This is a genomic window from Sagittula sp. NFXS13 (genome assembly GCF_040148795.1).
In the GTDB taxonomy this organism is placed as follows: domain Bacteria; phylum Pseudomonadota; class Alphaproteobacteria; order Rhodobacterales; family Rhodobacteraceae; genus Sagittula; species Sagittula marina.
This window is the reverse complement of record NZ_JAGEMH010000001.1, coordinates 452384-509219: the sequence shown is the minus strand read 5'-3', so window position 1 is coordinate 509219 and position 56836 is coordinate 452384. Positions and strand designations below refer to the sequence as shown.

Genomic DNA, 56836 nt, shown 5'->3' with positions numbered 1-56836 from the left:
GGCGAATTCGGTCTTCAGGTTGCTCATGGCGCCATCCATGCGGCGCTGGAGATCGTCGGTGTCGAGTTCGAATTGTTCGGACATGAGCCTGTGCCTCGTTGGGATAACCTTCGTCAGTGCGGAGGCTTAGCCCGTCCGGACGCGCAGATCAAGAACCGCCCGACCCGCATGTGATGTGGGCAGGCCGAAGGATCTACACGGAGCTGCGTTAATCATAAGGGTCCATTAACGCCTCCTGTGCGAAACAAGGGCATCGGGTGCGGCTGATGCTCGAAAGCCCGAAAACCATGCACAAACGACCAGACCGGATAGTCCATGCACGTCTGCCTAATCCTCTTTCCCGGTTTTCCCATGCTGGGATACGTCCTGATCCGCGAGGCTTTGCGGATTGCCAACCTGTGCGCGGGACAAGCGCTGTTCAGCTGTCGCATCCGCACGGTGACGGGAGATCCCGTGACCGCGTCGGACGGGACGGTGATCGCGGCGGACGCGCAGGATTGGGAGGGGGCGCAGGGCTTTGATCTGCTGGTGCTGTGTGCCGGGCCCGATCCGCTGGGCCATCTGCCCATGGGGTTGCGCGGCTTCCTGCACCGGGCGGAGGCCGCGGGCGCGACGCTTGCGGGCCTCGACCAGGGGGCGCTGATCCTTGCGCGGTTGGGGATGCTCGACGGACGCGAAGCAGTGCTGCCGCCCGACCCGGAGCGCAGCTATCCTGCGGTGGCCTTGTCACGCCGCACCCATGTCTTTGACCGGGATCGGCTGACCTCGACCGGAGGGCTGGCCGCCGCAGAGGCGCTGCTGGACTGGATCGCGCGCGCCCGCTCCCCGGCGCTGGCGGCGCAAACCGGGGAGGCGATGGCGATCGGTCGGGTGGCAGACAACAGCCGCCGCCAGCGGCTGCCGGACAGCAGCGATCCCGTCATGCAAAAGATGCAGTCGATCATGGCCGCCCATCTGCACGACCCGATGCCCCTGCCCCGCATCGCCGCTGAACTGGAAATGAGTCTGAAACAGCTCCGCCTGCGCTGTGACAAGGCGCTGCGCAAGACGCCGATGCAGATCTATCTGGACCTGAGGCTAAAGCGGGCCGCACAACTTGTGGAGGACACGGCCCTGTCGGTGTGCGAGATCGCAGCGGCGACGGGGTTTGCGTCGCCCTCCGCCTTCACGCGCAGCTATCGCAGCCACTTTGGCAAGCCGCCGCGCGCGGAGCGTGCCGACCGCAAACGCCAGGCCAAGCCAAAAACGGCCAAGCTGCGCCGCCTGAAAGCGCAGGCAGCCCCCACCACGTGGGCCGAAGATTCGCAGGCCACCCGCCCGACAGTGGCGGCGCCGTCGGCCTCAAGCACAGGCTGAAACGCAAACGCGCCCCGAAAGAGCAATCTCCGAGGCGCGTTGAAATTCTAGAACCGTGATATCAGGGAATCACGCGGGTGAAGGTGCCCTGCCCGCTCAGGATGCCTTTGAACCCGCCGGGTTCGTTGAGCGAGAAGACCACCAGCGGCATCCGGTTGTCACGCGCCAGCGCAATGGCGGAGGCATCCATGACCTTCAGGTTGTCGCGCAGCACCTCGTCGTAGGTGATCTCGTCGAACCGCTTGGCGTCGGGATTAAGCTTGGGATCGCTGTCGTAGATCCCATCCACGTTCTTGCCCATCAGGATCGCTTCGCAGGCCATTTCCGAGGCGCGCAGCGCTGCCGCCGTATCGGTCGTGAAATACGGATTGCCGGTGCCTGCGGCGAAAATGCAGATCCGCTTCTTTTCAAGGTGGCGGACGGCGCGGCGGCGAATGTAGGGCTCTGCCACCTCATCCATCCGAATGGCCGAAATCACGCGGCAATAGGCCCCCAGACCTTCGAGCGCGGATTGCATGGCCAGCGCGTTCATCACCGTGGCCATCATGCCCATGTAATCGGCGGTGGTGCGTTCCATCCCCTGCGCCGACCCGGCCAGACCGCGGAAGATATTGCCACCGCCGATCACCATGCAGATCTCGGTGCCCAGATCGTGCACGGCCTTGATCTCGCGCGCGACACGTTCGACGGTCGGCGGGTGCAAGCCGAAGCCCTGGTCGCCCATCAGCGCCTCACCCGAAATTTTCAGCATCACGCGATTGTATGTGGTCGCGGGCGTATCGGTTTCGCTCATGTTGCGCTCCTTGTCGGCCGGGGGATAATGTTGCTGGCATATCTGGCGGAAAAGCCCGCCCGGTGCAATGGTGCTGCACTGCGGAATATGCGCAAGCTTTGCGTTTCACCACATGAGGACACGACCTGACCATGCCCCTAGGCCCTGCACTGCGCGCCCGGATCGACACGTTGGACCCGGCGCGCCCCGTCCTGATTGCAGGCCCGACGGCGAGCGGCAAATCCGCGCTGGCGCTGGAGATTGCAGAACGTCAAGGCGGGGTGGTGGTCAACGCCGATGCCTTGCAGGTGTTCGACGACTGGCGTGTGCTGACCGCGCGCCCCTCGGTCGCGGAGGAAGCCTGCGCGCCCCACAGGCTGTATGGCCACATCGCGGGCAGCACCGCCTATTCGGTGGGGGACTGGCTGCGTGAGGTGGCGTCTGTATTGCACGGCGCGCGGCCCATCATCACCGGCGGCACGGGCCTGTATTTCACGGCGTTGACGGAAGGTCTCGCCGAAATCCCGCCGACCCCGCCGGAGATACGATCCGAGGCCGATGCGCGCCTCGCACAGTATGGCCTCGACGCGATGGTGGCAGAGCTTGACGCCGCCACCGCGCAGCGCATCGACCTGCGCAATCCGATGCGGGTGCAGCGCGCCTGGGAGGTGTTGCATGCCACCGGGCGTGGACTGCGCGCCTGGCAGGAGGACACACCGCCGCCGCTGCTGCCGGTCACGGAGACGCAGCGGTTCTTGTTCGATGTACCAAAGGACTGGCTGACGCCACGCATCGAACGCCGTTTTGATCTGATGCTGGCGCAGGGCGCGCTGGAGGAGGCACGCTCCAATCTTGACACATGGACGCCCGCCCTGCCCTCTGCCAAGGCCATCGGTGCGGCGGAGCTGATCGCGCACCTGCGCGGCGAGATGACCCTGGCCGAGGCGACCGACCGCGCCACGATCCTCACCCGACAGTTTGCCAAGCGGCAGCGGACATGGTTCAAATCGCGTATGTCGGACTGGCCGAAGGTCACGCCGGAGGATCTTTCATGAGCGATGTGACACACCAGCGGCGCCGAACATGAGCCGCCCAGGGTTCCTCAAGAACCCCATGCCGCCCGCGCCCGCCAAGACGCGCGGGGCAATCAGGGCTGGCTCCTTCATGCCGGAATTGCAGGCCGCGCCCTGGCGCTACCATCTGGCCCATGACCGCGAGGACGTCACGCTGCTCTGGATCACCAAAGGGCAAGGACGGGCGGTCGTGAATGGCGTGCGACGGGGGCTGAGCACGCATATCGCGCTGTGGCTGCCCGCCCGAACGCTGTTTTCCATCGAGCTTCAGCCCGGCACGCAGGCGCTGTTCGTCCAGGCGCCAGCGGGCCTGGCGCCGCAGGAACCGCAGGCACCGGTCTTGCTGCGCATCCGGGACGGCTATGGTCAGGCAGAGCTGACCGGCGAAATCGACACCATGCACCGGGAATTGCACGCCAAACGCCCCTTGATGCAGGACGCGCTGGAAGCGCGGGCCGCCTTGATCGGGATCTGGCTGCACCGGCAGATCGAGGCCGGGGCCGCCGACGCGCCGCAGCCAACCGCCGCACAACGGCTTGTGCAGCGCTACGCGGCAGATCTGACGCGCCATTTCCGGACGCCGCGCAGCATGGGCAGCTATGCCGAAGCGCTGGATGTCACCGCGACGCATCTGACCCGCTGTTGCCGCGCCTGCTGTGGCAAGACCGCCGCCGACCTTCTGGCGGAACGGCGACTGCACGCCGCGCGCATCGCGCTCGAAAGTCCGAAGCCGCCGGTGCAGGATGTGGCGAAGTCGCTGGGCTTTTCCTCCCCGGCCTATTTCGCGCGTTTCATCCAAAACCACACCGGGGTTTCGCCGACCGAGTTGCGCCGCGCCGGACGCAAGCCCGCCACACTGCGGTCTACATTTTAAGCAAGGCTGCCGCACCCGCCGGGCCGGCGGCACGACGCCAATGCCCCGCGCGCGCCCATTCCAGACGTTGACGCGATGCGTTAGATCATGCGCAATGGCGCGACGGTCGGCAGGTGGCCACAAACGCGTTCATCTGGCGCATGGCGCGATCCTGCTGACCGAATGAGAAAGGACTATCACCATGGCTTCGCAAGGCACCAAGCAGCGGCATCACCCGGCGGCCCGGATGTACGCAAAAGAGCTGCAAGGCGGTGCCCTGGACCGACGTGAGTTCCTGACCCGTACGACCGCCCTGGGGTTGTCCGCCTCTGCCGCCTACGTGCTGGGCGGTCTGGCGCAACCTGCCGAGGCCGAAAGCCATGTGCCGCCCGGTGAGACGGGTGGAACGTTGCGCATTCAGCAAGAAGTGCGCCCGATAAAAGATCCGCGCACCTACGACTGGCCGCAGATCGCGAACTTCACCCGTGGGTGGCTGGAATATCTGGTAGAGTACAACCGCGACGGATCGCTGCGCGGCATGCTTCTGGACAGTTGGGAGGTCAACGACGACGCCACCGAATACCTTCTGCATGTTCGTCCCGGCGTGCTGTGGACCAATGGCGATGCCTTTACCGCCGATGATGTGGTGCGGATGTTTGCCTATTGGTGTGATCGAACCGTTGAAGGCAATTCCATGGCCGGACGCATGGCGACACTGGTGGACGAGAGCACCTCGCAGCTGATCGAAGGCGCCGTGACCAAGGTCGATGACCGGACCGTGCGCGTCAGCCTGCCAAAACCCGACATCACCCTGATCGTCGGCATGGCGGATTACCCCGCCGCCGTGGTTCATGCCAGCCACTCGCCGGACACCATGCTTGAAAACCCCATTGGAACAGGGCCTTACCTGCCGGAGGTCTATGAGCCCCGCAGCAATGGGGTGTTGGTCCGGAATACGCAGCATGCCTGGTGGGGGGCTGAGGCAGAAGGGTTCGGTGGCGCGTCGCTGGACCGGATTGAATTCATCGACCTTGGCACGGACCCTGCGTCCTGGATCAGCGCAGCGCAGGCCGATGAGGTGGATATGCTGTACCAGAATGTCGGTGAATTCATCGACATTGCCGACGCCATGGGGTGGGAGAAGTCAGAGGTCGTGACGGGCGCCACCGTTGTCGTGCGCTTCAACCAGAACACTCCGGTGGATGGGACGGCCGTGTATGCGGAGCCCAAGCTGCGGGAGGCTTTGGTGAAGGCGGTGGACAACGAGATCTGTCTTGAGCTGGGATATTCCGGACGCGGTGTGGTGGCGGCGAACCACCACGTCGCGCCTGTGCATCCCGAATATGCTGACATCGGCCCGGCGGTCTACGATCCGGAAAGCTCTGCGGCGCTGCTCGACGAGATCGGCATGCGCGATTACGAGCACAACCTGATTTCGCTCGACGATGGGTACACCAAGAACACCGCCGATGCGGCCGCAGCCCAATTGCGCGATGCGGGCATCAAGGTGAAACGCACCGTGCTGCCCGGTTCGTCATTCTGGAGCGAATGGTCCAGCTACCCGTTTTCCGCCACCGAGTGGGTGCATCGACCGCTGGGCGTTCAGACCCTGGCGCTGGCCTACCGGTCCGGTGCGGCGTGGAACGAGACCGGATATGCCAACCCGGAATTCGACGCCAAGCTGGCGGCGGCCATGTCGATCGCCGATGCAGAGGCCCGCAGCATCGTCATGGCCGATATTGAAACAATATTGCGCTCAGATCATGTGATGATCCAACCCTTTTGGCGCTCACTCTATCGGCATTTCCGACCGGGTGTCCTTGGTGCAGAGATGCACCCGTCTTTCGAGATCCATTTGTATAAACTGGGACTGGCGGCCTGACGCCTGTCAGCGTGCTGCCGACGGCGCGCGTACCGAGATAAAGACAGCCTGAGCGTCGCTCCCTTCACTGTCGCTCTCTTTACCAGTGTCGTCGTCCGTCACCAGCTGGGCAAGCTGTGCCTCCCCGCCCCCGCGTCGCTTGCGGATGAAACGGGGTGGGATCGTGGAAAGAGCCAAGATCTCGTTCTGCTCCTCAACGGACATAGGTTCCGCAAGTTTGAAATCCCCCATGGTCTGGTGAAAGCGTGCAAGCTTTGCCCCGGGCAGCGCCGTTCCGGACACGTTCAGGACGGCGTCACAGCCGACGACCAACGGGATTTCCGACGCGTCGCGCGGTTGAAAACGGAAACCGCCCCGACCCAGCGTGAGCATCAGTCCGGGCACACCCTTGCCGTCGATTTCCAGAACGGCGGGCACACAGCACGCCCGGCGATTGTAGAGCAGCGTCCAGATCCAGCGCGCAGCGATGTCGAACGCGAACAACAGCCCGATCACGAGGATCAGTGCGACAACAACCGCCCCGCCGGTCGCCAAAATGCTGTCTTTCAGGACGCGGTCCAGCGCCTGCCAATCAATGCGGCCGTCGGTGATGATGGCCCAACGTGCCTCTGGCAGGACACCTATGTCGTGGTCTTTGGCCCTGGCGCATGCCAGCTCGCTTTGCCGGTCGAATTCCCGCAGCATGGACTGCATGTGGCGTGGATCGTAGCGCGCTCCGGCACTGCTGAGCCGCGCGCCTTCGGCCATCAGGTCGAGCGCGATGCCTTCCAGCGCCTCGAAGTGCGTATCATTCAACGTATTGAGCAGGCGCTGTTCACTCAGCCCTGACATCTGGTCGCTGATCCGCTCTGCAATGCGCGGGCTGACCTCTGTGCCGTCCGCGGGGAGGATCGAGAGGGTCAGCACCAACCCGGTGAGCGCCTGTGGCCGATCACACTCCTGGGCAACGGTAGCATTGGCCCAGATCACCATCACAAGCACAGACGCCGCTGCGCGTCCCGCCCTAACAACTGGTTCGAATAGGGTCGCCAAACCAAACATGTGATGCACCCCAAAGGCCCGTGTTCACGAACGTCCGAGGACGTCCCGGGCCGAGAGTGTCATCCAATGGTCAACTGCGGCTTAAGCTATAAAATCCGCTGGAAATAGGTCGCAAAGGCAAGCGCCGTCAGCTGCCCCAGATTTTCTTCACATAGTTGCGGGTTTCGCGGTAAGGCGGCACGCCATCGTGTTTCTCAACCGCGCCGGGACCCGCGTTGTAGGCGGCCAGCGCCAGACGCCAGGAGCCGAACTTCCTGTATTGAATCATCAGGTACTTCGCGCCGCCCAGCAGGTTTTCCTGCGGATCATGCGGATCCACGCCAAGCGATTTGGCCGTGGCCGGCATCAATTGTGCGAGACCGATGGCCCCCTTGTGGGACAGCGCCTTGGGATTGAACCGGCTTTCCTGCATGACGAGGCGCAGAAACAGATCCTCCGGCACGCCATGTTTTTGCGCCGCGATTCGCGCCATTGTCGCGTAGGGACCGTTGTAGCGCCCACGATATTTCGGCACCTGCGCCGCACCAGCCGCGCCCGTGCCCCACTTGGTCGGGGTCACAACCTGAGGCGGCTGGAGGCGCACGGAGCTTTTGTATTGAGCGGAGGCGCGGCTGTCCAAGACACCGATTTGAGAGGAAAACAGGCCGGCGCGGCTTTTGGTGGAAATCGTTTCTGCCTTTACGACACCTGACGACAGACAGAGCATGCCAACAGCTGCCAGAGCCGTCCATGCCACACTTCCAAAGCGCACCCCCGCCATTGCAAACCTCTTCACCGTTGTTCAAATTTCGGCGGAGACTAGCCGCAAAACGCATCTTCGGGAACCCCCGGACCGACCCGGCGTTTACCCCGGTTGGAGGGTTCGTTAGAAACGGCAGACATTCGCCTATGCGATTCTAGGTTTCGAGAGGAAAAACATGGCCGGTTCCGTGAACAAAGTCATCATCGTGGGCAATCTGGGCCGTGACCCGGAAGTCCGCAGCTTTCAGAACGGCGGAAAGGTGTGCAACCTGCGCGTCGCAACGTCCGAGACATGGAAAGACCGCAACACCGGCGAGCGCCGGGAAAAAACCGAATGGCATTCGGTTGCGATCTTTCAGGAAGGCCTGGTCCGGGTGGCTGAACAGTACCTGCGCAAAGGCTCCAAGGTCTATATCGAAGGCCAGCTGCAAACCCGCAAGTGGCAGGACCAGAGCGGTCAGGACCGCTATTCGACCGAGATCGTGCTCCAGGGCTTTGGCGGTAATCTGACAATGCTGGATGGCCCGAGCGGCGGCGGTGGCGGCGGTGGCAACTACGGCGGCGGCGGTGGCCAGGACAGCTACGGCGGTGGCGGCTACGAAGAGGGCGGCGGCTACGGCGGAGGATCTTCGTCCGGTGGCGGCTCCGGCCCGGCGCGCGCTCCGGCCCGCGATATCGACGACGAAATCCCGTTCTGAGGGATCCCCGTTGAAAGATCCGAAACCCGGTGCCTGCGCACCGGGTTTTTTTGTTTGCGGCGTAGAAAACGGCGCGCGCGCCCCGGGCCGGTTCGACGGACTGAGACCGCCGCACAACCGAAAAAGACGCGCCTGCGATAAAGGTTTTCGCAATCACGACATGCTTTTTTCATCGCCCCGGTCGCTCAGCAGCCTATGTGGCACTTCAAACCGAAATCACAAACACTCCAAACCCCCAAGCAAAAAGCTGACAGCCAGGGAGGGCTCGCATGGCGACCTTTGATCTCAATGGAAAAGAAGTGACGGTAGATGTCCCCGACGACACACCGCTGCTCTGGGTCCTTCGGGACGAAATGCAAATGACCGGCACCAAGTTCGGCTGTGGCGTTGCGCAATGCGGTGCGTGCACCGTAATGCTCAACGGCATGACGCGGCGCTCCTGCGTGACGCCGATTTCGATGGTGGACGGCAGCAGCGTCACCACGATCGAGGGCATGGACGGCCCGGAAACCAAGGCCGTGCAAGCCGCGTGGGAAAGCCTCGACGTGCCGCAATGCGGCTGGTGCCAGTCCGGTCAGGTGATGAGCGCCTCGGCGCTGCTGCGGGAAATCCCCAAGCCGACGGATGAAGACATCGACAACGCCATGGCAGGCAACATCTGCCGCTGCGCGACCTATGTCCGCATCCGCAAGGCGATCCATGACGCCGCCGACAGCCTGGAAGGATAAACCATGACCAAGATGAACCGCAGGGGTTTCCTGACCTCCTCCGCCGGTCTGGTGATCGGCCTGTCGCTGCCCATCGCGGCACGCGCGCAATCCGGGGCCGCCCTGGCCTTTGAAAGCGACGGCACCGAGGGCACATTCGCGCCCAACGCCTTTGTCCGCGTGGCGCCAGATGACACCGTCACCGTGATGATCAAGCACATCGAATTCGGCCAGGGGCCCTATACCGGCCTGTCGACCCTCGTGGCCGAAGAGCTGGACGCCGACTGGTCGCAGATGCGCGCCGAAGCCGCGCCCGCCGATGCCGTCTACAAGAACCTCGCCTTCGGGATGCAAGGAACCGGTGGGTCCACCGCGATGGCCAACAGCTACATGCAGATGCGCAAGGCCGGGGCCGCTGCGCGCGCCATGCTGGTCGCTGCCGCTGCCGAAGAATGGGGTGTTGATGGCTCAGAGATCACCGTCTCCAAAGGTGTGATCAGCCACGGCGACAAAACCTCCGGCTTTGGCGCCTTGGCTGAAAAAGCCGCGCAGCAGACCGTTCCCGAGGATCCGACCGTCAAGACCGCCGACCAGTTCGTGCTGATCGGGCAGGACTTGCCAAAGCTCGACACCGTGGCGAAATCCAACGGGACGGCGACGTTCTCGATGGATCTGTACCGCGACGGAATGAAGACCGTCGTTGTGGCCCATGCGCCAAAGTTCGGCGGCGCGGTTGCGTCGTTCGACGACAGCGCCGCGCTGAAGGTGCCCGGCGTCGAAGCGGTCCACCAGATCCCGCAGGGCATCGCGGTCTACGCGACCTCGACCTTTGCCGCGATCAAGGGGCGCAACGCGCTCGACATCCAGTGGGATGACAGCAACGCCGAAACCCGGTCGACCGATGCGATCTTCGAGGCCTTCTCCGAGGCCGCCGCGCAGGGTGGTCAGGATGCCGAGATGATCGGCAACGGCGCAGCGGACATCGACGGCGCGGCGCAGGTGATCGAAACCGAGTTCCGCTTTCCCTATCTGGCGCACGCGCCGATGGAGCCGCTGGACGGTCTCATCGAATACAGCGAGGGCAAGGCCGAGGTCTGGATGGGCTCTCAGTTCCCCGGGCTGGACCATCCGGCGGTGGCCAATGTTCTGTCGCTTGAGCCGGGAAACGTCCGGGTCAACGTCATGCTGGCCGGTGGCAGCTTTGGCCGTCGCGCGCAGGACACGGCGCATTTCGCCAATGAGCTGGCAGAGGTCGCCAAGGCCGCAGGCCCCGGCACCTACAAACTGGTCTGGACCCGCGAGGATGACCTGCACGGCGGCTATTACCGCCCGCTGACGGTGCACAAGATGCGCGCCGGTCTTGCAGAGGACGGCACGCTGACCGGCTGGGAAGACGTGGTGGTCAACCAGTCCATCATGGCCGGTGGCCCCATGGCACAGATGATGCAGGACGGCATGGACCCGACCTCTTACGAGGGCTCGACGAAAATGCCGTACGATCTGACCCATGCGCGCACCGGTTGGGCGCAGATGGAAAGCCCGGTTTCCGTTCTTTGGTGGCGCTCTGTCGGTCATTCGCACACCGGCTACGCCACCGAGGTTTTCTTGGACATGGTGCTGGAGGCGCAGGGCAAAGATCCTGTGCAAGGGCGTCTTGATCTGCTGAAATCCGACATGACCCGCGACCGCGGCGTGCTGGAAAAAGTGGCGAAGATGGCCGGCTGGGATGGCGAAAAGGTCAAGGGCGACAAGGGTTACGGCGTCGCGCTTCACGAGAGCTTCAGCACGTATGTCGCTCAGATCGCTGAAGTTTCCGACGTTGACGAGATGCCGAAAGTGCATCGTGTCTGGTGCGCCGTGGATTGTGGCGTGGCCGTGAACCCCAACGTGATCCGGGCGCAGATGGAAGGCGGCGTGGGCTTTGGCCTTGGCACCGTTCTGTTTGACGAGATCACCCTGGCCGATGGCGGCGAGGTTCAGCAGTCGAACTTTGACACCTACCGCATGTTGCGCATCCACGAGATGCCGGAGGTCACGGTCGAGATCATCCAGTCCGACGCGGATCCGACCGGCGTGGGCGAACCGGGCTTGCCGCCCATCGGTCCCGCCGTTGCCAACGCCTGGCGTGCGCTGACCGGCGAGACCGTCACCACCCTGCCCTTTGCCAAGAAAACCGGAGCCTGAGCCATGAAGAACCTGATGATCGCGGCGCTGCTGTGCGCCACCCCGGCCATGGCAGAAAACGTCAACGGCCTGCGCACTGTCGATGAATTCGACAGCATCGAGGCCGAGGGGGAGCGCTCCGTTGCGCTGTTCGAGGAGATGATGGTGGTGATCGAGCACCCTCGGTGCAGCAACTGCCACCCGGTGGACAACTCCCCGCGTCAAGGCGACGACATGCGGATGCACCAACCGCCCGTGGTGCGCGGGGCCGCCGACTTTGGCGCGCCGGGGATGCGCTGCACCACCTGCCACTCGGAGGAAAACGTCGCCTTTGAAACCGGCGAAGGGTCGATCCCGGGTCACGATCCGTGGAACTTGGCCCCGATCTCCATGGGCTGGATCGGCAAGAGCGCGTCAGAGATCTGTGCGCAGCTCAAGGACCCGGAGCGCAACGGCGGCAAATCACTGGCTGAGCTGCACGAGCACAATGCCGAGGACGGTCTGGTCGGTTGGGGCTGGGAGCCCGGCAAAGGCCGCACGCCCGCGCCCGGCAGCCAGAAGGTGTTTGGCGAGCTGACGCAGGCCTGGATCGACACCGGCGCCGCCTGCCCCAGTTCCTGATCTCGACGCAAAAACACGAAGGGCCGGTCTGTAGTGACCGGCCCTTTCAGATAGAATTTCCAAACTTGTTCAGCGTGCCGCCAACTGCTCCGTCAGCAGGTCACGGACGGTTTGGCCCGGCACATCAGAGGTGACAAAGGCCTGACCGATGCGATGCGCCAGAATAAAGCGCAACTGCCCGTCGATGACCTTCTTGTCCTGCCCCATAAGGTCGAGCAACGCATCGGCATCGGGCAGATCGCCGGGTATGTCGCTGAGATCGCAGCGCATTCCGGCATCTTTGAGCAAGGCGCGCACGCGGCTGGGGTCCTCCTGGGGGCACAGGCCAAGGCGCGACGACAGCTCGAACGCCAAGGCGCAGCCTATGGCGACACCCTCTCCATGCAGCAGTCGGTCGCCGTACCCCGTGGCTTTTTCCAACGCATGACAGAAGGTGTGCCCAAGGTTCAGCAGGGCGCGGTCGCCTTGCTCTGTCTCGTCACGCAGAACGATTTCCGCCTTCATTTGCACCGAGCGTGTCACCGCGTATTGCCGGGCCTCCACGTCGCCGCCGATCACCCGTTGCGCGTTTTGCTCCAGCCAGTCAAAGAAACCCGCGTCGCCCAACATGCCGTATTTGACGACCTCTCCCATGCCGGCGCGAAAGTCACGTGGCGTCAAAGTGCCCAGCACACCGATGTCCGCCAGCACCATCGACGGCTGATGAAAACTGCCGACGAGGTTTTTGCCCTGCGCGGTGTTGATCCCGGTCTTGCCGCCGACGGAGCTGTCGACCTGCGCCAGAAGCGAGGTCGGGATCTGAACAAAACGCACGCCCCGTCGCAGCACGGCGGCGGCAAACCCCACAAGATCGCCGATCACGCCGCCGCCCAAGGCGATGACCACATCGCGCCGCTCGACCTTTTGATCCAGCAACCATTCGACAGTCTGGCTGAAGAACGGCCAGCTCTTGGTGCCCTCGCCCGCGGGCAGGGTCATGGCAACGCTTTCGATACCTTCCGCCGTCAGAGCGCCTTGCAAGGTGCTCAGATGCGCGGCGGCAACAGTGTCATCAGAGACGATGGCAACGCGCGGGCGTTTCAGCAACGGCGCGATCTCAGACCCGGCGCGGGCCAGCAGCCCCTCGCCAATGCGAACCTCGTATTCCCGCCCCGGAAGCGGCACACCAACGGTGTCGATCATGCGTTTTTCTCCAATACGTCGGGCCGCTCCGCCAGCAGGGCCAGCGTCACCCGATGCGCCATGCTGTCGAGTGATATCTTTGGCTCGGATTTGACCGACAGGTCAGCCAGCCGATAGATCGGCGTGCGGCGTTCATAGATTTCGCGCAACGTCGCCTTGGGATCGGGGGTTTTCAGCAAGGGGCGCGTGTCCTTGTGGCGGACGCGCTCCCACAACAGTTCCAGATCGGCGTTCAGCCAGATGGAGACGCCCTTTTGCGACATGTTGCGACGGTTTTCTTCGGACATGAAGGCACCGCCCCCAGTGGACAGAACGCCCGGCACGCCATCCAGCAAGCGGTCGATGATCTGGGTTTCCTTGCGGCGAAAGAAGGCCTCGCCGTCGCGGGCGAAAATCTCGGCAATGGTCATCTGCGCGGCTTCTTCGATCTCGTGATCCGAATCGCGAAACACCACGCCCAGATGTGCGGCCAGAGTTCGGCCCACGGCCGTCTTTCCCGCGCCCATCATGCCCACGAAGACGATGGTCTTGTGCAATTTCAGCACCGCAGACGCCGATCCGCGCGACATGTCGTCCAGTCCCCTGGTCAAACCCTTGTGATCTGTCCCTTCGGCCATTCCTTGCCCATCTCTTGCCTGTTGCGTGAATGACGTGAACCGGACAAAAAGGCTAGGTATAAAGCAAAAAATACCTGAGGCAGGGGGTGCCCATATGGGCCGACTATTCAAATGGCTTTTCTACCTTGTGGTGCTGGCTGCGCTGGCACTGGTGGCATATGCCTACATCGGACCTTTCTTCGGGGCGGATTTCAGCCCGCCACAGACAGAGATCCGCGTCCCGTTGCAGCTGGAAGAGGACTGATATGCCGCGCAGCCTGCGCCGAATGATCACCGTGTCCGCACTGGCCGTGATGCCGGGGCTGGCGCTTGCGCAGGCTGATCCCGTCAGTCAAAGCGCGCTGCCGCCTGCCGTCGACAGCCAGCCCCTGTCCGCCCCCAACGTCGGCGCGGCGGGTCTGCTGAGCAGTGCCACCACCGGCCTGCCGAACGATCTGTGGTCCGGATCGGACCCGCGCAGCATTGCGACGCTGATCGCCGCGGTGGACCTGCCGGTGCCCGCGATGACGCGCATGATGCAAACGTTGATTCTGGCCGAGGCGCAGCCGCCCCGTGGCGACATGCGACACGATTTCCTCGATTCGCGTCTGACGTGGCTGACCTCCCAGGGGGCGGTGGAACAGGCGGTGGCGCTGTTGGACATCACCGGCGTCGACGACCCGCGCCTGTTTGCGCATTGGGTGAATCTGTCGCTGCTGCTGGGCCAGACGGAACCGGTCTGCGCCAAGCTGGACGCTGAGCCGCGCCTGTCCTCCGATCTGTCGTTACGGATCTTCTGTGCGGCCCGGTCCGGCGATTGGCAACGCGCCGCCTTGATCCTGCAAAGCGCGGAAACTCTTGGGGAAATCACCGGGCGACATGCGGAACTGATGGTGCGTTTCCTCGATCCCGAGGCCGGCAATGGCCGCGATCTGCTGCCTCCGGTGCGCCCCTCGGCGCTGGAATTCCGCCTGTTCGAAGCCCTGGGAGAGCCCTTGCCCACAGCGCCGCTGCCGCGGTCCTTTGCCGTGCTGGACTTGTCCGGCGACAATGGCTGGCGTGCGCAAATCGAGGCGGCGGAACGGCTGGCACGCGCGGGCAGCCTGCCGCCGAACCGGTTGCTTGGCCTCTACTCCTTACGGGATGCGGCGGCGTCCGGCGGGGTCTGGGACCGGGTTGATGCGCTTCAGAATTTCGAGGCCGCATTGCAACGCGACAACGATGACCTTATCGGCCGCGCGCTGGTGCAGGTCTGGCCCCAGATGGCGCACGCGCGCCTGTTGTCGCCTTTCGCAGAAATGTTCGCCGTCGAACTCGAAGGCCGCACGTTCGAAGGACGGGCCGCCCGGATGGCGCGGCGCCTGATGTTCCTGTCGTCGGGCTACGAAGAGCTGACCGCCGACATGAAAGACACCTCCGCCGAGGCACAATTCCTGACCGAAGTCGCGCGTGGTCTGCCCCCGCAAAACGTGCCCGCCCTGCCCCACGCCGAGGCCGTGGCGCTTGGCTTTCGTGGCGTCGAAGTGCCCAGCGTGCTGCGCGACCAATTGGCCGAGGGACGTCTGGGCGAGGTCGTCTTGCGGGCCATGGCGCTGTTTGCGTCCGGCGCGGATGGCAACGGTCAGGATCTGTCCGACGCCATTTCCACCTTCCGGGCCGTGGGGCTGGAGGATGTGGCGCGCAGGGCAAGCCTTGAGCTGATGATCCTCGACGCGGAACGGGCGCTGCAATGACCATCGCCGCGGGCCGTTGGCTGCCGCTGTTCCTTGACGCGATGGCGGCGGAACGCGGTGCGGCGGCCAACACGCTGGCCGCCTATCGCCGCGATCTGGAACATGTGGATGAGTGGCTTGGCGATCAGGGGCGCGGCTTCGATACGGCTGCGCGCGGCGACTACGAGGAGTACCTCGTGCATTGCGACACGCTTGGCCTGTCACGCGCGACACGGGCGCGGCGTCTGTCTGCGATCAAGCAGCTATATCGTTTCGCCTTTGAGGAAGGGCTGCGCGACGACAACCCTGCCGTGCAGATCAGCGGGCCGGGTCGAGATAAACGCCTGCCCAAAACGCTGTCCATCGAAGAGGTCGACCGGCTGCTTGTCGCGGCGCAGGCCCATGGCCGGACAGAGGCCGACCGCGCCCGCAATGCCTGCCTGATGCAGGTGCTCTATGCGACGGGAATGCGCGTGACGGAGCTGGTGTCGCTGCCGGTGTCATCGGCACGGGGCGACCCCCGCATGCTGTTGGTGCGCGGAAAAGGCGGCAAGGAACGCATGGTGCCGCTCTCGCCACCCGCGCGCGATGCGCTGACCGGATGGTTGCAGTTCCGCGACGACGCCGAGGACAAGGCGCGCGCCAGCAAGGGCACGCAAGCCTCGGCATTCCTGTTCCCATCACATGGCAAGGCCGGACACCTGACACGGCACGCTTTTTATACGCTTATCAAGGAGTTCGCGGTCGAAGCTGGCGTTTCTCCCGCAAAGGTCACGCCGCACACATTGCGCCATGCCTTTGCCACGCATTTGCTGGCCAATGGCGCGGATCTGAGGGCGATTCAGACCTTGCTGGGGCACGCCGATGTGGCCACCACGGAGATCTATACACATGTGCTGGAGGAACGTCTGAGGGAGCTGGTCATGGATCATCACCCGATGGCCAAGGACTAGCCGGACGGACGCAACGCCGCTGGCAGGATGTCGAGCGACGGCCACTGCCCGGTTTCCAGACACCGGTCATAGCCTTGTGTCAGATTGGCGGCCTGCATTGCGCTTTGCGCCCCGGGCCAGTCGTAGTCCAACCGGTGCTGCGTGACCCGGTGGCCGTCAATGATCGCATAGCAGGTCCGGGGGCTGCCGTCGTTCGGGGGCATTCCGACGCTGCCCGCGTTCACCCATAGCGTGTTTTCTATCTGTCGGCAGAATGGCAATCCGCAATGCCCCGCCAAGACAATCTGCGGCCGGGGGGCCTGCGTCAGCTCCGCGCGCTTTGCCAGTTCTTCGGTGAAATCCGTTTCTGCCGAGGTGGGCCAGAGAAACCGCGATATATCGGTCCAGCCACCGTGGATCGCCGCGATGTTGCCAAGGCTGACCTCATCGGGCAAGCCCGCCATCCAGGCGCGCGTCTCGGCATCCATGGCGCCGCGCGCATGGGCATACCACGCCGCCGACAACCGGTCACAGGTCGACCCCTCGTCAAAGCCGCAGCCGCACCCCTCGGCATCCTCCGCCAGTTGTCGCTCGCAGTTGCCGGCCACGACGTGACAGCCCCAATCGCGAATCTCTGCCACGGTGGCGACCGGATCGCCGCAATAGGCCACGACATCGCCGGTGCAGATCACGCGCGCCGCCGGGATGCCCAAACGGACGGCCTCTGCCCGCAGGGCCCGCGTTGCCTGAAGGTTCGACACCGGGCCACCGAATGCAAGTATCGGACCCGTCTCATACGGTTGGACAACATGTCTGCGAAAGCGCATTTTCCTTGCCCTTGAACCAAGCGCCCGCGCGCCCCATAACCCCATCAACCCTTAAGGAAAGACAGCGTAGATGGAACCCGAAACAGTCTTTGATGCCGCCTTCTGGATCACCTCCGGCGCGATTGTCCTGCTGATCACGATGTCGGGCTTTTTCTCCGGGTCGGAGACAGCCCTGACCGCCGCGTCGCGTGGCAAGCTGCGGGCCGCTGCTGACCGTGGCGCCACCGGGGCGGAAAAGGCATTGGCGATCACCGAAGACAACGAAAGGCTGATCGGGTCGGTCCTGCTGGGCAACAACCTGGTGAACATCCTTGCGACCTCGCTGGCGACGGCCTTGTTCACCCGGATCTTCGGCGACAGCGGCGTGGCATTGGCGACGCTGGTGATGACCGTGATCGTGCTGGTCTTTGCCGAGGTGTTGCCCAAGACCTACGCCATCACAAACCCCGAATCTGCCGCCGCGCGCGTCGCCACGCCCATCGCGGTGATCGTGAAGCTGTTCTCGCCGGTGGTGTCCGCCGTGCGGCTTCTGGTGCGCGGCGTGCTGCGGGTCTTTGGCGTGCGGACCGACCCCGACAGCCAGATCCTTGCCGTGCGCGAAGAGATCGCAGGCGCGCTGCATCTTGGCCACTCCGAAGGTGTCGTTCAGAAAGAAGACCGTGACCGTATCCTTGGCGCGCTGGACCTTGGCGACCGCACCGTCGAAGAAATCATGCTGCATCGCTCCAACATCGAAATGGTCGATGCGGACATCGCACCGCAGGACATCGTGCAACAATGTCTGGAATCCAATCACACCCGCCTGCCCGTCTATCGCAATGATCCTGAAAACATCATCGGCGTGGTGCACGCCAAGGACCTGTTGCGCGCCATTTATCGACTGACCACCACCGAAGGCAGCCTTGCCGACGCGCTGAGCGGCTTCAAGGTGACGTCGATCATGATGAAGCCGTATTTTGTCCCGGACACCACACCGCTGGATGAGCAGATGCGCCAGTTCCTGCGCCGCCGCACGCATTTCGCGCTGGTGGTGGACGAATACGGATCCCTCGAAGGGCTGATCACGCTGGAGGATATCCTCGAAGAGATCGTCGGCGAGATCACCGACGAATTCGACCCGCAGGCGGACCATCAGATCATGCGCAGCGAAGACGGACAAATGCTGGTCGATGGCGCGATGACAATCCGGGACTTCAACCGCGCCACGGATCTGGCCTTGCCCGACGATGAGGCCAACACGCTGGCAGGTCTGGTTATTTTTGAAAGCCAGATGATCCCGACCGTGGGTCAGGTGTTTTCCTACCATAACTTCCGGTTCGAAGTGATGGAGCGTGAAAACAACCGCATCACCAAATTGAAGATAATGCAAATCTGAATGCGCTTGCACGTCAGGGCGGCGTTAAGGGCTTGGGGCTACACTGTGCAAAAGTTGATTTGTGCGGAGGTTAGCAATGTCCCCAGACGACATCGTTCATATGCTGCGACTTCGTGCGTTGTCTCTGGACCGCAAGCAGGCTTTTGGCCGGTGGACGATCACATCCGAGGCACCGCCAAAGCTGCGATGTGAATGGCACCGGCCTCATGATCCGAGGCAGGCGCCGCCTGCCCCGGGCAAGTAAGCCACGATCACGCCTCGTCACGCGCCTCGGCGGCCGCTTTCAGACGACGCCGGTCCGTACCCCAATTCAAAGATTCGAGCGCGCGCTCAAGGTATTCCTGCCCCCGCTCATCGGCGGCCGCGCAAAGCTCCGGGTCAGGATGGCGTTTCAACCCTCCGAGCACCTTCTGCAGCCGTTCCTGAACTTCACGAATGCTCGCCCCGTCGCGCGCGATCGCGTCAAACGCATCGCCAACAAGCGCAGCAGCATCCAGAGGGCGGGCATGCAAACGCGGGTGGCGCGGCTTACCATCGCCCTCCGTCTCATCCCGATATCCTGACAGGATGCTGCCGCAACGGTTGATGATGTCGATGGCCGTGCCGGGATCGTTGATGCCGGGTGACAGGGCTTTGGAGGCAATCTGGCACATGGTCATCAGGCCAAAGCGCGGATCCTGATCGTAGGTGCGTTCATCCCCGAGAATGACGTTTGCATGAACAGCGTCTTTCAGCCGGGTCCGCGTTTCGTCATCAGGATCCTTGTCCAGGCCACAGACCTTCGCCACCGGCGAGTGCAAAAAGACAAAGTCCCCGATCTCTTGCAGCAGGTATATCTCGCAGTCCAGTTCCTCGGCCAGTTCCTGCAGCGGCTCCGGGTGAATGATCTGCACGTAGCCGGTCTTGGGTGTCGCGATCACCAGACCATCCTTGGGCACGTCGCCGGTCAGCGGTTTCGCCCCGAGACAGGGCGTCTCCAGCCGCTGCGCGAATTGACGAGCGGTCATGGTTTCCAATTGTCGGGCGGAGTTGATGAGAGAGCCGAGGGATTGCAGGTGTTGCATCCAGCGAATCAACGACCACACGATCAACGCCAGCATGGCCACCGTCAGCACGAACATCACCAGCGCTTTCTCGTCCGAGATGTAGCTGACCTCCCGCAGAACGATGGCCACAAGCGCGTAAACGTAGGAGCCGATAAAGGTTGCCAAGGTGTTTTGCGTCACAGCATCCTGGCGAATGAGTTGTTGCAGACGCGGGGTGAATTGCGACGCCGTGGCCTGGTTGGTCGACACCATCACCGTCAGCGAGAAGGTCGTCACGGTCAACATGGCCGAGGCAATGATATCCAGCAGCCGGTCCACCGACCCACCGGCCACCCAACCTTGCATTTTCTGCGGCAGCAAAGCCTCGATCACCTGGCTGAGCGGGATGGAGAGGACCGCGAGCATTCCGAAAATCGCCACGCGCACCCACAAGATGCGAGAATATCCGCGCAGGACGCGCACCGCCTTGCGCGGGAGAGCAAAAACCTTGTTCATGGGGCGCAACTTAACGTGCCATGCAGGCTTGCCCAGCGGGAATCGTGCGCCCCGTCGCTTTTGTATGCGCGGCCTCACGGCGCATTGCACTTTGTAATCCTTCCCGCCAGCGCGATGCGTGGCATTGGGCGCGTGGTCCCGCAAAAGGGGCGTATCGGGATAATCGCCCCTCACGTCAAAGCGCGCTTGATGGGTCGTTCAAGCCGCTTCGACACCCATCGAGGGCCCTCGCAGGATTAAAATGCGGTTAAATTGCCGCGTTGCAGCGGCGCGCAGATGCAGGTGCAGCGTATAATTTTCTGTCTTTTCAGGGAGATCACAGTTATAGATATTACCATGCGAGACATTGCGATATTAATCCCTGCTGCCGGGTCCAGTTCCCGGATGCGCGGCAAAGACAAGCTGCTTGAAACTGTCTGTGGCGTGCCGCTGCTGCGCCACATGGCTTTGACCGCAATCGCCACCGGCGCGCATGTGTCCGTGACGCTTCCGGATCACGACCATCCCCGCGCCAAAGCTCTGGCGGGTTTGCCCGTTCAGGTCATATCGGTTCCCGATGCGGATGAGGGCATGTCGTCTTCGCTGCGGCGCGGCGTCGGCATGTTGCCCCGTGGTATGCGCGCGGTGGTGATCCTGCCCGCAGATATGCCGGAGCTGGAAACCTCCGATATCCTGCAAGTGATGACGGGATTCTGCTCGGTGCCCTATCCGATGTTGCAACAGGCCTCCACGGAGGACGGCACGCCCGGCCACCCGGTCCTGTTCCCGGCCGATTGCTTTTCTGCCATGGCGCAGTTGACGGGCGATCAGGGCGCGAGAGAAGTGCTCCGGTCCAACAAGCATCGCCTCCGTCAGGTGGCCTTGCCCGGTGAACGAGCGCTGCTTGATCTCGACACGCCGGAGGCCTGGGATGCATGGCGCGGAGAGTGTTCCGACAATGGCGACGAAAAGATCTGCATGCCGGCGGAGTAGGACCCTCTCCCGCATCCGTACAACAAAAGCGCCTCCGATCATTGCGGAGGCGTTTGTCATTTCAGGTCAGTGGTCTGGTTAGTTCAGCACGGTATGCTGCTGCATCACGCGCTGAAGCGAGGGTCCATTGAAATCCTGTTTGGACCAGATCTCTCTCACGTTGGAGGCGCGCGCCTTTGCATACATGAAGGGCGTCGGGAAATCGCTGACGATCACGAAAGGCACCCGCTTGAACGCGTCTTTCTGTGCCAGCTCATGCACGAAGTCGACGCCAAACCCATCGGGCAAAGCGTTGTCGAGAAATACGATGGAGACCTTTGAAGTCAGCAGCTTTTTTCGGGCTTGCGCCAGATCACACGCGATCACCATGGGGAAATCGGGATATTCCTTGGTAAACACCCGCCGCATCATGCGGCGGTCAAATTCCTGATCATCCACAATCAGGCACAGTTTCTCTGACTTGACCATCGATTCACCGTTCGCTCGACCCAGGATCAGATCATGCCAGTACGGGTCCTAATGACGGGTTAAGCCTTGGATTTATCGAGAATTTTCAACAATAAACGGGGCGACCTCCCCCAAGGCCGCCCCGTCCGTTACGTCGCCCCCGGTACATCAAAGGGGCGAGTGGTGTAGATCTCAGCGCGTCAGAAGCGCGGCCTCGTGCCGTTTCAGCGAGCGGCGCGCGGCGGCATAGCCTTGCAGACCATCTGCCTCGGCAAGCTCCGGGAACAGTTCCAGAATTTCCTGACGCTGTGCAGTGCCGATGCCTTTCAGGGAGTAGTCGCCCGGCTGGAAGCTTTCGGTCCAGGAGCCGTTTGACAGGACCACTTCGTGCTGCTCGAACATGATGTGGATGTAGGACACGGAGCCCGTTTCCACTTCTTCGACACCGTCGAGGTCCACCAGGTGCTTTGCCGCGACAAGAACTTCGCGCTCTTCAAAGTACAGAGCCGTCTTGTCGTTGGCCACCAGAACGCGGTGGTTCGGAGAGACCAGCATGTCGTGCTCAGGCAGACCGTTGCCCAGTGCGCCCTGCTTGATCAGGACCGGGTTCAGGTGCGGCTTGCGCGCAAGGTCATGGCCGGTCAGGTCCTTGCGGCCGACCCACTTGATCTCCTGCATGCCGTTGTCACGGGTGATCACGCGATCGCCAACTTCAAGATCCTCGACCAGCTTTTCGCCCGACGGGGTCGCAATCAGCGTGCCCGGAGTAAAGCAGGGAACGATTTCCTCGATCTCGAAGAAGTCCATGGTGCCGGTGACGTCGCCGGCAGAGTTCAGGAATTCCACGGTGCCGTCGAGACCATTGCCGTTGGAGTCGGTGACCTGGTTCACGATGCGCCAGTCTTCGCCGCGCATCCCTACGCCGGTCAGGTCCAGTATGTCGTAGTCGCCATTCGCCGGATCGGCAGGATCAGCCGTATCGACGAAGCCACCGGAGCCGCCGTCAACCACGTCGCCAGCGCCATGCGCCGCACTGTCGACGACGATCACGTCGCGGCCTTCGCCGCCGGAGATCGAGTCAACGCCCGCGCCGCCGTTCAGCGTGTCGGAGCCTTGGCCACCGATCAGCGTATCGTCGTCACGCCCACCGGAGATCAGGTCGTCATCAATACCGCCGTCGAGGTAGTCGTTGCCCGAGCCCCCCTCCAGCGTGTCGTCATCGTCACCGCCATAGATCGTATCATCGCCAAGGAAGCCCTGAAGCAGGTCACGGTCGTTCTCGGTGTTGACGTCGATGTCGTCGGTCAGTTCCAGCGCCGCGATGTTGGAGCCGTCGATGTAATCGTTGCCCTGCCCACCGTCGATGGTGTCAGAGCCATGACCACCGATCAGGCTGTCGTCGTCCTGGTTGCCACGGATCAAATCGTCGTCAATACCGCCGAGGATGGTATCGTTGCCCTGACCGCCGGTGATGGTGTCGCGGTCATCGCCGGTTTCGATGTAATCGTCCCCGATGTTGCCGTCGACACTGTCACGACCGTCTTCCTGGTTCGGATCAGAGGTGAAGCCAAACGTTTCATTCAGGAAGCCGCCAGGTGCAAAGGCCGCATCGTCACCTTCGTAATCCGAGAACGTGTCGGTCCCCGCGATGATGGTGTCGTTGCCCTGGCCGCCCCTGATCGTGTCGGCGCCCTGGACGTCGTACAGGTAGTCATCACCCGTGCCGAGGCTCACGACGTCATCGTCGATGCCAGAAAAGACCGTATCGTCGCCACCGCCTGCGGTGATGGTGTCGTCGTCGTCGCCCGTGGTGATATAGTCCGCACCCGAGGTGCCGGTTACACTGTCCAGATCGTCGGACGGGTCAGTGTCTTCGTCGAAACCATCGAGCGGGTCGAGCGGCTGGAGCGACGGATCAACAGGGAACACATCGGCATCGATGGCGCCAACGCCCTCTGCCGGGGTGCCCACGCCGATGGTGATCGTGCCGGTATCCGTTCCGCCATTGCCGTCGGAGATGGTGTATTCGATGGTGTCCGTACCGATGAAGCCATCCGCAGGGGTGTAAGTCACTTCCCCGGTGGTCGGGTCAAAGGATGCCGTGCCGTTGGAGGGCGGGGTGATGCCCGTCAGGATCAGCGGATCGCCGTCGGCGTCGGTGTCGTTCAGCAGCGGCGTCACGACAAGCGGCGTGCCGGGCGCGGTTTCCGCGGTGTCATCAACGGCAACCGGATCAGTGTTCGTCGGTGGCGGCGGCGGCAGGGAGTCGTCATCCACCGTGAAGGTGATTGTGCCGGTGTCTGTCAGCGCGCCGTCGGTGATGGTGTAGTCGACGGTGTCGGTGCCCTCGAAGCCCGCATTGGGGGTGTAGGTCACCTCGCCGGTGGTCGGATCGAAGCTCACGGTGCCGTTGGCCGGAGCAGTCACGGAGGTCAGGGTGATCGGATCGCCCTCGGGATCAGAGTCGTTGACCAGTGGCGTCAGGGTCACGGGCGTGCCAACCCCGGTGGTCGCCTCGTCGTCCACGGCGGTCGGCGCTGTGTTCGGCGCTGTCGGATCCGTCACGGTCACAGTGATCAGGCCCACATCGGTCGCCGTGCCATCGGACACAGTGTATTCCACGGTGCCTTCGCCAATGAAACCGGCGTCCGGTGTAAAGATCACCTCGCCCGTGGTCGAATCGATCACGGCGGTGCCATTGGTCACGGCGCCGATGGAAGTCACGGTCAGCGTGTCGCCATCTGCATCGGTATCGTTGTCGGCAGCGTCGATGGTGACAACCGTGTCCAGATCGGTGGAGGCGAAATCGTCCACCGCGACCGGCGCAACATTGGCGCCATCCACATCGACGGTGGAGAATTCCACGTCGGAAATCGTCACGCGCTGATCGGACACGCCACCGTTGGCGTATTGGATCACGATGGACGCGACAGGACCGGCCACTTCGACCAGAACGGAGCCGTCAGCATCCTGGAGACCGGTCGAGGTTTCACCGTCCAGCGTATTGCCGGTCACATTGACCGAACCCGCCGGGGTAAATGTCACCGGGACTTCGTTGCCATCAGCATCCAGCGCCGTGATTGTCAGGATATCCTCGAACGGCCCGGCGGTCCCATCTTGATTGTCGCCCATCGTATCTGTGTCGATATCGTTGATGCGGAAGGAAACGTTCTGGACCTGATCGGTATACAGATCGTCGGTCGCACGAAAATCCAGCGTGGTTGTGGATGTCGCATCGGCGGTATCGTCCGGTGCCCCGTACAGCTTCAGCCAGGACTGCGGATCGAATGTCTCGCCGTCGGCCACATAGCCGGGTGCGTTGAAGGTGAACGCCGTTGCGCCGACCTCAGCCGCGTCGAATGAAATGTCGACGGCAACGCCGCCGGTATCCACCGTGGCAGACGCGCCACCAGTGTCGTCAGTGTCGGTCAGTAAGGTGCCGTACCCGCCAAGTGCACCCCAGTCCAGAACCAGATCAACCATCTAAAAGCCCTCATTTTCCTGTCGGGGAAGCCCCCAGCCGCAAGCACTGCGACGACACTGCCCGCGGCACTGCCCGTTTACTCATTTCGCTCTGCTCTGATGGGTCGACGTTTTCGCCATGCCTCTGCCCGCGACTTTTGCGAGGCGAAGAAGTACGGCGGCTTGGACGCGCTTCGTCCTGGCATCACGTCGGACCTGTCAGAACCGAACTGTTCAGCGGCCACCCCCGCGGCCTGTATTCTTCACCCCCAGCGGGCTTGGAGATGTTAATACGTCAAGTGTGCCTCCGCTCGGAAGAGAAAATTGTCGGAAACTGGACAACACGCGACAGATCCGCGCCCCAATCGGCGCGAATTTTGACAGGGGCAACGGACACTTGGCCGGTTATTGTGTCGGGTTGAGAAACACTATTCGCGCTTTTCCTGAGGAAATATGAAATTTCCAGCCTCGTCGCGCGGTGGTTTGTCCCGGATTGTCGATAATTATGGAAACAATTCCATGGGGTTTTTTGAAGGCGCGGGCACAAAAACAAGTCGGACACATTTCGGCGCCGTCTGTGTCAGTTGGTGAACCAATGTAGACCTGCGGGATTTATTGATTACGGCGATGACAAGTCATGGTTGAAAAGTCGCCGAATCAGTAGGCCGGTATCGGGAGTCTTTGACGCTCCCCAGCCTGCCATTGCCCGTTTGGGACAGAATTGCGTCTGCACGTTTCCGCCTCAGGTCTTATCCACGTCTAAACACTGTCACGTTAAACGTGTAATCTCAACGCCGGATCGCCTTAACCTTGCGTCAGAGCTCAACCTAGATGTTTCCTGTCGCCTCGCCCTACCCGTTAAGCGGCATGCCGTCCAGACTTGAGCGTGCATCTTTTTGCCATGCGCACGGCCCGTCGGACATCAGCATTCCCGACGCCGCCGTGTAGATTTCCGGCCAAAGCAGCCTTTCCGGGCCTTCACCAAAGCCTTCGCCGAAACGTGGTTAATGGATTGCGAACCGCACAGCGACCCCACACCCGCGTCGATAAAAAGCGCCACCGCACGCGCCAGCAGCGGGCTGTGAACGTGTCACATCGCGGCCATTGCAGATCACTGCAAAAGCGCATAAGCTCTATCGCTGCACCGCGCCTCTAACAGCTGAATCCGCGGCACGCGGTCTCAATCTGAGCCGACGGAGAACAGCACCAGCTGCGTCTTTTGCCCTCATCCAATCACGCTGATCCGCCCAATGGACGCGGCACCTGAATCGACCGCCCCCCGTATCACGCGATAGATTTCCCACAGATGCAGCCCAACCCGTCCGCCGCGTCAGCCTGTGCAAAGACCTGCTGTCACGGCGGACGTATAATCATGATCCTGCCGACAGATCTTCGGCAAGCATCAAGGCGTTGCCATCCGGGTCGTAGAACGTGGCTGTCTTGACCATGCCCTCGACCACATCGGTTTCGCCGTCAAATGTCACGTTGGCCTGTTCGAGCTTTTGCCTTGCGCTATCCAGATCAGCGACACCAAAGACAGGGACGCAGTTTCCGGGCGCGGGCTTGGTATGCTCGCCCAATCCAAGCGTCACACCTTTTGTATTGGTCTGCAACTCTGACCAGCCCGCCTCGTCTGCGTGATAGAGTGTGTCAAAGCCAAGCATGTTTTCATACCACGCGGCACTTACATGCCGATCCTTGACAGAAAGCGAGATCGTAATGGTGGCATCCAGCGAGATGAGCGACATGGTGTTCCCTTTTGACCGAAATTATACTAACTATACTTTATGTACATTGATGCGTTTGTCAACACAACCTCAAGGGCATGGGCCATACCCATCCTGGCCAATCTGCACGCAGGCGTTGCCGGGCGACAGGCACCGCTGTTGGCGGCCACCGGCGCCAGCAGGACCGCTTTTGCGCAGAGCATGGATCACTTGATCTCACTGGGGTTATTGGAACGGAACCCCGGATATGGTCATCCGTTGCGTCCGGAATTTCGATTGACGGAAACTGGCGTTGCTGCCGCGGCGCTCGCGCACAGAGTTCAGGGCGTCACCGCCGAAGACGATCAGGACTTGCTGCGCCGTTCATGGACCTTACCGGTGTTGACGGTGCTCCACCGGCCCAGCCACTTCAACGATATCAAACGCAATCTGCGAACGATCACGGACCGCGCCCTGTCGCAATCGTTGAAAACAATGGAAGCAAGACACTGGGTTCAGCGCACTGTTGACGAGGCCGCTCGTCCGCCAAGATCAATCTATCGTGCTGTGAACACTGGCGGACTGATCAGCAGTGTCACCGTGACGGACGTTCGCTTTGCCTAGCGTCTTCGCCGTTGCTTGCAACGCAGGGCAAACCGGGAAAGTCCTGCGGCGCTGACCTTGCTCCCGCTTTCAGGTCTGATCCTGGGACGTCATCGCCATTTTAAACGCGCCTACGTCCGACTAGGCGCGACGAGGGTGGTGGACTGGACTTCGCGCATAGGGGGCGGTTGAACAGACCTGTCGGTCACCGCCATGATCTCAGCGAATAGCGTTGCACCCAATCCTCGAACGATGTGCCAAAGCTGTCTGTGGGCGCGTGTTCCATGCCCGGCAATTCCGCCAGCAAGACATCAAGGCGCGCGCGGCCCTCAGCGTCAAGGCGGGCGTCACACCGCAGCCGTGCAAGCGCGGCTGGCAAACGTCGATGCGGCCGTGCCGTGCTGAAGTACAGGCAGAACGGGATCGCTTTTATCTGTGCCACCAGTGTCGCCAATTCCGGCAACAGCACCGTGTCGAAGCGCTCGGTACCCGGCCCGTGGATCTCGGAGAGGGCCAAAACCGCGCGGCCCGTCGCCACCGCCTGCGTCGTCGAGTAGACGAAGCTGACCGACAGGGTCAGCACGACCATTCCGGACACGCCGATCAGCATGGACACCGCGCCCCAGGCCTGCGTCCCCGGTTGGTTGAGCCCACCACCCAGGGTGGACAACAGGTGCCCCGCGTAGCTGACACGACCAAGGGTGCCCGCCGGTGCACCCTCCGCGCCGGTGACCACGGCCTCCGGCGCGCCCGACAGGATCAGGGACCATGCAACGCACATGAGCACGATCCATCCCGCGCCGATGCTGGCGGTGACCAGCGGGCCGCAGATGCGGTGGACGTAGGCGCGGTCCGGCAGCAGCCTTATCAATCGAAAGGCGCCATGCGCGATGCGCGGCGCCAAAGGTCCGGCGCTGCCCGCGCCCAGCGCGGACATCAGGATGTCCCACAGGACCACCGCCAACAACAGCGCGCCTACGGTCGCAAGGATCATGTCTGGTTCCCCCCTCTCTGTCTAACCCTTGGGAATGATGAGGCAAAAGCTGGAAAAGGAAAGGTTCATGCCCGCCGCAGCACCGCGCCACGGGGGCACAATTGCCTGCTGTCGACACCGCTGGACAGCAACACCTCGCCGCCTTCGGGCACGGGGCGCGCGTGGTCGGAGAAATTGAAACCGGCGACAAAGCGCCCTGCCCCCGTCTCCATCTCCAGCCTCAGCACCCCGTCTGCTGTGTCATGGGCAAACCGCTCAGGTCGCGCCAGCTCAAGCGCGCGCCGCAGGTTCAGCACTTTGCGCTGAAACGCCAATGCGCTGTGGGGGTCGGCCTGTTGCGCTGCGATCGACGCGCCCGGTGCCCAGCGCATGGGCAGCCAGGGCGTGCCGTCGGTGAAGCCCCACGTGCCCGGCGCTTCGGTCCACGGGATTGGCACCCGAGCGCCGCTGCGACCCGGTCCGTCCGGCCAGAACGCAAGGTCATAGGGATCCTCGACGTCTTTGCGGTCCAGATGCGGTTGCGGCAGGCCCAGCTCCTGTCCTTGATACAGCATCAGGGCGCCGGGCAGAACGCCGCCAAGCAGCGCCAGAAAGCGCGCGGCAGCCGCAGTTCCATCCCCCAGCTGCGTGGGGCTGCGGGCCTGATCGTGGCTTTCGAACCACCACGGCAGCCGCCATGTCCCGTTGATGGCGCTCAGCAGCTCATCCCAGACCGCCAGCCCCGCACCGCATTTGACGGTGTCCGTCGTATAGCAAGCGTCGAGCCGCTCCGGCCCGGTGTACTCCAGCGCGATCTCGACCGAAGCAATGCCGAAGTTGTTTTCCCCCATCAGGAACAGATCAGGCCCCGCCCAGTCCCGGATCCTGGCCATATGGGCGGTGCCTTCTTGCGGCATCATGTCGTGGCGATGGAACTGGTGCGTGTAGGGATTGAAGGGCAGCCCTTCGATCCGGGATCTCTCATCGGGTGGCGCGGCCGGGTTGTCGCGAAAGTCCGGATCGTGAAACCACGAGGTCACGGCGTCAAAGCGAAAGCCGTCGACGCCGCGCGCGGTCCAAAAATCCATGATGGCGCGGATCTCGGCCTGAACATCCGGGTTGCGATGATCCAGCGCCGGTTGTTCAGAAGCATATTGGTGAAGGTAATACTGCCGGCGTTTGTGGTTCCACGTCCACGCCGGGCCGCCAAAGAAGCTGATCCAGTTGGTCGGGGCCGTGCCGTCGGGCTTTGCATCGCGCCAGACGTAACGGGCCGCCGCGGTTTCATCCCCCTCCACGGCGGCGACGAACCACGGGTGATCGAGGCTCGTGTGTTTGAGAACCAGATCGAGCAGCACCCCAAGCCCAAGCGCATGTGCTTTCTCGACGATGTGGTCAAAATCCTGCAACGTGCCAAGCCGGGAATCCACGGCACAGTGATCGGTCACGTCATAGCCGCCATCCGCCCGCGGGCTTGGGTAGAAGGGCGCGATCCAGATGGCGTCGACGCCCAGCGCGGCAACGTGGTCCAACCCATCGAGGATGCCAGCAAGATCGCCTTCGCCCGTCCCGGTGGTGTCCCGAAACGAGCGAGGGTAGATTTCGTAGATCGTCGGGCGGTCCAGCTTCGTCAGGGCGTCACGCACCGACGATCATCCCACCATTCACATGGATCGTCTGCCCCGTCACGAAGGAGCCGTCGCGCGAGGCGAGAAACACATAGGCAGGCCCCAGTTCGCGCGGTTGCCCCACACGCCCCATAGGCGCGGCCATGTTCTTGAGGATGTCTTCGTCAAAATCCTCGAAGACCGACTGGATGTCTGTGGCGACGGGTCCGGGGGCCACCTCGTTCACACGAATACCGCGATCCATGTACTGCTTTGCCAGAGAGCGGGTAAAGGCGGTGATTGCCCCCTTCGTCGCGCTGTACGGCACCAAGGCATCGTTGCCCACAAAGGCGTTGATGGAGGTGGTGTTCACGATGTTTGCGCCCTCGGTCATGTGACGCAGCGCAGCACGGGAGAGAAAGAACATCCCCGCCATGTTCACGTCGAAATGGGCGCGCCAGTCTTCATCGCTCACGTCTTCCAACGACTTGTACGGCTTCTGGAACCCCGCGTTGTTCACCAGAACGTCGATCCCGCCCCAGGCGTCGATGACCTTCTGAACCGCAGCATCACAGTCCGCGCTGCTGGCGGTGTCGCCTTGGATCACCAAGGCCTCTGCGCCTTCTGCTTCGATGCCCTTGCGGGTGTCCTCTGCCTTGTCCTCGGCGGAGTGGTAGATGAAGGCGACCTTCGCCCCTTCCCGGGCGAAGTGCAGCGACACAGCACGTCCGATGCCGCTGTCCCCGCCAGAGATCAGGATGCGTTTGTCCTTCAGCTTTGCGGCGCCGACATAGCCGTCGTCGATGTATTCCGGGTCGGGCAGATGTGCTACTTTACCATCCGTCATGGGAGGTGTCCTTTCCGTGTCTGTGTTCAGGTGTTGATGGATGCAACGGCACCGCCGTCAGCGCGCCACGCAGAACCATTGGTGAAATTCGCCCGGTTGGAACACAGCAGCGCGGCCACCACGGCCACCTCGTCGGCCTGACCACGACGTTTCAGCGTGAGGTAGGGGCGCTCCTCTTCGAGAAAACTCTCCACGGCCTCGTCGACAGAGACACCTTCTGCCTCTGCCCGCTTCTCCATCATCCCGTCTGTCATGGGGCTTTCGATGAAGGCAGGCATCACGGCATTCACCAACACGCCCTTGGGGCCGTAGGGCTGCGACAGCGCCTTGGTGTAGCTGAGCAGCGCGGCCTTCGAGGCGTTGTAGACCGCCTCGTCCGGGTATGGCTGCACCGCGTTCTCGGAGACGGTGAACACCACACGTCCCCAGCCCTTCTGGACCATGCCCGGCACGAAGACCTTCGTCATGCGCACGGCGGACATGAAATTGACGTTCCAGCACTCGAACCACTCGTCATAGGACATCTCCAGCGGATCGCCCTTCGCGCCGGTGATCCCGGCCATATGCACAAGGATATCCGCGCCACCAAGGGGGCCAACCCGCTGTTCCAGCGCAAGCACGTCAGCATCCTTCGATAGATCGCCTGCCAGATGGCCGACCACCGCATCGCCAAGCTTGTCGACCGCCTCTGCCAAAGCTTCTTCCGAGGTGTCGGTCAGAAAGAGCTTCACCCCCTCCTCGGCCAGCACCTGTGCCGTCGCCGTCCCCAAACCGCCCGCAGCGCCAGTGACGACCGCCAGTTTTCCGTCGATATCCAGATTCACCGGAGTGTCCTTTCGTTTCATTCCAGTCCAAACGAGGTGAAGGGCAATGCGTTCCTTCGCCGAATGCGGGAATATTTGGCGAGGGAACCTTTGGCGGGCCGCCGCGCGTTGTTTTTTGCCGTCCGTTCCCGGACACCGCCCGACAGGACCCCTCCATGACCCAACGCCCCAGCACCGAAACCGAGCTGCGCGCTCGCATCGCCGACACGCCCGTCAGCGGATCGCCCACGGAAATGCGCGCAGGTTTTGCCCGCCTGACCGGCCCCGCGCCCGGAGCCGCGTTCGAGGAGGTCACCCGGGGCGGGATCCCCTGCACGGCCATCGGCACGGGACCGGAGCTGATCTGGTTTCACGGCGGCGGCTATGTCTTTGGCAGTCCAGGGACCCATGCGGCGCTGGCGCTTGGGCTGGCCCAGCGCGGCCTGCGCGTGGTCATGCCGGACTACCGACTGGCGCCGGAGCATCCCTGGCCGGCCATGCTGCACGACGCGCGCGCTGTGCTCGACGGGTCGCCGGCGTGCTGCGTCGGCGGCGACAGTGCGGGCGGGCATCTGGCGCTGAACCTTGCACTGGCCGGGTCAGATCGTATCAAGGGGCTCGCGCTGGTGTCCCCGAACACCGACCACAGCGGACTGTCGACCACGCGGGGCCGTGACGGCGACGAGATGAACGACGACGCCACCGACAAGGCGCTGTCGCGCATGGCCATGCCGGAGACTGCACCTCGGGGGACGGAGGCCTCTCCCCTCCTGGCGCGGCTTGAAGGATTGCCGCCTGTGCACCTCGAAGCCGCCGGCGCGGAAATCCTGCTGGACGACACGCTGCTGCTGGCGCGCAAGGCGGCGCTGTCCAATGTGGACACGCGGCTGCACGTCACCCCCGGACTGTTCCATATGTTCCCGCTGTGGCCGGACGCCCTGCCCGAGGCCGCAAAGGCGCTCGACCGCGTCGCCCGTTTCGTCAGGGACTTGGGCTGAGCCGTGTCCTGTGCACGCGCAGAAAACATGCTGCGCTGCGCATAGATCCGTGGAACCAATCCGGGACGATCGGGGTTGCTCCTGTGATTTCAGCACAGGCCTACTCCATCTCCCATCGTTCCGGTCGCGTCGCGTTGCCTTGCTGCCATAGGCCAGCCCGCAACGCGCAGACCGCTCACAGGATTCCGACATGTTCGACAAGAACCCCGACCCGCGCGATCTGTCCATGGACATCGCGCAAGCGCGCCCTGACGAACTGGGGGCGCGGTTTGACGGCGCGGGGACGAACTTTGCGCTGTTCTCCGACCATGCCGAGAAGGTGGAGCTTTGCCTTTTCGACGAGGCGGGCGAGGCAGAGCTGGCGCGTCTCGAACTGCCGCGCGCCGAGGGTGGCATCCACTACGGCTACCTCCCCGACGTGGGACCGGGTCAGGCCTACGGGTATCGCGTGCACGGGCCGCACCAGCCCGAAGAGGGCCATCGCTTCAATCCTGACAAACTGCTGCTTGACCCCTACGCCATGGCGATGCGCGGGCACCTGAAATGGGACGATGCGCTATACGGCTACCCGGTGGGCGGGTCCGATCTGGACCGGGACACGCGCGACAGTGCCCCCTTCATGCCAAAGGCCGTCGTCACCGATCCGGTGTTCGATTGGGAAGCCGATGCGCGGCCCATGGTCCCTTGGCGCGACACGGTGATCTACGAGGCCCATGTGAAGGGGCTGACCATGCGCCACCCCGGCGTGGTGAAAGCCGACCGGGGCACCTTTGCCGCGCTGGCCGCCGACCCCATCATCGAACATCTGCAAAAGATCGGTGTCACCACCATCGAGCTGTTGCCCATTCACGCCATGGTGCAGGACCGCCATCTGGTTGAAAACGACCTGCGCAACTACTGGGGCTACAACACGCTGGGCTTCTTTGCGCCCAACCGCACCTACATGGCGACCGAAGACGTGAGCGAGGTCCGCGCGGCGGTGAAGCGCTTTCACGCCGCCGGGATCGAGGTCATTCTGGACGTGGTCTACAACCACACCGCCGAGGGCAATGAACTGGGCGCAACCCTGTCCTTCCGCGGCATCGACAACGCCAGCTATTACCTGCTGTCCCCCGACAACAAGCGCCATGGCTTTGACACCACCGGCACCGGCAACACGCTGAACCTTGCCCACCCGATGGTCTTGCGCATGGTGATGGACTCACTGCGCTACTGGGTGGAGGTCGTGCATGTGGATGGCTTCCGCTTCGACCTTGCCTCCACCCTTGCCCGGGAACCCGACGGCTTCGAGCGCGAAGGCGCGTTCTTCAACGCCATCCGGCAGGACCCCGTGCTGAGCAAGGTCAAGCTGATCGCAGAGCCGTGGGACGTGGGCGACCGGGGCTATCAGGTCGGCGGCTTTCCCTGGCCCTTCCGCGAATGGAACGACAAGTTCCGCGACGATGTGCGCGGCTTCTGGCGACGCGACCCCGCTCTGCTGCCCGGCCTCTCTGAACGGCTGATGGGCAGCCCGGTGCAGTTCAACCACTCGAACCGTCCGGCGACCAGCTCGATCAACTTCGTCGCGGCGCATGACGGCTACACGCTGTGGGACACCGTGTCCTATACCGAAAAGCACAACCTCGCGAATGGCGAGGACAACCGCGATGGCCACGACAACAACCTCTCTGACAACATGGGGACCGAAGGCGCGACGCAGGACGAGAGCATCCTCATCGCCCGCGCCCACCGGGTCAAAGCCATGCTGGCCACGCTGATGCTGTCGCACGGCGTGCCGATGCTGCTGGCAGGCGACGAGATGGGGCAGACGCAGGACGGCAACAACAACGCCTACTGTCAGGACAACGAAACCACGTGGATCGACTGGGACGCAGCGCGCCCCGATCTGATCGAAACCGTGGCGAGTTTGTCGAAGCTCCGCCGGGAGTGGCGCGGACATACCTCTCCCTTCGGGTTCTGGCCACGACCAGAGGCGACGGACTCCACGTGGTATCATCCCGAGGGCCGCGAAATGACTGACGGCGACTGGCAGGACGGCGGGTTGTTTGCCACGGCGTTGCGCCACCGTCAGGACGACACCCGCGATCTGCTGCTGCTGATCAACGCGGGCGACGCCTGCCGCTTTACCCTGCCAAAGGGCACCTGGCAGAAGCGTCTGGACACCGCCTGTGATCCCGTCGCCTGCGACGAAGAGGTCGGAACGGAGATCGAGCTGACCGCGCAATCCGTCGTGGTCCTTGCCGCGGCCGAGGGCAAACCCGCATGACGGCGCCGCTTTGGGGCGCAGTGCCTTTGCAGGCTGATGAATGGCGGTTCGGTCTCTGGGCGCCTTCGGCCGCAGACGTCGCGCTTCGCCTTGATGGCACCTTGCATACGATGACACGCGGCCCGGATGGCGCGTGGCAGATCACCTGCCCGGCCCGCGCGAACCTGCCCTATATGTTTCACGTCGATGGCACGGACTACCCGGACCCCGCGTCGCGGTTGCAGGTGGACGGTCCCGAAGGGCCGTCGCTCACCGTCGACCCCAGCCAATTTGACTGGGGATCGCATTGGCAGGGGCGCCCGTTCGAAGAGGCGGTGATCTTCGAGCTGCACATCGGCACGTTTACCACCGAAGGCACATTCGAGGCCGCGACACACCGCCTGGCCGATCTTGCGGCCATGGGCGTCACCGTCATTGAACTGATGCCGGTGTCGCAGTTCAGCGGCGCGCGCGGGTGGGGCTACGACGGGGTTCTGATCCGCGCGCCGCAGCCGGAGTATGGCGCCCCCGATGCGATGCGCACCTTGGTGCGCACCGCGCAAGAGCTGGGCATGGCCGTGCTGCTCGATCTCGTGATGAACCACTTCGGACCTTTCGGCAATCTGCTGCCGTCCTACGTGCCCGAGATGTTCTCGGACCGGGCGACGCCCTGGGGCGCGGCGATCGACTTTGCCCGCCCGCAGGTGCAGGCCTTCTTTCACGAGGCAGCCATGGGGTGGTTGCACGACTACCGGCTCGACGGCTTCCGTTTCGATGCGGTGCACCAGATCCGCGACGGCCGCAACCAGCAGGTCATGCGCGACCTTGCCCGCGATTTGCGCGCCAGCGCGCCAGACCGCCCGCTGCATCTGATCTGCGAGGATGAGCGCAACCTGCCGTCCTTACGTGAAAACGGCTATGACGCCGAATGGAACGACGACTGGCACAATGCGCTGCACGTGGCGCTGACCGGCGAGCGTCAGGGCTATTACAGCCGCTTCGCCAATGCGCCGTTCGATCATCTGGCGCGGGCCATGGCCCGGGGCCAGGTGGACGAAGGACAGCCCTCCCCCGAGGAACCGCGCGGCGCGCCATCGGCGCATCTGCCCTGGACGGCCTTCATCAACTCCAACCTCACCCATGACCAGGTGGGCAACCGCGCGCACGGAGAACGCCTGATTTCGCTGGTCGGAGAGACACCCGCCCGCGTCATCCATGCCGCCCTGCTGCTGATGCCCTTTGTGCCGATGCTCTTCATGGGCGAGGAGGAAGGCAGCACCGCGCCCTTCCATTTCTTTTGCGATCCGCCGGATGACGACAGCTGCGAGGCCGTGCGCAAGGGACGTCGGACGGAGCTGACAGGGATCGGCTACGAGGTGGACGGAATGCTCGACCCTTGCGGCGAAGCAGCCTTTGCCGTCTCACGCCCTTATCCCGCAGAGGATGCGGACCGCGCGGCCGCTTGGCGCGACCTGACCCGCCGGCTGATCGACCTGCGCATGACACACATCGTGCCGCTGCTTCGGTCCGGCAAGATCGGCGACGGCACCGTGTCGCGCCCCACCGCGCGCAGCTATGACGCCGCATGGCGTTTCGAGGGCGGCACACTGCGGGTGTGCCTCGCGCTTGGCACTCCTCTGGGCGTTGTCGCGGGCATGCCGATCTTCACCATGGGCGACCTCGCCCGCGATGCCTTTGCCCTTCATGTCGAGATCACATCATGACCCATCCCGTCGCCACCTATCGACTGCAACTGCGCCAGGGCATGGATTTCGACCGGGCCGTGACCGTGCTGCCGCATATCGCCGGGCTGGGGGTGAGCCACCTCTACCTGTCCCCGATCTTCACCGCGACCACGGGATCGACCCACGGCTATGACGTGGCCAACCCGGCGGAGATCGACCCGGCCCTGGGCGGGCGCGCGGGCTTTGAACGGCTGGCCCGCGCGGCTCAGGGTCATGGGCTCGACATCATCCTGGACCTCGTGCCCAACCACACGGTTCTGAGCGTCGAAAACCCATGGCTGCACGACGCGCTGATGCACGGCGCAAACAGCGCCTATGCCCAGCATTTCGATGTGGACTGGCAAACCGGGCTGATCCTGCCGATCCTGCCCGACCCGCTGGACGACATGCTGGCGCGCGATGCCTTTCGCGTCGAGGACCAGCGACTGACATGGGAGGGCGGTTGGCTGCCGCTGGCCCCGGGCAGCGCGTCGGATGACATCTCGGACGTGTTCCGCCAGCAGCACTGGCACCTGCGCCATTGGCAGACGGAGCGCAAACGCCTGACCCATCGCCGTTTCTTCAACATCACCGACCTGATCGGAATGCGTGTGGAACTGCCGCATGTGTTCGACGACATGACCGCCCTGCCGCTCGATCTGCTACGCGCGGGACTGGCACAAGGCTTGCGGATCGACCACATCGACGGGCTGGCCGATCCAGAGGGATACGTGCACAGGCTGCGCGGGGTCGTGGGGCCGAACGTGCCGATCTGGGTGGAAAAGATCCTGACCGGCCCGGAGGATCTGCCCGACTGGCCGATCACCGGAACAACCGGTTACGAGGCCAGCGACCACATCACCCGCCTGTTGATGGACGCGGACGGCATGCAGCGCCTCGATGCCATCTGGCGCACCGCCACCGGGGCCGTTGGCGATTACGAGGACGCCTGTCAAACCGCGCGCCACGAGATCCTGTCCGGCGATCTGGGCGCGGAACTGCGCGAACTCGTGACCCTCGCTCAGGCGGCAATGGAAGAGAAAGGGCGCCATGTCGCGCCCGATGCCCTGCGGGAGGCACTGCGCGCCCTGCTCGTGGCCTTCCCCCGGTATCGCAGCTACATCGCGGACGACGGCCCCGATTACATGGACCGCGCCCTGATGGAGGCCAGCCATCAGGCCGCAACGGCCGGGCTGCGGGACACAGAAACACTCGACGCGCTGCGCGATATGCTGATGCGCGCCAGCACCCCGGCGGCGCAGGATCTGGTCCGACGCTTCCAACAGGTGACCGGTGCCGTGGTCGCCAAGGCGCAGGAAGACACGGCCTTCTACCGCCACACCCGGTGTCTGGCGGAGGCAGAGGTCGGCTCCGAACCCGATGCCCCGATGGTGACGCCCGATCAGTTCGAGGACTGGTGCTCCACCCGTCTGGCGCGCTGGCCCGAGGCGATGACGCTTGGTTCCAGCCATGACACCAAGCGCGCCGAGGACGCACGCGCCCGGCTGATCGCCATAACGCACTGCCCGGAAGCGATGCAGACCCTCTGGGACAGGTCGCTGCACATCGACGGCGCAGATCAGGTGCCCGCCGGCCTGCGGTGGTACGCCGTGCAATCGGCGCTGGCGCTGTGGCAGCCCGAGCGTGACGACCTCGAAGACAGGCTCGCCGCGCATATGGAAAAGGCCATGCGCGAGGCCAAGCAGGTCACCACATGGCAGGCGCCGGATGCTCAGGCCGAAGGGGCCGCCCAGCGGTTTGCCTGCGCCGTTCTGGCGCAATGGCGGACGGCCCCTGAAACGGAGTTGCTGGATATCGTGGCGCGCGCCGAAACCATCTCGCTGACGCAGCTTGCCCTGCGGTGCCTGATGCCCGGCGTGCCCGACGTCTACCAGGGAACGGAGTTCCGCAGCTTCCATCTGACCGACCCGGACAATCGCGCGCCGCTGGACCTGTCGCAAAGCCCCTCTGACTTTGGCACGCGAAAGACGCAGTTGCTGCGCGACCTGCTGGCGCTGCGCCGGACCTGCCCCGAGGTGATGGCGCGCGGGGCCGTTGAGCTTCAGGTCACCGACGGACTGACCCATCTCACGCGGCAGCTGGGCGCGACCACCGTCACGCTGACCTTCTGCCGTAACGGCACATGCCCGCCACAGGTGACCCGGACCGCCGGCGCAGCCAAAGCGGAAAAACAGGTCCATACCGCCTGATCTTTCGGCCACCAGCCCCGAATTAGCCTGAATCGCTCACCACTTGGGGTTGTCCTGCAACAGAAGGAATATATTCCGGCCTCGATCACGAAAGCGTTTCATTCACAATCGCAGCCCGTCTACGATGCTCCGAAACGGCCATCAGAGCCGACGCGGAACATGACGAGGCAGGCATGAAACACAAGGTTCGCAAGACCGCAGGGGCAGTGTGCTTCGGCCTTGTGCTGTCCGGATGCATGGACGCCTCGGTCGGACGTGGCGCGTTTTCACCCTCTGGCACGGCCTTCTCCCGGAACAGCGCGTCCCCACGCCTCTTGGCCAATGACAATTGGTGGAAGACGATGCGCGACCCGCAGCTTGACCGGCTGATAGAGGTCGCGACACTGCAAAACCTGTCCCTGTTGCAAGCTGTCCAGCGCATTCGCAGCGCGCAGGCGGTGCTGGATGGCGCGCGCATCCAATCGGTCTTTGGCAGTTCCATCGACGCGGGCTACCGGGGCAGCGAGAACACCGGGCCGACGGAAACAGGCACGGCCGAGCTTAGCCTCAACTGGATGTTCGACCCATGGGGCGAGCGCGCGGCGCGGGAACGCAACGCGTCGGCCACTGTCGCCGTGCGCCGGGCCGAGGGCGATGCCGCCCGATTGGCAATGCTGCTCGGCATGTCCACGGCCTACATCGACTATCGCTACAGGCAGGCGGTGCTCGACATCCTGCAACGTCAGGAACGCACCGCACGCCAGACCTTGTCCAACGCACAGCGCCTTGCCGAAGTCCAAAGCGCCACGCGGGTCGACGTGCTGCGCGCCCGCGCAGCACTCAGCCAGGCGCGCACCGACATGCCCGGCACCCAGGCCGCGGTCGAGACGCGCCGCAATGAAATCGCGGTGCTGCTCGGCCGCTCGCCCCTGCCGCCGCTCAAGCTGGCCGACGGAGGCCAGCCCAAAGCCCGCCTGCCCGACAATATCGGCGTGCCCACGGATCTGCTGCGCAACCGCCCCGACGTCCAGGCCGCCGAGTGGCGGTATCGCGCGGCGTTGGCGCAGATGGATGTGGACCGCGCCGCACGTTACCCAAAGCTGTCCCTGTCCGGCGTGTTGAACTGGTCGCTGTTTGCCTCCAACGCAGATCGTCTTGGCTATTTCCTTGGTCCGAACATCACGTTCCCGGACCTTCCGTCGACCGCGCGCGCCTCTATCACGCGCTCCCATGCAGAAGCGGAAATTGCCTGGCTCGACTGGAAATCCAGCGTTCTGGATGCCATTCTCGAAGTTGAAAATGCCCTTGCCCGGCACCGGGCCGCTGCGCAGACCTGCGCCCGCGCGCAGGAAACCGTGCGCCTGAACCGCGAAGTGCTGGAGCTGACACGACAGCTGTACGCCAGCGAAGAGGTCACGATCTCCGAGGTTCTGGACGCGGAGGATGCGCTGACAACCTCCGAGCTGTCTCTGGCCGCCGCTGTGCGCGACATGACGCAAACCTATGTCGAGGTGAACGTCAACCTTGGCGCGGGGCACGCGCCTCAATCCGTGGCCGCAACGCAGTAAGTGGTGTGGTCTCCGCGCGCCCGCCGACAGATCGCAATTTTACTAATGCAGTCTCGACGGTCAGGCGCAGCGGGCTTTCTGTCCGTGCTGCGGGGCGGTGCCGCCGGACGAAACCGCCCGCGCGCAGCCAAAGACCAGGCACAGTCCTCCCCGCGGGCCGAAACCAGCACCACGGAGGTTCAGCGCATACGTCAGCCGATGACGCGAATATCGATGCGGGATTTCAGGTCCAGACCGTCGATGCAGAAATCACCCTCCGCCTCCGCCTCGCAGGTTTGCGCGCCGTTGATCAGAATTTGACCAAGGTTGTCACAGGCAAGCTGCGGCACGACAAATTGGCGCACGCGGGTCCGCTTTGACGGCAGCGCGCCAAAATCGAACAGCGTCATTCTCTCCACAGCGCCCTCCGCGTCGAACAGCACCGCCTCGAACACCGCAGAGGACAGATCCACCTCATGCCCGTTCAGCACGACAAAGCTCATCCGGCACCCTGTCTCCTGGGGTTCGACCGAGTTCAACTCGATGCTCAGCCTGTCAGAGGCATCCTCTTGTGCCATCACCGGCAAGGCGGTCAGTGCCGCCAGCGACAAGGCAGTCAGGACAGAAAAGGCGCGCGAAGCCATGGCAGTCTCCATTCGTTCCATGCGGAAGGCGCGTCAGTCCCACGTCCCTTCCTTCTTGCAATGTATCAAACACGGACACCGGGCCATGGCAATTCCCAAGACGCCCGGCGCGATGCGGGGTAAGCTGCAAAACCACGCGGTGCAGCCGACGACCACGCAGGCCGATGGAAGCCGCGCCAAGGCCTTGCGCCAGTCGAATGCTTGCAGAATCTGGACACCAGGGCCGGAACGTTTCAAGCTCGATCCAACGCACCACACTTTGGAAATGATCCCCAAAGGCTTCACCGCGACCGCGAAACACCATGGAGAGCAGGATGGACGACACCACACCAGGTCAGGATGCAAAAACCGCGAAAGCCACCGCCAACGCGCCCCGATCAAGCGATGCCATACGACACCCCCTCATGGACGTCGCGGCGCGCCTGAGCCGTGAGGCCCCGTTCGAAACCGTGTTCGAAAGCCCCGAAGTCTCCATCGAACTCTACGCTCCCGTAGGGGCTGACATGCAAAAGCCTCACGACCGGGACGAGCTCTACATCATTGCCAGCGGTGAAGGCACCTTCTCGCGCGGCGACGAACTGGTCCCCTTCGCGCAAGGCGATCTGCTTTTCGTTCCCGCCCACGTGCCACACCGCTTCGAAACCTTTTCCGATGATTTTCGCACGTGGGTGATTTTCTACGGCGACAAGCGCAGGAGATAGCGGGCCATGACCATTCGACGCATCGTCGCAAACATTGACGTGGCATCGGTCGCTGACGTTCAGAAATTCTACACTGACCTCTTTGGGCTGGACGTCATCATGGATCACGGATGGATTGTAACATTGGCATCCGGCCAGACGGCACCCGTCCAGATCAGCATAGCGACGGAGGGTGGTTCAGGAACACCCGTTCCAGATCTTTCGATAGAGGTCGATGACGTCGACGCGGCATTCGCGCGCGCGAAAAGGCTTGGTCACGATATTGTCTATGACCTCACTGACGAACCGTGGGGCGTGCGCCGCTTTTACCTTCGTGATCCCGCGGGGAAGTTGCTGAACATTCTGTCTCACCCCGACTGAACAGCGGACACTCTGGCCTCAGACCCGACCCTCGCCACGCCGAAGCCCACACGGCGCGTGGCAAAGCCGGGCCCCCACTCCCGTGATGTTCTGATCGGGGGGGCTTCACCGAAAGCCGATCTACCCGATCGACCCGTCGAGAGGTCGCCCGCGCCTGCATCTCGTCAAGCGCATCCGCATTCTGCCGTCCCCAATCGTAGACGAGATCGACCAGACCCACGAAACGACGCCCAAGCGGTGTGAGGCTGTAGTCGGCAGGAGGCACCACGCTCTCGACGTGACGCTCTATAAGGCCGCTCCGCTCCATTTCGCGCAGGGGCTAAACCAGCATCTTCTTCCAGATCCCCGGAAGGCTGCGTTGCAAACCCCCGATGCGCGCCTGTCCCTCATGACGGGCGTGGAGCGTGTGCAGGATCATGCTTGTCCATTTTGTGGAAAATAATTCGAGCACCCGCCGCGGGGCGCAATCCTCGCGCCACTCATCCTCTTCGCTGCCTGACTGCATGGTTACCTCTTGGGGTCCACGGTCCAAACTGTCCACAACCAGCGCCATGGAAATCTGCTGTCCACCTGGGCTGCCAAAGGGACAGCCCAGCATGGTCTCACAAGTGACGAGCGACACCGACGGCCCGAAGGGCTCAGTATGTTGGCGCGGCACTTCCCTGATAGCACGCCACCGACAAGGCACACCCAATCCCGATGGCATCTCGGCTTTGTCCACCGTGCCAACCGGCAAGCCCGCTTTCGCTGGAGGGGTGCCGGCGATTATTGCTCTCACCGTGTCAAATCCAAGGCCCTGCGCCAGCGTAAGCTCAGGCCTCCGGGCGCACCGGGCTTGAACAATATCGCCGCGCGGCCGCCTGTGATCTGATGTCCCAAAGCCCCAAACAGCCGTCGGGTGACATCTGCCCCACCCGAACCTGAACGCACCCTCACCGCGACCGGCAATGGGCGCCCGGCGTCCCTTGTGCCCACCGGTCCCCCTTGCCCTCCCCACGCAGCCAGATTGTCAAATTAATCTTGAAAGAGATGCCCGCTCCTCGTAGCTTTCCTTGGCAATGGCCAAGCGACATATTCGGCTCAAATCGTAACCGGAGACTCTGATGTCTGCTACATACTACGCCCCGCACGGCGGGCTGCCTGGCCAGGACCAGCTGCTGACCGACCGCGCGATCTTTACCGATGCCTATGCCGTCATTCCGCGCGGCACGATGCGCGACATCGTCACCAGCTTTCTGCCCGGCTGGACAGACACGCGTCTGTGGGTGCTTGCCCGCCCGATGACCGGATTTGCCGAAACCTTCAGCCAGTACATCATGGAAGTGCAGCCCGGCGGCGGCTCTGACATGCCCGAAGAAGAGGCCGGCGCGCAGGGTGTGCTCTTCGTTGTCGAGGGTGAGGCCACGCTTGACGTGAACGGCGAGACGCATGTGCTGACACCGGGCGGCTATGCCTACCTGCCGCCCTCGGCGGACTGGGCGCTGCACAACCGTGGGACCGAGGTTCTGCGCTTTCACTGGGTGCGCAAGATCTGGCAACCGGCGCCGGGGATCGACGAACCCGAAGTCCTGATCCTGAACGAACAGGACATTGCGCCGACGGCCATGCCTGACACCAACGGCGCCTGGGCCACGACCCGCTTCGTCGACCCCAACGACCTGCGCCACGACATGCACGTCACCGTCGTGACCTTCGAGCCGGGCGGCGTCATTCCCTTCCTCGAAACCCATGTCATGGAGCACGGCCTCTACGTGCTCGAAGGCAAGGCCGCCTACCGGCTCAACAACGAATGGGTCGAGGTCGAGGCAGGCGATTTCATGTGGCTGCGCGCCTTCTGCCCTCAGGCCTGCTATGCCGGGGGGCCGGGGCGTTTCCGCTACCTGCTCTACAAGGATGTGAACCGCCACATGCCGCTGCGCCTCGGCGCACAGCCGCAGACGCGCTGACTCACACGCCGGTCGGCGGCGGGGGAACCACGCCGCCGATCGACTGGGTCAGGGCCTCTGCCGCCGCAATCACCGGCTGGCTGAGCTGCGCCACCTGATCCGGAGTCACGCGGCTCGTCGGGCCGGAGACAGAAATCCCGGCCACCACCTCCCCCGCGATGCCAAAGACCGGTGCCGCGATGCAGCGCATACCGATGCTGCGCTCCTCGTCATCAAACGCAAAGCCGCGCGCCCGGATCCGGGCAAGGTCCGCCTGCAAAGCCTCGGCGGTGACGATGGTGTGCGGGGTAAAGGCCTGCAAACCGCCCGCCAGATGACGCGCCAGACGCTCCCCCTCCATCTGCGCCAGCAACGTCTTTCCGATGCCGGAGCTGTGCATGTCCGACAGCGTTCCGGGCGGAAAGAAGGCCCGGATATTGGCGTGCGTTTCGACTTGGCTGAGAAACAGCACCTTGCCCTCCCGCTCGACCCCAAGGTTCGCGGTCTCGCCCGTCGCCTCCATCAGCTTGCGCATGATCGGGCGGGCCCGCTCCACCAGACTGGTGCGGCGCAAAAACCGTGACCCGATCGTGAAGGCGCGCGGACCGATGTGCCACAGCTGCTCTTCGGGATCGAATTCCACCAGCCCCCGGCCTTCGAGCGTCACCAGAACCCGGTAGACCGTGGAGGCAGACTGCCCCATCTCCTCCGAAATCGCGCTCAGGGCCATGCCCTGCCGTTTGCTGATGAATTCCAGCACCTGCATGGCACGATCCAGCGACTTGATCGTGTTCTGCGAGGTCTTGTCGTCCCAATCACGCGGACGCCCCCGCGCCCGACGCTTGGCCGCGGCGGGATTGTCATGATTTTCCATAAGATGCCTTCTGGCTTTCAATGAAATTTCGTTTCACGATATGAAAAACACAAACCCCTGTAAACATTTATCTTTCTGAAATTTTCCGTGCCAAATACGCGGGATACGAAAATATATGTCGCAAGGCCGCCATCGCGTACCTTCCCTGCACCGACCCGTAAGGAGACCGACATGAGCTTTCAGAATCCCGTTTTCATTCCGGGGCCGACCAACATCCCCGAACGCCTGCGCAAGGCATGCGACATGCCGACCATCGACCACCGCTCGCCGCTGTTCGGTCAGATCCTGCACCCCGCCCGCGAGGGCGTGCGCAAGGTCCTGAAAAGCGAGGGCGCCCATGTCTTCATCTTCCCCTCCACCGGCACCGGTGGCTGGGAAACCGCGCTGACCAACTGCCTCTCCGCCGGGGACACCGTGCTGGCCGCACGCAATGGCATGTTCAGCCACCGCTGGATCGACATGTGCCAGCGTCACGGGCTGAACGTCGAGGTGGTCGAAACGCCCTGGGGCCAGGGCCTGCCCGCCGACCGCTACGAGGAAATCCTCACCGCCGACACCGGTCACCGGATCAAGGCCGTGCTGGCCACCCACAATGAAACCGCAACCGGCGTGAAATCCGACATCGCCGCCGTGCGCCGCGCGCTGGATGCGGCCGGCCACCCGGCGCTGCTGTTCGTGGACGGGGTCAGCTCCATCGCCTCGATGGACTTCCGCTTTGACGAGTGGGGCGTCGACGTGGCTGTGGCAGGCTCGCAAAAGGGCTTCATGCTGCCGCCCGGCCTGGCGATCACCGGCTTCTCGGACAAGGCGATGGCCGCGACCGGGACGGCGACCCTGCCCCGGACCTTCTTCGACGTGAAGGACATGGAAAAGGGCTATGCCAACAACGCCTATCCCTACACCCCCGCCGTCGGCCTGCTGAACGGGCTGAACGAAGCCTGCACCATGCTGCTGGCCGAAGGGCTTGAGAACGTCTTTGCCCGCCACCACCGCATCGCCGAGGGCGTGCGCGCCGCCGTGCGGGCCTGGGGGCTGGAGCTCTGCGCGGCCTCGCCCGAGGTCTACTCCGACAGCGTCAGCGCGATCCGCACGCCGGACGGCTTCAACGCCACCAGCATCGTCGAACATGCCGCCAACACCTACGGCGTGGCCTTTGGCACTGGTCTGGGCGAGGTCGCGGGCAAGGTCTTCCGCATCGGGCACCTCGGCTCGCTCACGGACGTGATGGCGCTTTCTGGCATCGCGACCGCTGAAATGTGCATGGCCGACCTTGGCCTGAACATCCCGCAGGGCATCGGCACCGGCGCGGCGCAGGACTACTACCGCGCCAATCCCGCGCAGGCACGGAAGGTCGCCGCGGAATGAAGGACCACGCGATGTATATTCCCACCTACGAGGACATGCTCGCCGCCCATGAGCGTATCAAGCCGCACATTCGCCGCACGGAGGTCCGCACCTCCGCCTATCTCAACGAGCTGAGCGGCGCGCAGCTGTTCTTCAAATGCGAGAACTTTCAGGAGCCGGGGGCCTTCAAGGTGCGCGGCGCCAGCAACGCGGTCTTCGGGCTTGATGACGCGCAGGCCGCCAAAGGTGTGGCGACCCATTCCAGCGGCAACCACGCCTCCTGCCTCAGCTACGCCGCCATGCGCCGGGGCATCCCTTGCAACGTCGTCATGCCGCGCACCGCACCGCAGGCCAAGAAGGACACGGTCCGTCGCTACGGCGGCGTCATCACCGAATGTGATCCCTCCACATCCTCGCGTGAGGCGACCTTTGCCGAAGTCCAGGCGGCCACCGGCGGGGATTTCGTGCATCCCTACAACGACCCGCGCGTCATCGCGGGCCAGGGCACCTGTTCAAAGGAGTTCATGGAGCAGACCGACGGTCTCGACATGGTCGTTGCCCCCATCGGCGGCGGCGGCATGATCTCCGGCACCTGTTTGACGCTGGCGACACTAGCCCCGGAATGTCAGGTCATCGCGGCGGAACCGGAACAGGCCGACGACGCCTACCGCAGCTTCAAGGCCGGGCACATCATTGCCGATGACTCGCCCAAGACCATCGCCGACGGCCTGCTGGTCCCTCTGAAGGATCTGACCTGGCACTTCGTGTCGGGCCATGTGACCGAGATCTACACCGCCTCGGAAACCGAGATCATCGACGCGATGAAGATCATCTGGAAGCACCTGCGCGTGGTCATGGAACCCTCCAGCGCCGTCCCCATGGCCTGCGTTCTGAAGAACCCCGAAGCCTTCCGGGGCAAGCGCGTGGGCATCGTCATCACCGGCGGCAACGTCGACCTCGACCGCCTGCCGTGGCTCGCTGCCAGCTAAACCCTTAAAAATTCGTTAAAATTGTCAGCTGACAATTTTCAGGAGGACCCGATGAAAGATCTGACAAACTTCGACGCATACGACGTGGGCTTCGACATTCCCGCCAAGCCGGGCATGGACGAGGCCGACATCCAGACCCCCGCGCTCGTGCTCGACCTCGATGCGCTGGAACGCAACATCAAGAAGATGGGCGACTATGCCAAGGCGCACGGTATGCGCCACCGCGTGCATGGCAAGATGCACAAGTCCGTCGACGTGGCCAAGCTTCAGCAAGAGCTGGGCGGCGCGGTTGGCGTGTGCTGCCAGAAGGTGTCGGAGGCAGAGGTCTTTGCCCGTGGTGGCATCAAGGATGTGCTGGTGTCCAACCAGGTGCGCGACCCGGCCAAGCTCGACCGGCTCGCCCAGCTGCCCAAGCACGGCGCGCGCACCATCGTCTGTGTCGATGACATCGACAACGTGGCAGAGCTGTCGGCCGCCGCGCAGACCCATGGCACCGAGATCGAATGCCTGATCGAGATCGACTGCGGCGCGGGCCGCTGCGGCGTGACCACCACCAAAGCGGTCATCGACATCGCCAAGGCCATCGTCGCCGCCGATAACCTCACCTTCACCGGCATTCAGGCCTATCAGGGCGCGATGCAGCACATGGACAGCTACGAAGACCGCAAGGCCAAGCTCGACATCGCCATCGCGCAGGTCAAGGACGCCGTCGACGGTCTGAAGGCAGAGGGCATCGACTGCACGCTCGTCTCCGGCGGCGGCACCGGGTCGTACTACTTCGAGTCGAACTCCGGCGTGTACAACGAACTTCAATGCGGCTCCTACGCCTTCATGGACGCGGACTATGGCCGCATCCTCGACAAGGACGGCAACCGCATCGACCAGGGCGAGTGGGAGAACGCGTTCTTCATCCTGACCTCGGTCATGAGCCACGCCAAGGCCGACAAGGCCATCGTCGACGCGGGCCTCAAGGCGCAGTCCGTCGACAGCGGCCTGCCCGTCATCTTTGGCCGCGACGACGTGGAATACATCAAGTGTTCCGACGAACACGGCGTGGTCATGGACCCGCAGGGCGTGCTGAAGGTCAACGACAAGCTGCGCCTTGTGCCGGGCCACTGCGACCCGACCGCCAACGTGCATGATTGGTACGTCGGTGTGCGCGGCGGCAAGGTCGAATGCGTCTGGCCGGTGTCCGCCCGCGGACGCGCCTACTGATCCGGTGACGCGAACGCCCGGCCCGGGGAGGGGTCGGGCGGTTTCCTGTCGTAAATGCCGCATCCCGCGGCGCAGACAGGCCGCGGCACGCAGGCACGGCAGGCCATGAAAGAAGCCTGCCACACATCAAAAAAAAGGGAGAGGGACATGACCGAAGTAATGGATCAAGGCGCCAGTCACGCCGACACGGGGGCCCACGCGGCGCTCGATCCGGTGGCGCCGGAAGAAAAGACATGGGGGTGGTTCGCCATCTTCAACATCTGGGCGAATGACGTCCAGTCGCTGTTCGGCTACTCGCTGGTGGCCTCGCTGTTCATCTCCTACGGGGTGAGCGGCTGGACCGCATTCGCCGGGCTCATCGCAGCCGGGCTGTTCACCATGTGGATGGTCAACCTGTCCGGCGCGCCGGGTGAGAAATACGGCATCCCCTACCCGGTTCTGGCGCGCGCCAGCCTTGGCACCCAAGGGGCGAAGCTGCCCGCCATCCTGCGCGCCACGGTCGCCGTCTTCTGGTACGGGGTGCAGGTCTACTTTGCCTCCACCGCGCTGGCGCTGCTGATCCGCGCACTCACCGGCCTGTCCGGCGGGGCCGAGATCCTGGGGCTGACCAGCATCGACTGGCTGTCCTTCGTGCTGGTCTGGGCCTTTCACATCGTGATCTTCTGGCGCGGCATGGACTGGGTGGAAACCTTCCTCAACATCGCCGGGCCGTTCGTCTACGTGGTGATGCTGGGGCTGGTGATCGTGCTCTGGCAGAAATCCGACGGCGAGCTGCTGTCCGCCACCCAGACGATCTTTGCCAATCCCGAAGGCACCTTCCTGACTGAGTTCAACGGCTTCGTTGCCATCGTCGGCACCATGGTCGCCTACTTCGCCGCCGTGATGATCAACTTCAGCGACTTCTCGCGCTACTCGCGCAGCAAGGCGTCGATGGTGAAAGGCAACCTGATCGGCCTGCCGTTCAACATGATCCTGTTCTCGGCGCTGGCGCTGCTGACCACCGGCGGCGCGGCCGTCGTCTACGGAGAGGCCATCATCAACCCGACAGAGATCGTCGAGCGCACCGACAGCATCCTGCTGAGCGTGATCGCCGCCGTGACCTTCTTTGCCGCGACCGTGGGCATCAACCTGGTGGCCAACTTCATCCCAGCGGTGAACGGCATCGCCAACCTGTCGCCGGACCGCATCAGCTTTCGCGCCGGGGGCCTGATCACCTCGTTCTTTGCGCTGCTGATCGGCGGGCTATGGACCAGCTTCATCAGCGAATTCGGCATCGGTGGCTTCGTCAACACGCTGGGGGCGACGCTGGCACCGATCTTCGGCATCATGATCGTGGACTATTACTGGCACCGCAAGGAAACGCTGAACCGCGACGCGCTCTATACACTTGAGGGCGGTGAATACCACTACGGCAACGGGTGGAACGCGCCTGCGGTGAAGGCCTTTGGCATCGCGGCGGTGTTTTCCATCGCGACGGTCTGGGTGCCTGCGCTGAGCTTCCTCAATGGCTACGCCTGGGTCATCGGCGCCGTGCTGGGCGGGGCGATCTACAACACGCTGACCAAGGGCCGCGTGCCCACGGCCTGAGCCACGACACCGGACCGTCGTGCCCCCTGTGCGGCGGTCCCCTTTCAACTTTCGGAGAGACCCAAATGCTGATCGTGCCTGAACGCGAAATTGCCAACCTGATGACCCGCAAGGCGGCCTTTGACGCCGTGGAGAAAGTCTTTGCCGCCATGGCCGCGCAGGACGCCTACAACTTCCCCGTGGTGCGCGAGGCAATTGGCCATGAAGACGCGCTATACGGCTTCAAGGGCGGCTTTGACCGCGCTAGTCTGACGCTGGGCCTGAAGGCCGGCGGCTACTGGCCGAACAACCTCGAAAAGCGGGGCCTGATCAATCACCAGTCCACCGTCTTTCTGTTCGACCCGGACACGGGCAAGCCCGCCGCCATAGTCGGGGGCAACCTGCTGACCGCGCTGCGCACCGCCGCCGCATCCTCGGTCTCGATCAAGCACCTCGCCCGCGACAATGCCAAGGTCATCGGCATGATCGGCGCGGGCCATCAGGCGACGTTCCAGCTGCGCGCCGCGCTGGAGCAGCGTCCGTTCGACAAGGTCATCGGTTGGAACTACCACCCTGAAATGCTGTCCAATATCGAAAAGGTCGCCACCGAAGCGGGCGTGCCCTTCGAGGCGGTCGATCTGCCCGGGATGCAGGAGGCAGACGTCATCATCTCGATCACCTCGGCCTTTGCGCCCTCGCTGATGGCCGATCACGTCAGCCCCGGCACCCACATCGCCTGCATGGGCACGGACACAAAGGGCAAGCAGGAGGTCGAGGCCGCCCTGCTGGCCCGCGCCACCGTGTTCACCGACGAAGTGGCCCAGTCGATCAGCATCGGGGAGGCACAGCACGCCATTGCGGAAGGCCTGATTGCCGAGGCCGACGTGCATCAGCTGGGCGCCGTGATCAACGGCAGCCACCCGGGCCGCGGCTCGGACGACGAGATCACTCTGTTCGACGGCACCGGTGTCGGTCTTCAGGATCTCGCGGTCGCGTCGGCGGTCGTCGACCTGGCCGTGGAAAAAGGGATAGCCATCGAGGTCGATTTCTGAATTTCATGTCTCCCTGAGGTCAGAACGCGTCTGGCCATGCAGAGACCATTTCGCAGGCAGACATCCGTGGCAGCGCTGACCAACGGCGTGTTCACCGCATGGCTGCCTGCGCTCTTTCTCATGTACGGAGGCCCTTCATGACCCGCGTTTTCATCAATGGTTTCGGCCGCATCGGGCGGACGCTGTTCCGCCAGATCCTGACCGGCGACACCGGCCTGGACATCGTCGGCATCAATGACATTGCCAGCCTCGAAACCTGCGCCTACCTGCTGCGCTATGACAGCGTATATGGCCCGCTGCCTGCCGAGGTCGGCACCGGTCCCGGCTGGATCGAGGTCGCGGGCCGCCGCATCGCCTTCAGCCAGCAAGCGGATCTGCGCGCGCTGGATCTGAGCGGGGTCGACGTGGTGCTGGAATGCACCGGGCGGGCCACCACACGCACCGTGGCAGAGGCCGGGCTCGACGCAGGGGCGCGCGACGTCCTGATCTCCGGCCCGTCTGCCGCCGCGGATGCGACCGTCGTGCTTGGCGCCAACGATCAGGATCTGGGCGATGCCCGGATCGTGTCGAATGCGTCCTGCACCACCAATGCCATCGCGCCGCTGCTGCGCCTTCTGGATCTTGGCCTGGGAATCGAGACCGCCCATGTGACGACCATCCACTGCTATACCGGCAGCCAGCCGACCGTCGACGCGCCCGGCCCCTCGCCGGAGCGCTCGCGCGCAGCCGCCGTGTCGATGATCCCGACCTCCACCAGTGCCGCCGCGCAGGTGGTCGGCGTGCTGCCCGACTTCCGCAGCCGCCTGAGCATCGCCGCCGTGCGCGTGCCATGCCTGTCGGTGTCGGCCATCGACGCGGTAATCCAGACACACGAGGACATCGAACAGCCCGTGGCGGACTTCCTGAAAGAGGCACTGGCGGAATCCCCCCTGATCGGGCTGACGAGCGATCCTTGCGTGTCCACCGACCTGCGGGCGCGGCCTGAATCGCTGGTGCTGGCGCTGCCCGAAACCATGACGACCGGCCCGCGCCAACTGCGGCTGCTGGGCTGGTACGACAATGAATGGGGCTTTTCCGCCCGGATGATCGACATGGCGCGCCGTATGGCCGCGCGCTCGGGTCCTTTGGGCTGACGGCGTCGATTTCAGATCAACGACAAGGAGGAGGACACCATGGCTCTTGACGAGACACGGAAAGACAACGAACGGCGCGCGGCGCTCGACTACCACGCATTGCCGCGCCCCGGAAAGCTGGAGATCCGCCCCACCAAACCCATGGAGACAGCGCGCGACCTGTCCCGCGCCTATTCCCCCGGTGTCGCCGAAGCCTGCACCGAGATCGCAGCTGATCCGGGCCTTGCCACACGCTACACCGCCAAACGCAATCTGGTGGCGGTGATTTCCAACGGCAGCGCCGTGCTGGGGCTTGGCAACATCGGGGCGCTGGCATCGAAACCGGTCATGGAGGGCAAGGCCGTCCTGTTCAAGAAATTCGCCGGTATCGACTGCTTTGACATCGAGGTGGATGAAAGCGACCCCGTGGCGCTGGCGGAGCTTGTCTGCAAGCTGGAACCGACGTTCGGCGCGGTGAACCTGGAGGACATCAAGGCGCCGGATTGCTTTATCGTGGAGCGAATCTGCCGGGAGCGCATGGGCATCCCGGTGTTTCACGATGACCAGCACGGCACCGCCATCGTGGTCGCCGCCGCAGCGCAGAACGCCCTGCGCATCGCCGGCAAGCGCGCCGAGGACATCCGCATCGTCGGGCTGGGGGCCGGAGCGGCAGGGGTTGCCTGCCTGACCATGCTGCACAAGATGGGCGTGCCGCTGGCCAACATCACCGTCTTCGACCGCTCCGGCGTGTTGCATCCCGCCCGCGCCGATCTGGCGCCGGAGCAAATGGCCTTTGCCAATGCGCCCGACGGCATGACGCTGGACGAGGCGCTGAAGGGCGCGGACATGTTCCTTGGCCTCTCCGGTCCCGGCGCCCTGCCCGCCGCCGCGGTGCGCGAGATGGCGGAGAACCCGATTATCTTCGCGCTCGCCAACCCAACGCCCGAGATCATGCCAGAAGAGGCCGGCGCCGCTTCACCCGGGGCTATGATCGCCACCGGACGCAGCGATTATCCCAATCAAGTCAACAACGTGCTGTGCTTTCCCTTCATCTTTCGCGGCGCGCTCGACGCCGAGGCCGATGACATCAACGACGCGATGAAGCTGGCCTGCGTCGATGCCATCGCATCGCTGGCGCGGGCCACCACCTCTGCCGAGGTGGGCGAGGCCTATGAGGGCGAACGGCTGACCTTTGGCCCCGAATACCTGATCCCGAAGCCCTTCGATCCGCGCCTGCTGCCGACCATCGCCGTGGCCGTGGCGCGTGCGGCAATGGAGTCCGGCGCGGCCCGCCGGGATCGGGATCTTGAGGCCTACAAACAGGCGCTGGAGGCGGAAGTTTTCAAATCCTCGCTGGTGATGCGCGGTGTCTTTGCCGCCGCGCGCCAGTCGTCGCGGCGCATCGTCTTTGCCGAGGGCGAGGATGACCGCGTGCTGCGCACAGTGCAATCCATGAGCGAAGACAGCACCGACCGCGCGATCCTCGTGGGGCGCCCGGACGTCATCGCCCAGCGGATCGAGCGCGCCGGATTGTCGATCGTTCCGGGGCACAGCTTTGACATCGTGAACCCCGAAAGCGACGAGCGGTATCGCGACTACTGGCAAAGCTACCATCAGGCGCAGAGGCGGCAAGGTGTGACGCCCGACCTGGCCAAGGCCGTGATGCGCACCAACACAACGGCCATTGCCGCCACGATGGTGCATCGCGGCGATGCCGACAGCATGATCTGCGGCACCTTCGGGCAGTACCTGTGGCATCTGAACTACGTCAGCCAGATGCTGGCCACCCCGGCGTTCAGCCCGGCAGGCGCCTTGTCCATGGTGATCCTCGATGACGGCCCCCTGTTCGTGGCCGACACCCATATCCACATCGAACAGACGCCGGAGACGCTGGCGCGCACGGTGATCTCGGCTGCGCGTCACGTGCGCCGGTTCGGGCTGGAGCCGCGCATAGCCCTGTGTTCCGGCTCGCAGTTCGGCAACCTCGACAGCGCCTCCGGGCGGGTGATGCGCGGCGCGCTGGCGATCCTTGACGCCGAGGCGCGCGATTTCCAGTACGAGGGGGAGATGCACACCGATGCCGCGCTCGACCCGGAGCTGCGGGATCGACTGCTGCCCGGCAACCGTCTGGACGGGCGCGCCAACGTGCTGGTCTATGCCAACACGGACGCCGCCGGGGCCGCGCGCAACCTGTTGAAGAGCGCGGCCGGGGGTCTTGAGGTCGGGCCGATCCTGATGGGCATGGGCAACCGCGCGCATATCGTGACGCCGGGAGTGACCCCGCGCGGGCTGCTCAACATCGCGGCGCTGGCCGGGGCAGAGGTGGCCACCTACGGATGATCCAGCCGGCGCGGCGCATCCCCACGCCCCGCCGCCCAAAGGGTCGGTGCAAAAACGGGCCGGGTGCTGTACGCGCCCGGCCCGTTGAATTTCGGCATGATCGGCGGTGGCGTCAGCCTTCCAGCATATAGGGCTGGTCGAACCAGTGTTCCTGCAGGTTGTCGCCCGCCCCGATCCGGTCGATCACCGCAAACAGGCCGGACCCGGACAGCGGTGCAAGCACCCCGTGCCAGACGTTGCGGTGGTAGTTGACGCCCTGCCCCGGTGCCGTCCTGAAGGCCAGCGGTGCACCGGGACGGCCCCCGTCATCCGGGGCGACCACCACGAGAAACCCATCCATCGACATCGGCAGGAACGCCTGGCTGCCCAATGGGTGCCGTTCCATCATGTCGAGCTTCAGCGGCAGCTTGCGCAGTTCTGCCTGAAACAGGCTGATGCCGGCCTTGCCACCGTCGATGAAATCTAGGCCCGCGCGGTCATGGAAGCGCCCGCAGAGGCCCTGGTTGATCATCTTGTCCGGCGCACCGGCGGTGTCGATCACATCGCCGAAGGGGGCAAAGGTGTCGGCGATCAGGGGGTGGATATGGATCGTGTTCATGTGGTCATCTTCTCCGCCAAGTTTAATTCTGCGATGCGTTCCGCCTGCGCGCAAGCTTCGGCGAATTCCGCGCTCGGGTCATTGGCAATGCGGCGCTGCAGCGTGTCGATCAGCCCGGACGCGGTCAGATCCTGCGGTGCGCACACAAAAGGCATGCCGTGGACATCGGCGTAGCGGGCGCAGAGATCATCGTACCCGGCACGCTGATGATCGTCGAGTGTCGGGGGGATCGCGGCGGCACAGGCTGTCAGGACCGTGCGCTTCTGCGCCTCGCTGCCGGAGCGGAACGCCCGCGCCAGTGCATGATGCAGGCCGACCGCGCAGTCGTGATGCGACCCGAGTTCCAGCGCGTGCGCCGCCTCTGCCACCCAGGCCCCTCCGGTGAAGGCATCGCCAAAGGCGGCGACAAAGCTGTCCCGATCCATCTGCGAGGGGCGCGGACGGTCCTCGGGCGGGTGCATGGTGGCCCAGTGATCGGCGATCTCTTCGCGGGTGGCGAACCAGACGCCGTCATGCCCGGCCATATGCTCCAGCGCGCGCTTCAGCGCCATGGCCCGACCGGGACGCCCGATCAGGCGGCAGTGCAGACCGATCGACAGCATCTTCGGCTTGCCAGCCTGGCCTTCGGCATAGAGCATGTCAAAGCTGTCCTTGAGGTATCCCTCGAACTGGGCGCCGTCGGTAAAGCCCGCCTGAATGGCGAAGCGCATGTCGTTGCAGTCCATCGTGTAGGGCACGATCAGCTGGTCCTTGCCTCCGACCTTCACCCAATACGGTAGATCATCGGCGTAACTGTCTGCGATATATGCGAAATCACCTTCCTCAGCGGCCAGTTCGACCGTGTTCATGGAACAGCGCCCGGTGTACCAGCCGCGCGGCGGGGTGCCTGTGACCTCGGTGTGCAGGCGGATCGCCTCGCGGATCTGGGCGCGCTCTTCCTCGGCGGGCATGTCCTTGTGCTCCACCCATTTCAGGCCGTGGCTGGCGATCTCCCAACCGGCGTCCTGCATCGCCTTGAGCTGTCGCGGTGCCCGCGCCAGAGCGGTGGCGACCCCGTAGACGGTCACGGCCTTGTCCTTGAGCAGATCATAGACGCGCCAGAAGCCCGCGCGGCTGCCGTATTCGTAGATGGTCTCCATGTTCCAGTGCCGCTGCCCCGGCCATGGCTGCGCCCCGGTGATCTCCGACAGGAAGGCCTCGGAGGCAGCATCGCCGTGCAAGACGTTGTTTTCGCCGCCTTCCTCGTAGTTCAGCACGATCTGGACGGCGATCCTGGCACCATTGGGCCAGCGGGCTTCGGGCATGTCCGGGCCGTGTCCGGCCATGTCTCTGGGGTAGCGTTGCAAATCAGGAACCTCCGTTTTGAGCGCACCCTAGGCGATAAAATCGACAAGCATTGTCAAAAAAAATGCGAAAGAACCTTCGGCAAGCGGCGACCGGTTATGCCGCGCCCTGGGCAAAGGCGGCGCTGATGCGGTCGATCATGAATTCCATGAAGATGCGGGTCTTGGGGTCCTGGCGGCGGCGATGGGTGAACAGACACGCCATCTGGATCGGCTCCGGCGGCGTCGCCTCCGCCACGGGCACGAGGGCGCCCGACGCAAGGTGATCGGCCACCTCGAAGCGCGGTTTCATGAGGATGCCCTGCCCCGAGAGCGCCCAGTCGGTCAGCACATCGCCGTCGTCGCTTTCGTAATGGCTGGTGACGGCAAAACGGCGCGGGCCGTCCGGGGTCTGCAGGCGCCAGCGCGGCTCCTGCGCGCCGGGAAAGCGTAGGTTCAGGCATTCGTGCTGGTCCGAGATCAGCGCGTCACCATCGACCGGCATGCCCCGGCGCGCAACGTAGTCGGGCGAGGCACAGAGCACGCGGTCGACGTCGGCGATCTTGCGAATGCGCAGGTTGCTGTCTTCGGGCTGGCCG

The 56836-nt window shown here is 63.8% G+C and carries 51 protein-coding genes (2 of these 51 cut by a window edge); 29 read left to right on the top strand and 22 right to left on the bottom strand.

Translation table 11 applies throughout. From position 1 onward, the window contains the following. Positions 1 to 84 carry the 5' end (the start) of a ribosome recycling factor gene (frr, locus tag J4E08_RS02410; protein ID WP_183964247.1) on the bottom strand. It extends 477 nt beyond the left edge of the window, so 84 of the gene's 561 nt are visible here — the first part of the coding sequence; its start codon is at positions 82 to 84; the stop codon falls past the left edge of the window. A gap of 267 nt (positions 85 to 351) precedes the next feature. On the opposite strand from frr, the gene J4E08_RS02405 reads away from it, so the two are divergent. After that, positions 352 to 1356, top strand: a complete 1005-nt coding sequence (locus J4E08_RS02405) for a GlxA family transcriptional regulator (RefSeq protein ID WP_349537147.1) — start codon at positions 352 to 354, stop codon at positions 1354 to 1356. A 61-nt stretch (positions 1357 to 1417) separates the two neighbouring features. Here the strand turns inward: J4E08_RS02405 and pyrH are convergent, their stop codons facing one another. Continuing rightward, positions 1418 to 2149, bottom strand: a complete 732-nt coding sequence (gene pyrH, locus J4E08_RS02400) for a UMP kinase (protein ID WP_183964243.1) — start codon at positions 2147 to 2149, stop codon at positions 1418 to 1420. Positions 2150 to 2280: 131 nt separating this feature from the next. Between pyrH and miaA the strand changes: the two genes are divergently transcribed. From miaA to J4E08_RS02385, 3 genes are all read left to right on the top strand, one after another. Then, on the top strand, positions 2281 to 3183 hold the full coding sequence (miaA, locus tag J4E08_RS02395; protein WP_349537146.1) for a tRNA (adenosine(37)-N6)-dimethylallyltransferase MiaA: 903 nt from the start codon (positions 2281 to 2283) through the stop codon (positions 3181 to 3183). A gap of 28 nt (positions 3184 to 3211) precedes the next feature. Further along, positions 3212 to 4075 (top strand): helix-turn-helix domain-containing protein, encoded by an 864-nt coding sequence (locus J4E08_RS02390; RefSeq protein ID WP_349537145.1) that lies wholly within the window; start codon positions 3212 to 3214, stop codon positions 4073 to 4075. A gap of 181 nt (positions 4076 to 4256) precedes the next feature. Further along, positions 4257 to 5936, top strand: a complete 1680-nt coding sequence (locus J4E08_RS02385; protein ID WP_349537144.1) for an ABC transporter substrate-binding protein — start codon at positions 4257 to 4259, stop codon at positions 5934 to 5936. A 6-nt stretch (positions 5937 to 5942) separates the two neighbouring features. Here the strand turns inward: J4E08_RS02385 and J4E08_RS02380 are convergent, their stop codons facing one another. Both J4E08_RS02380 and J4E08_RS02375 read right to left on the bottom strand, forming a co-directional pair. Continuing rightward, positions 5943 to 6977: a hypothetical protein gene (locus J4E08_RS02380; RefSeq protein WP_349537143.1), complete on the bottom strand. Its 1035-nt coding sequence runs from the start codon at positions 6975 to 6977 to the stop codon at positions 5943 to 5945. Positions 6978 to 7104: 127 nt separating this feature from the next. Next, positions 7105 to 7737: a lytic transglycosylase domain-containing protein gene (locus tag J4E08_RS02375; protein ID WP_502949230.1), complete on the bottom strand. Its 633-nt coding sequence runs from the start codon at positions 7735 to 7737 to the stop codon at positions 7105 to 7107. A 157-nt stretch (positions 7738 to 7894) separates the two neighbouring features. Here J4E08_RS02375 and ssb point away from each other — a divergent pair, with 157 nt between their 5' ends. From ssb to J4E08_RS02355, 4 genes are all read left to right on the top strand, one after another. After that, the gene (gene ssb / locus J4E08_RS02370) at positions 7895 to 8416 is read left to right on the top strand and encodes a single-stranded DNA-binding protein (RefSeq protein WP_349537142.1); all 522 of its coding nucleotides are present in this window, start codon (positions 7895 to 7897) and stop codon (positions 8414 to 8416) included. 269 nt (positions 8417 to 8685) lie between these two features. After that, entirely contained in the window at positions 8686 to 9144 is a 459-nt protein-coding gene (locus tag J4E08_RS02365; protein WP_183964233.1) for a (2Fe-2S)-binding protein, read from the top strand. 3 nt (positions 9145 to 9147) lie between these two features. Further along, the gene (locus J4E08_RS02360; protein ID WP_349537141.1) at positions 9148 to 11307 is read left to right on the top strand and encodes a xanthine dehydrogenase family protein molybdopterin-binding subunit; all 2160 of its coding nucleotides are present in this window, start codon (positions 9148 to 9150) and stop codon (positions 11305 to 11307) included. 3 nt (positions 11308 to 11310) lie between these two features. After that, positions 11311 to 11907, top strand: coding sequence for an Isoquinoline 1-oxidoreductase subunit (locus J4E08_RS02355; RefSeq protein ID WP_183964229.1), 597 nt, complete (start codon positions 11311 to 11313; stop codon positions 11905 to 11907). A gap of 69 nt (positions 11908 to 11976) precedes the next feature. Here J4E08_RS02355 and aroB read toward each other — a convergent pair whose 3' ends face one another. Both aroB and J4E08_RS02345 read right to left on the bottom strand, forming a co-directional pair. Further along, a complete protein-coding gene (aroB, locus tag J4E08_RS02350; RefSeq protein ID WP_349537140.1) occupies positions 11977 to 13089 on the bottom strand; it encodes a 3-dehydroquinate synthase in 1113 nt (370 codons plus the stop codon). Beyond that, entirely contained in the window at positions 13086 to 13658 is a 573-nt protein-coding gene (locus tag J4E08_RS02345; protein ID WP_349537447.1) for a shikimate kinase, read from the bottom strand. The genes aroB and J4E08_RS02345 overlap by 4 nt, the downstream gene beginning before the upstream one ends. A 142-nt stretch (positions 13659 to 13800) precedes the next feature. Between J4E08_RS02345 and J4E08_RS02340 the strand changes: the two genes are divergently transcribed. The 3 genes from J4E08_RS02340 to J4E08_RS02330 are packed head-to-tail and all read left to right on the top strand — an operon-like array spanning position 13801 to position 16350. Beyond that, positions 13801 to 13950, top strand: coding sequence for a hypothetical protein (locus J4E08_RS02340; protein ID WP_183964225.1), 150 nt, complete (start codon positions 13801 to 13803; stop codon positions 13948 to 13950). A gap of 1 nt (position 13951) precedes the next feature. Beyond that, complete coding sequence (locus J4E08_RS02335; RefSeq protein ID WP_349537139.1) at positions 13952 to 15418, top strand: hypothetical protein; 1467 nt, start codon at positions 13952 to 13954, stop codon at positions 15416 to 15418. Further along, entirely contained in the window at positions 15415 to 16350 is a 936-nt protein-coding gene (locus J4E08_RS02330; RefSeq protein WP_349537138.1) for a tyrosine recombinase, read from the top strand. Before J4E08_RS02335 ends, J4E08_RS02330 begins: the two co-directional genes overlap by 4 nt. Here the strand turns inward: J4E08_RS02330 and J4E08_RS02325 are convergent. Next, entirely contained in the window at positions 16347 to 17156 is an 810-nt protein-coding gene (locus J4E08_RS02325; RefSeq protein WP_349537137.1) for a metallophosphoesterase family protein, read from the bottom strand. The genes J4E08_RS02330 and J4E08_RS02325 overlap by 4 nt on opposite strands. Positions 17157 to 17226: 70 nt before the next feature. Here J4E08_RS02325 and J4E08_RS02320 point away from each other — a divergent pair, with 70 nt between their 5' ends. Continuing rightward, on the top strand, positions 17227 to 18531 hold the full coding sequence (locus J4E08_RS02320; protein ID WP_349537136.1) for an HlyC/CorC family transporter: 1305 nt from the start codon (positions 17227 to 17229) through the stop codon (positions 18529 to 18531). Positions 18532 to 18782: 251 nt separating this feature from the next. Here J4E08_RS02320 and J4E08_RS02315 read toward each other — a convergent pair whose 3' ends face one another. After that, positions 18783 to 20072: a DUF2254 domain-containing protein gene (locus tag J4E08_RS02315; RefSeq protein WP_349537135.1), complete on the bottom strand. Its 1290-nt coding sequence runs from the start codon at positions 20070 to 20072 to the stop codon at positions 18783 to 18785. Between the two features lie 276 nt (positions 20073 to 20348). On the opposite strand from J4E08_RS02315, the gene J4E08_RS02310 reads away from it, so the two are divergent. Continuing rightward, the gene (locus J4E08_RS02310) at positions 20349 to 21044 is read left to right on the top strand and encodes a nucleotidyltransferase family protein (RefSeq protein ID WP_349537446.1); all 696 of its coding nucleotides are present in this window, start codon (positions 20349 to 20351) and stop codon (positions 21042 to 21044) included. 78 nt (positions 21045 to 21122) lie between these two features. Here the strand turns inward: J4E08_RS02310 and J4E08_RS02305 are convergent, their stop codons facing one another. The 3 genes from J4E08_RS02305 to J4E08_RS02295 form a co-directional block, all read right to left on the bottom strand. After that, complete coding sequence (locus J4E08_RS02305) at positions 21123 to 21512, bottom strand: response regulator (RefSeq protein WP_183964214.1); 390 nt, start codon at positions 21510 to 21512, stop codon at positions 21123 to 21125. Positions 21513 to 21683: 171 nt separating this feature from the next. Further along, positions 21684 to 24974: a Hint domain-containing protein gene (locus J4E08_RS02300; protein WP_349537134.1), complete on the bottom strand. Its 3291-nt coding sequence runs from the start codon at positions 24972 to 24974 to the stop codon at positions 21684 to 21686. Between the two features lie 1349 nt (positions 24975 to 26323). Beyond that, entirely contained in the window at positions 26324 to 26701 is a 378-nt protein-coding gene (locus J4E08_RS02295) for a VOC family protein (RefSeq protein WP_349537133.1), read from the bottom strand. A 39-nt stretch (positions 26702 to 26740) separates the two neighbouring features. On the opposite strand from J4E08_RS02295, the gene J4E08_RS02290 reads away from it, so the two are divergent. Beyond that, entirely contained in the window at positions 26741 to 27283 is a 543-nt protein-coding gene (locus J4E08_RS02290) for a winged helix-turn-helix transcriptional regulator (protein ID WP_349537132.1), read from the top strand. A gap of 184 nt (positions 27284 to 27467) precedes the next feature. On the opposite strand, the gene J4E08_RS02285 is transcribed toward J4E08_RS02290, so the two are convergent. The 4 genes from J4E08_RS02285 to J4E08_RS02270 form a co-directional block, all read right to left on the bottom strand. Further along, the gene (locus J4E08_RS02285) at positions 27468 to 28256 is read right to left on the bottom strand and encodes a hypothetical protein (RefSeq protein WP_349537131.1); all 789 of its coding nucleotides are present in this window, start codon (positions 28254 to 28256) and stop codon (positions 27468 to 27470) included. Between the two features lie 65 nt (positions 28257 to 28321). After that, entirely contained in the window at positions 28322 to 29881 is a 1560-nt protein-coding gene (locus J4E08_RS02280) for an alpha-amylase family glycosyl hydrolase (protein ID WP_349537130.1), read from the bottom strand. Continuing rightward, positions 29874 to 30689: an SDR family oxidoreductase gene (locus J4E08_RS02275; RefSeq protein WP_349537129.1), complete on the bottom strand. Its 816-nt coding sequence runs from the start codon at positions 30687 to 30689 to the stop codon at positions 29874 to 29876. Before J4E08_RS02275 ends, J4E08_RS02280 begins: the two co-directional genes overlap by 8 nt. 26 nt (positions 30690 to 30715) lie before the next feature. Beyond that, a complete protein-coding gene (locus J4E08_RS02270) occupies positions 30716 to 31534 on the bottom strand; it encodes an SDR family NAD(P)-dependent oxidoreductase (RefSeq protein ID WP_349537128.1) in 819 nt (272 codons plus the stop codon). A gap of 134 nt (positions 31535 to 31668) precedes the next feature. On the opposite strand from J4E08_RS02270, the gene J4E08_RS02265 reads away from it, so the two are divergent. The 5 genes from J4E08_RS02265 to J4E08_RS02245 all read left to right on the top strand — a co-directional run bounded on the left by J4E08_RS02265 (position 31669) and on the right by J4E08_RS02245 (position 40216). After that, positions 31669 to 32490, top strand: a complete 822-nt coding sequence (locus J4E08_RS02265; protein WP_349537127.1) for an alpha/beta hydrolase — start codon at positions 31669 to 31671, stop codon at positions 32488 to 32490. A gap of 190 nt (positions 32491 to 32680) precedes the next feature. Next, the gene (gene glgX / locus J4E08_RS02260) at positions 32681 to 34756 is read left to right on the top strand and encodes a glycogen debranching protein GlgX (RefSeq protein WP_349537126.1); all 2076 of its coding nucleotides are present in this window, start codon (positions 32681 to 32683) and stop codon (positions 34754 to 34756) included. Then, positions 34753 to 36459, top strand: a complete 1707-nt coding sequence (treZ, locus tag J4E08_RS02255) for a malto-oligosyltrehalose trehalohydrolase (protein WP_349537125.1) — start codon at positions 34753 to 34755, stop codon at positions 36457 to 36459. The genes glgX and treZ overlap by 4 nt, the downstream gene beginning before the upstream one ends. Next, the gene (gene treY / locus J4E08_RS02250; RefSeq protein WP_349537124.1) at positions 36456 to 38669 is read left to right on the top strand and encodes a malto-oligosyltrehalose synthase; all 2214 of its coding nucleotides are present in this window, start codon (positions 36456 to 36458) and stop codon (positions 38667 to 38669) included. The genes treZ and treY overlap by 4 nt, the downstream gene beginning before the upstream one ends. A 173-nt stretch (positions 38670 to 38842) precedes the next feature. After that, positions 38843 to 40216 (top strand): efflux transporter outer membrane subunit, encoded by a 1374-nt coding sequence (locus J4E08_RS02245; RefSeq protein WP_349537123.1) that lies wholly within the window; start codon positions 38843 to 38845, stop codon positions 40214 to 40216. A 191-nt stretch (positions 40217 to 40407) separates the two neighbouring features. Here the strand turns inward: J4E08_RS02245 and J4E08_RS02240 are convergent, their stop codons facing one another. After that, positions 40408 to 40839, bottom strand: a complete 432-nt coding sequence (locus J4E08_RS02240) for a hypothetical protein (protein ID WP_349537122.1) — start codon at positions 40837 to 40839, stop codon at positions 40408 to 40410. A 314-nt stretch (positions 40840 to 41153) separates the two neighbouring features. Here J4E08_RS02240 and J4E08_RS02235 point away from each other — a divergent pair, with 314 nt between their 5' ends. Beyond that, positions 41154 to 41540, top strand: a complete 387-nt coding sequence (locus J4E08_RS02235) for a cupin domain-containing protein (RefSeq protein ID WP_349537121.1) — start codon at positions 41154 to 41156, stop codon at positions 41538 to 41540. Between the two features lie 6 nt (positions 41541 to 41546). Further along, complete coding sequence (locus tag J4E08_RS02230) at positions 41547 to 41900, top strand: VOC family protein (RefSeq protein WP_349537120.1); 354 nt, start codon at positions 41547 to 41549, stop codon at positions 41898 to 41900. Here the strand turns inward: J4E08_RS02230 and J4E08_RS24465 are convergent. Then, positions 41815 to 42207, bottom strand: a complete 393-nt coding sequence (locus J4E08_RS24465; RefSeq protein WP_502949229.1) for a winged helix-turn-helix transcriptional regulator — start codon at positions 42205 to 42207, stop codon at positions 41815 to 41817. The genes J4E08_RS02230 and J4E08_RS24465 overlap by 86 nt on opposite strands. A 12-nt stretch (positions 42208 to 42219) precedes the next feature. Further along, the gene (locus J4E08_RS02225) at positions 42220 to 42453 is read right to left on the bottom strand and encodes a winged helix-turn-helix transcriptional regulator (RefSeq protein WP_349537119.1); all 234 of its coding nucleotides are present in this window, start codon (positions 42451 to 42453) and stop codon (positions 42220 to 42222) included. A 550-nt stretch (positions 42454 to 43003) separates the two neighbouring features. Here J4E08_RS02225 and J4E08_RS02220 point away from each other — a divergent pair. Next, complete coding sequence (locus J4E08_RS02220; RefSeq protein ID WP_349537118.1) at positions 43004 to 43846, top strand: bifunctional allantoicase/(S)-ureidoglycine aminohydrolase; 843 nt, start codon at positions 43004 to 43006, stop codon at positions 43844 to 43846. A gap of 1 nt (position 43847) precedes the next feature. On the opposite strand, the gene bhcR is transcribed toward J4E08_RS02220, so the two are convergent. Beyond that, positions 43848 to 44699, bottom strand: a complete 852-nt coding sequence (gene bhcR / locus J4E08_RS02215) for an HTH-type transcriptional regulator BhcR (RefSeq protein ID WP_349537117.1) — start codon at positions 44697 to 44699, stop codon at positions 43848 to 43850. A 171-nt stretch (positions 44700 to 44870) separates the two neighbouring features. Here bhcR and bhcA point away from each other — a divergent pair, with 171 nt between their 5' ends. From bhcA to J4E08_RS02180, 7 genes are all read left to right on the top strand, one after another. Beyond that, positions 44871 to 46064 carry an L-aspartate--glyoxylate aminotransferase BhcA gene (gene bhcA / locus J4E08_RS02210; protein ID WP_349537116.1) on the top strand — a complete coding sequence of 398 codons (1194 nt, stop codon included), beginning with the start codon at positions 44871 to 44873 and terminating at the stop codon, positions 46062 to 46064. After that, positions 46061 to 47032 carry a beta-hydroxyaspartate dehydratase BhcB gene (bhcB, locus tag J4E08_RS02205; protein ID WP_349537115.1) on the top strand — a complete coding sequence of 324 codons (972 nt, stop codon included), beginning with the start codon at positions 46061 to 46063 and terminating at the stop codon, positions 47030 to 47032. Before bhcA ends, bhcB begins: the two co-directional genes overlap by 4 nt. A 51-nt stretch (positions 47033 to 47083) precedes the next feature. Beyond that, complete coding sequence (gene bhcC, locus J4E08_RS02200) at positions 47084 to 48247, top strand: 3-hydroxy-D-aspartate aldolase BhcC (protein ID WP_349537114.1); 1164 nt, start codon at positions 47084 to 47086, stop codon at positions 48245 to 48247. Between the two features lie 147 nt (positions 48248 to 48394). Beyond that, entirely contained in the window at positions 48395 to 49834 is a 1440-nt protein-coding gene (locus J4E08_RS02195; RefSeq protein ID WP_349537113.1) for an NCS1 family nucleobase:cation symporter-1, read from the top strand. A gap of 65 nt (positions 49835 to 49899) precedes the next feature. Beyond that, entirely contained in the window at positions 49900 to 50865 is a 966-nt protein-coding gene (gene bhcD, locus J4E08_RS02190) for an iminosuccinate reductase BhcD (protein ID WP_349537112.1), read from the top strand. Between the two features lie 137 nt (positions 50866 to 51002). Then, positions 51003 to 51998: a type I glyceraldehyde-3-phosphate dehydrogenase gene (locus tag J4E08_RS02185; protein WP_349537111.1), complete on the top strand. Its 996-nt coding sequence runs from the start codon at positions 51003 to 51005 to the stop codon at positions 51996 to 51998. Between the two features lie 39 nt (positions 51999 to 52037). Next, the gene (locus J4E08_RS02180; RefSeq protein ID WP_349537110.1) at positions 52038 to 54317 is read left to right on the top strand and encodes an NADP-dependent malic enzyme; all 2280 of its coding nucleotides are present in this window, start codon (positions 52038 to 52040) and stop codon (positions 54315 to 54317) included. A 112-nt stretch (positions 54318 to 54429) separates the two neighbouring features. Here the strand turns inward: J4E08_RS02180 and J4E08_RS02175 are convergent, their stop codons facing one another. The 3 genes from J4E08_RS02175 to J4E08_RS02165 form a co-directional block, all read right to left on the bottom strand. Further along, complete coding sequence (locus tag J4E08_RS02175) at positions 54430 to 54915, bottom strand: ureidoglycolate lyase (protein ID WP_349537109.1); 486 nt, start codon at positions 54913 to 54915, stop codon at positions 54430 to 54432. Continuing rightward, positions 54912 to 56261, bottom strand: a complete 1350-nt coding sequence (puuE, locus tag J4E08_RS02170; RefSeq protein ID WP_349537107.1) for an allantoinase PuuE — start codon at positions 56259 to 56261, stop codon at positions 54912 to 54914. Before puuE ends, J4E08_RS02175 begins: the two co-directional genes overlap by 4 nt. A 94-nt stretch (positions 56262 to 56355) precedes the next feature. After that, on the bottom strand, positions 56356 to 56836 hold the 3' portion of the coding sequence (locus J4E08_RS02165) for a LysR family transcriptional regulator (RefSeq protein ID WP_183964171.1). Its footprint extends 434 nt past the window's final position; only the last 481 of its 915 coding nucleotides appear in the window; its start codon lies off the right edge, out of view — the gene reads right to left on this strand; it ends in the stop codon at positions 56356 to 56358.

Excerpts from the sequence above, each read along its gene's own strand:
- J4E08_RS02185 (WP_349537111.1), top strand. The coding sequence starts at position 51,003 with ATGACCCGCGTTTTCATCAATGGTTTCGGCCGCATCGGGCGGACGCTG.
- pyrH (WP_183964243.1), bottom strand. The coding sequence starts at position 2,149 with ATGAGCGAAACCGATACGCCCGCGACCACATACAATCGCGTGATGCTG.
- J4E08_RS02405 (WP_349537147.1), top strand. The coding sequence starts at position 352 with ATGCTGGGATACGTCCTGATCCGCGAGGCTTTGCGGATTGCCAACCTG.
- J4E08_RS02230 (WP_349537120.1), top strand. The coding sequence starts at position 41,547 with ATGACCATTCGACGCATCGTCGCAAACATTGACGTGGCATCGGTCGCT.
- J4E08_RS02235 (WP_349537121.1), top strand. The coding sequence starts at position 41,154 with ATGGACGACACCACACCAGGTCAGGATGCAAAAACCGCGAAAGCCACC.
- treZ (WP_349537125.1), top strand. The coding sequence starts at position 34,753 with ATGACGGCGCCGCTTTGGGGCGCAGTGCCTTTGCAGGCTGATGAATGG.
- J4E08_RS02290 (WP_349537132.1), top strand. The coding sequence starts at position 26,741 with ATGTACATTGATGCGTTTGTCAACACAACCTCAAGGGCATGGGCCATA.
- J4E08_RS02265 (WP_349537127.1), top strand. The coding sequence starts at position 31,669 with ATGACCCAACGCCCCAGCACCGAAACCGAGCTGCGCGCTCGCATCGCC.
- J4E08_RS02245 (WP_349537123.1), top strand. The coding sequence starts at position 38,843 with ATGAAACACAAGGTTCGCAAGACCGCAGGGGCAGTGTGCTTCGGCCTT.
- bhcC (WP_349537114.1), top strand. The coding sequence starts at position 47,084 with ATGAAAGATCTGACAAACTTCGACGCATACGACGTGGGCTTCGACATT.
- J4E08_RS02295 (WP_349537133.1), bottom strand. The coding sequence starts at position 26,701 with ATGTCGCTCATCTCGCTGGATGCCACCATTACGATCTCGCTTTCTGTC.
- J4E08_RS02385 (WP_349537144.1), top strand. The coding sequence starts at position 4,257 with ATGGCTTCGCAAGGCACCAAGCAGCGGCATCACCCGGCGGCCCGGATG.
- J4E08_RS02220 (WP_349537118.1), top strand. The coding sequence starts at position 43,004 with ATGTCTGCTACATACTACGCCCCGCACGGCGGGCTGCCTGGCCAGGAC.
- J4E08_RS02320 (WP_349537136.1), top strand. The coding sequence starts at position 17,227 with ATGGAACCCGAAACAGTCTTTGATGCCGCCTTCTGGATCACCTCCGGC.
- J4E08_RS02180 (WP_349537110.1), top strand. The coding sequence starts at position 52,038 with ATGGCTCTTGACGAGACACGGAAAGACAACGAACGGCGCGCGGCGCTC.
- J4E08_RS02175 (WP_349537109.1), bottom strand. The coding sequence starts at position 54,915 with ATGAACACGATCCATATCCACCCCCTGATCGCCGACACCTTTGCCCCC.
- J4E08_RS02240 (WP_349537122.1), bottom strand. The coding sequence starts at position 40,839 with ATGGCTTCGCGCGCCTTTTCTGTCCTGACTGCCTTGTCGCTGGCGGCA.
- J4E08_RS24465 (WP_502949229.1), bottom strand. The coding sequence starts at position 42,207 with ATGGAGCGGAGCGGCCTTATAGAGCGTCACGTCGAGAGCGTGGTGCCT.
- J4E08_RS02325 (WP_349537137.1), bottom strand. The coding sequence starts at position 17,156 with ATGCGCTTTCGCAGACATGTTGTCCAACCGTATGAGACGGGTCCGATA.
- J4E08_RS02360 (WP_349537141.1), top strand. The coding sequence starts at position 9,148 with ATGACCAAGATGAACCGCAGGGGTTTCCTGACCTCCTCCGCCGGTCTG.
- bhcD (WP_349537112.1), top strand. The coding sequence starts at position 49,900 with ATGCTGATCGTGCCTGAACGCGAAATTGCCAACCTGATGACCCGCAAG.
- treY (WP_349537124.1), top strand. The coding sequence starts at position 36,456 with ATGACCCATCCCGTCGCCACCTATCGACTGCAACTGCGCCAGGGCATG.
- J4E08_RS02195 (WP_349537113.1), top strand. The coding sequence starts at position 48,395 with ATGACCGAAGTAATGGATCAAGGCGCCAGTCACGCCGACACGGGGGCC.
- bhcB (WP_349537115.1), top strand. The coding sequence starts at position 46,061 with ATGAAGGACCACGCGATGTATATTCCCACCTACGAGGACATGCTCGCC.
- ssb (WP_349537142.1), top strand. The coding sequence starts at position 7,895 with ATGGCCGGTTCCGTGAACAAAGTCATCATCGTGGGCAATCTGGGCCGT.
- J4E08_RS02390 (WP_349537145.1), top strand. The coding sequence starts at position 3,212 with ATGAGCCGCCCAGGGTTCCTCAAGAACCCCATGCCGCCCGCGCCCGCC.
- bhcA (WP_349537116.1), top strand. The coding sequence starts at position 44,871 with ATGAGCTTTCAGAATCCCGTTTTCATTCCGGGGCCGACCAACATCCCC.
- J4E08_RS02355 (WP_183964229.1), top strand. The coding sequence starts at position 11,311 with ATGAAGAACCTGATGATCGCGGCGCTGCTGTGCGCCACCCCGGCCATG.
- glgX (WP_349537126.1), top strand. The coding sequence starts at position 32,681 with ATGTTCGACAAGAACCCCGACCCGCGCGATCTGTCCATGGACATCGCG.
- bhcR (WP_349537117.1), bottom strand. The coding sequence starts at position 44,699 with ATGGAAAATCATGACAATCCCGCCGCGGCCAAGCGTCGGGCGCGGGGG.
- J4E08_RS02380 (WP_349537143.1), bottom strand. The coding sequence starts at position 6,977 with ATGTTTGGTTTGGCGACCCTATTCGAACCAGTTGTTAGGGCGGGACGC.
- J4E08_RS02375 (WP_502949230.1), bottom strand. The coding sequence starts at position 7,737 with ATGGCGGGGGTGCGCTTTGGAAGTGTGGCATGGACGGCTCTGGCAGCT.
- J4E08_RS02340 (WP_183964225.1), top strand. The coding sequence starts at position 13,801 with ATGGGCCGACTATTCAAATGGCTTTTCTACCTTGTGGTGCTGGCTGCG.
- J4E08_RS02330 (WP_349537138.1), top strand. The coding sequence starts at position 15,415 with ATGACCATCGCCGCGGGCCGTTGGCTGCCGCTGTTCCTTGACGCGATG.
- J4E08_RS02310 (WP_349537446.1), top strand. The coding sequence starts at position 20,349 with ATGCAGGTGCAGCGTATAATTTTCTGTCTTTTCAGGGAGATCACAGTT.
- J4E08_RS02270 (WP_349537128.1), bottom strand. The coding sequence starts at position 31,534 with ATGAAACGAAAGGACACTCCGGTGAATCTGGATATCGACGGAAAACTG.
- J4E08_RS02345 (WP_349537447.1), bottom strand. The coding sequence starts at position 13,658 with ATGTCGCGCGGATCGGCGTCTGCGGTGCTGAAATTGCACAAGACCATC.
- J4E08_RS02335 (WP_349537139.1), top strand. The coding sequence starts at position 13,952 with ATGCCGCGCAGCCTGCGCCGAATGATCACCGTGTCCGCACTGGCCGTG.
- J4E08_RS02225 (WP_349537119.1), bottom strand. The coding sequence starts at position 42,453 with ATGGCGCTGGTTGTGGACAGTTTGGACCGTGGACCCCAAGAGGTAACC.
- J4E08_RS02275 (WP_349537129.1), bottom strand. The coding sequence starts at position 30,689 with ATGACGGATGGTAAAGTAGCACATCTGCCCGACCCGGAATACATCGAC.
- aroB (WP_349537140.1), bottom strand. The coding sequence starts at position 13,089 with ATGATCGACACCGTTGGTGTGCCGCTTCCGGGGCGGGAATACGAGGTT.
- J4E08_RS02365 (WP_183964233.1), top strand. The coding sequence starts at position 8,686 with ATGGCGACCTTTGATCTCAATGGAAAAGAAGTGACGGTAGATGTCCCC.
- miaA (WP_349537146.1), top strand. The coding sequence starts at position 2,281 with ATGCCCCTAGGCCCTGCACTGCGCGCCCGGATCGACACGTTGGACCCG.
- J4E08_RS02305 (WP_183964214.1), bottom strand. The coding sequence starts at position 21,512 with ATGGTCAAGTCAGAGAAACTGTGCCTGATTGTGGATGATCAGGAATTT.
- J4E08_RS02300 (WP_349537134.1), bottom strand. The coding sequence starts at position 24,974 with ATGGTTGATCTGGTTCTGGACTGGGGTGCACTTGGCGGGTACGGCACC.
- J4E08_RS02285 (WP_349537131.1), bottom strand. The coding sequence starts at position 28,256 with ATGATCCTTGCGACCGTAGGCGCGCTGTTGTTGGCGGTGGTCCTGTGG.
- J4E08_RS02315 (WP_349537135.1), bottom strand. The coding sequence starts at position 20,072 with ATGAACAAGGTTTTTGCTCTCCCGCGCAAGGCGGTGCGCGTCCTGCGC.